This is a genomic window from Pedobacter sp. CG_S7 (assembly GCF_040544395.1).
Lineage (GTDB): Bacteria > Bacteroidota > Bacteroidia > Sphingobacteriales > Sphingobacteriaceae > Pedobacter.
On the sequence record NZ_JBEONS010000017.1, the window covers coordinates 1 to 57,671 of the forward strand.

Below are 57,671 nucleotides of genomic sequence, written 5' to 3' on the forward strand. Positions count from 1 at the left end.
TAAAATACATAAAAATATCCTAAATAACAAAAAAAACAAGTGTAATTTATTGTTAATCAATTAGTTAAATCACATATTGCCTTGCAACGGTCTTAGATGGTAAGATATTAAATTTAGCAGGAGAAATTTGGGATAAATCGCAAGGTGAAGTTCAAGTTGACTGGATAGAAAATGAAGGAGTCAGAGTAAGTAGTATTGTTTATGACATTACAATTCTATGAAAATGTTCACGGTTCAGGAGCTTATTTTGGCCGATCAGAAAGTTGATATAGAAAGGCAATTGCAATTTATAGAATTGTAAAGAAGGAAAAAGAAATGGGCTTAGCAGCGTTCAACCAGGAAGTTGAAAAAATGGAATCTACCATGCCTTATAATTGTGAACATGTTGTTTGCCAATCCTGGTTCAAGAAACAAGAGCCTATGCGTGGCGATTTGCACCATTTGTTTGCTTGTGAAGCTCGCTGTAATCTTTTTCATAATAACTTTCCATACCATGATTTTCCAACTTATAACCCTACACCTGATACTGAAAAAGAAAACCCGCTTGTGGAAATGCTGAACAGGGGTTTTTTGAGCCTGAAAATAATAAAGGAATAGTTGCAAGAGCCGTTTTATATTTTCTTGTCAGGTATCCTGATAGCATTGCTGTTTATCAAAAAAAAGATATACAGACACTTAAAGATTGGGCTTTAAATCAACCTGTTACTTTATACGAACAACATCGCAACCATGAAATACACTTGCAGCAAGGCAATAGAAATCCATTTATTGACTTCCCAGAACTTATACAGACGCTCAATTTTAACTGAGGCTTACCAAGTGAAGCCTTCATTTTAATAATGTTTATTAAACGGAAAAGAAATGAAAAATATTACTATAATGGAGGGCTATCCAGACTTTAAAAGGCTGAGGATGGCCGGCCTTACTTATCCACTTGAAAAAGAAAAAATAGCGCAGTTAAGGCTTGTTAAAAAACAATATTTGGAGTTTTTACCAGCGCATCAGCTTTTAGTGGATTCCCGGGTGAAGTATGAAACAGCGATAGTGGACCTGGTTAAAAAAAACATTCTTATTGCAGCTGGTCAGGCTGCAGAAAATCCTAAAAATCTCTTTAAAGAGATGGAGCTTGGGAATTTACTGCCAACAAGTGCCGCTTACCAATTTTTAGCTGATCTATTAGATGAGCTGGTCAAAAGTTATAAGAAGGGTGCAAAGGTGAAAGTCGGGGAGGTTATTAATTGCGCTACTGTAAGTGACTGTATTGATTTGGTAATTAGTAAGATATGAAACTTAACTACAGTAAATTTATAGGTAAATTATGGCTGGTTAACACTTTTATTTTGTTATCATCTATTGTAAATGCTCAAACTGATTCATTAAGGAAGAATATGATTTCCGGCATTATAAAAAATTTGGAGCTGAGACAATCTTTCGGTTCAGCTGCAACGAAAAAAGAACCTGCGAGGTTTCACTTTACCCTACCTAAGGGTGCGCAGGATTCTTATTTGATAGATGCTGCAGTTGGGATTCCTTTTTTTGATGTCGCACTAACGAAGCAGCTTACCATTACAGGAAAAATTATCGGAGAGTTACATAGAAACACCCTGTTTGATGAAAGCCAATATACCTGGCTAACTGGATTTTCTTCAACCCTGAGAACAAAAATTCACAGGAACCAAACAAACACAACTTACTCCAGGTTTATTTTTACCCCAACTTTTAAATATTCCAGGAATGTGATAGATACCGTGAATGCTTTTGTATTTACCATGGATATTATTCCATTTAGGTCTGCAGAAAAAGGAATTAATTTAAGTACTTATACGATTAGGGGAAGTCGGAGACTGATTAACCTGGTTTCAATTATTCCTGCTGTAGAGCTTCAAAATAATTTCTCAGCAAATAACAAGTTCAACAACGGGACTGTCTTAAGGCCAGTCTTGAAATTGCAATATAGTTTAGGCGGCAATAAAAAAAGAATTCCTGCTGCTCTTATGGTGGAGCCTTTAAAAACCTGGGAAACTTCAATTGATTATACCCTTCGCTATGCGCTCATCAACTCTACTATAAGTAAGGAAAAGTACACAAACTTGCTTAAAACTGCTGTGGATTATTATTTTGCTACTGCACCGGTTAGCATTGCTTTTGGTGTTTCTTTTAATTATGGGTCTGACCCGCTACAGGGTTTAAAAAAGCAGCAGTACTGGCTTGCTACGCTAAGCATTCAAAAGTAAATATTTATAATGTAATGGATTATATTACTTATAATGAACTATAAGTTTAAGTAAGACTTAGTTCGCTACTCCTACGGAGCTGGTAGCGACCTGGTAGGGACATTGTTGCGGAAAACCGAAACAATGTCCGATTGAGGTGCGCCTAATAGGAGGGGTATCTCTATGGTATTCTTTAATCATACTAAAATACGATTACCTTTTATTCTAATTTATGCTTAATTCTTATCAATTAAATGGATTTATATATGATTAGAAGCGTATCTTTAAAAGATTAACAATTAAATAATTAAATATTTTGCTAAATGTGCATAAGGCTAAAATCTTATCAATACTTGTGCAAAGAAAAAACTTTAATGGTCAAAAAAATTTAAATAGTATTATTTTATAAATAACAATAGAAATATTTTAAAAATAAATTTATGAAGGTAGCATTAATTGGTGCGTCTGGCTTTGTAGGCAAGGCCATTTTAAATGAACTATTGAGTAGAGGACATCAGGTAAGGGCTGTTTCTCGTCACCCTGAAAACGTAGAACAAAACCCCAATTTAACCTTTGTAAAGGCCGATGTACTGCAGGGAGATAAATTGGTAGCTGCTTTAGCAAGACAAGATGCGGTGATTAGCACTTTTAATGCTGGCTGGAACAATCCAAACCTTTACAGTGAGTTTATTGAAGGTTCTTTGGCCATACAGGCTGGGGTTAAAAAAGCAGGCTTAAAACGACTTATTGTAGTTGGTGGAGCTGGTAGTTTATTTGTTTCTCCGGAAGTTCAGTTAGTTGATAGCCCAGATTTTCCGGAGGACTGGAAAATGGGTGCACTAGCTGCAAGGGAATATTTGAATTTATTAAAAGTTGAAAAAGAGTTGGAATGGACCTTTTTAAGTCCTGCTATTGAGATGACCCCACACACTTCTGGGAAAAGATCAGGCAAATACAGGATAGGATTAGAATACCCTGTATATGACGAAAACCAGAGGAGCATTATTTCTGTAGAGGATGCTGCTGTTGCATTGGTAGATGAGCTAGAGCATCCAAAACATATTCGTCAGAGATTTACTATTGCTTATTAAAATGACCAATAAAAGCTGTTTTTTTCTTATACGACTAATCGTGCATTTCAAATAAATACCCACTGTAAGCAAGGCCTTTTGATACACTGGTAAAATTGTCGCCTGAATTAACTTTTATCAAGGGAAATCTGCTTTTGAAAAGATGTTGAATTGCCCTAACCATTGAAGTGCCGCCAGTAATAAAAAGACTGTCTATTTCTTCTGGTTTAATGTTGTTTTTTAGCATAAAATCATCCAAATAACTACTGATTTTTTGGATGTCTTTATCAATGATAGCTTCATATTGTACAATCGTTATTTCTTCTTCAATTTCGATCTCCATATTAGAATAACTAAACCTTGAAACCTCACGATCAGATAAGCCAATTTTTGTTTTTTCTATGGACTGAAATACAGAGTAACCAAGATTATTGTCGATCAGGGTAATTAGGTTTTTGAATTTTGCGTCCTTTCCAGAGAAATAATAATAATCTTCTATGTCTTTTTTGATTCTATTTCCATTAAAAAAGTTCATTTTATCCCATGTGAAGATATTGGCGAACAAAGATTTAGGAACAGTTAATATTTTTCCTGGGGTAGCCTCATACTCGGTATTTTTGCCGAAATAGGGTGTACCCTTTTCCCACATAAAAGCCGAGTCAAAACTGTCTCCACCAATATAAATACCGCCAGTAGCCATTAAATCATTCTTCCTGAATACACTTCCAGCCTTTTCAGGATCGAGAACTAAATAGGTAAAATCTGTTGTACCACCTCCAAGATCCGCTACAAGTACTTTTTCTTGTTGCTGGAGGGTTTTTTCATAGGCAAAGGCGGCACCTATGGGCTCAAATTGGAAACGTACATTTTTAAATCCAGCAAGTTCGGCAGCTTTGCTCAAACGGTTTTGTGCAAGGGTATCTTTATGGGTATTGTCATCATCAAAAAATACCGGGCGGCCAATTATGGCTTTCTGGCAGTCTTGACCAATAAATTCATCCGCCCTGCTTTTAAGTTCTTTCAGAATTATGGCTACAAGGTCTGATGCGGTGTATCTTTTATTTTGAATGCGTGTTTCGGTAAAGCTACTCTTGGATAGTATTTGTTTCACCGATTTAATAAAGCGACCTTCCATACCATCGCTAAGGTATGCTGAAATGGCTTTTTCGCCCACAACGTAATTTAAAGAGCCTTCGCTTTTGTGGCTAAATGGGAAATAAATTAGGGATGGAATAAGGATCGTCGTCAGAATCTCCTTCTTTTCTTCATCGAAAATGGATAATGCCGAATTGGTAGTTCCAAAATCAATTCCATATAAAAACTTCTTCATTGCAAAAGGGAATAATTTATCAAAAAAATGTTGTGCCAGACTTTAACCGGGCGACGAAAATAGACAAAAAAGTTCAGAATTGAAATAATAGGAGCGGGGGAATCCTCCATATAGGAAAGGAAAGAAGGAAGTTGGGCCGGAGAAATCATTGGCCATTAGGGTTATTAAGGCTGCCAGAAACCTCTGGCAGCCTTAATAAGTTTTTAAACTTTTTTTGGAGGAAGGTCAAAAGCAACAGCTTCATGTTCAAAATGACCATTATGAGAACCATCACAAAATGGTTTGTTTTTTGAAAGTCCACAACGGCATATAGATAAAACCGTTCTTCCCTGAAGACCATAGGTATCTCCATTTCTGTCTACGATTTCAAAATCGCCTTCTATTTTCACAGATCCGTTATTGTTGATTGTAAGTTTTGTTTTTGACATTTATTTTGTTATTTAAAACAAAGCTAAAAGAATAAGATTAAATTGGTGTATTTGATGGTAATTTATTAATAACCGTATTCATTAAAATTTTAAGCTCTTTAATACAACTCCTAACTTCAATACTCCTTACGCTACAATGTTTTATAAATATCATAAAATATACTGTTGAAGTAGGCAAGATGAACTAAGAACTGCAGTGAATTAATTCACCTTGAAAAGTTTTATTCGTCAAACACTAATTGATGTATTTTTATTGAGGCTTTTGACGACTCCAATGATCATTTTTTTACGAAAAACAAAGTAATGAAATGAAGCCTGAAAAGCCCTTTTATGCTCGTTAAGTTAGTAAAAAATAGTTTTTTTAAGGTAAATAAAGCTATATTGACCTAACATTTGGGTTTTTAATAAAAACACTAAAACGTTATTTTTGTTTATCATTATAATTGCAATGACGCAAGCTCTACAGTTAATTGAAAATGGAAAATATAATTCAAAAACAATGGGAGGAAATAGATGATAAACTATATAAGGTTGTTATCTTCAAGGATTTTAACGAGGCTTTTGCTTTTATGATTAAAGTAGCATTCCTTGCTGAAAAGTATAACCATCACCCCAAATGGACGAATGAATGGAATAAAGTTGAGATTTGGCTTTATACACATGATGTTGGCACTAATATTACCGATAAAGATAGGCACATGGCTAAACAAATTGATGAATTACTGGGGCATGCCTAAAAACATAATATTTAAATATGAAATATATCTTCTACCTTTTGTTTGTGGCTTCAGCTTTACAAAGCTATAAAATAAAGAAGGCTTCTTCTACCTATAAAAATGCTGGTTTGCAGCAGGATAGCTTAAATAATGACACTAATCTTTTTGTTCAGGAGCAACTTAAACTAATTGGCTCTGATTTTAGTTTTACCGAAGGTTGTTCTTCTGATGGAAAAGGTAATGTGTTTTTTACAGATCAACCCAATGATAAGGTTTGGAAGTATAGTACAGATGGGAAGCTGACGCTATTTATGGATAAGTCTGGCAGAGCAAATGGTACTTATTTCGACAGTAAGGGCAACTTGATTATGTGTGCTGATGAAAAAGGAGAAATTTGGTCTGTAAATCTGAACGGTAAAGTTAAAATACTTTTAACTGATTATAATGGTAAACAATTAAATGGACCAAACGACCTTTGGGTAGATTTGAAGGGTGGGATTTATTTGACTGACCCTTATTACCAACGGTCGTATTGGACCAGGAACAGTCCTGATATTAAAAGTCAGGATGTCTATTATTTGCCGAAAGGAAGTAAGTCGGCGATTATGGTTGCTGATGGTTTTGAAAAACCAAATGGTATTGTTGGTACCCCAGATGGAAAGTATTTGTATGTTGCTGATATTAACGCCGGAAAAATTTACAAATACACAATTGCCAATGACGGAAGTTTGAGTAGCAAGAAATTACTGATTAACCGGGGTGCTGATGGCATGACTTTAGATGATAAAGGCAATCTTTACCTTACTGGGGGGGATGGGGTTTATATTTATAATAAAAAAGGAATAGCTATAGGTACTATAATTGTGCCTAAAGGTTCCAGCAATGTATGTTTTTCGGGGATGAACAAGGATATCTTGTTCATCACGTCAAAAAATGCAGTTTATACCATACCGATGAACGCCAAAGGGGTTGAATAAAACGGTTTAATTTTCTAGCAGTGGAATGATATCTTGATAAGATAAAGCTAAATAATTTTCTATATATAAATTACATGGCGGAAGTTCTTCTTTCGTATGGGAAGTAAGAACGCCAACAACTTTCATTCCTGCATTTAAAGCAGCGGTAACTCCAGAAAAAGAATCTTCAAAAACAACACATTGTTCTGGTGCTATGCCCAGGTTGCTGGCAGAAGTTAAATAAACTTCTGGATCTGGTTTGTGGTTTCTCACGTCCTCACTTGCCATTATAGAACCTAAATTTTCACGGATAGCGACTTTGCTTAAAATCAATTCAAGATTTGCATAGGGTGCAGAAGTGGCAACGCCGATTTGGGCCCCATTGTTTTTTAAATCACTTATAAATGTTAGGATACCAGTAATAGGTTCAATATGCGGTTTGTAAATCATCCTGAACATACTCTCCTTTTCCTCTTCCAGCTCTAATAATTCCTGGCCTTGTATAGGTCTTTTTAAAAAATGGCTAAGTATATAACTATTGCTTTTGCCATACATGTGCGTTGCAAACTCTTCTTCAGTTGGTGTTAAGCTTCTTTTTAAGAAAAATTCCTGGAAGGCCAATGAATGATATGGATTAGTATGACAGATGACACCGTCCATATCAAAAATGACTGCAATTTTTTTATTCATCCGGCTAATTTAAGAATTCTAAATCAGGGATAAATCATATCTGTGTTATTTGATTAGATAGTTGAATTACTAACGCTTGATAGTCTTTTTACAAAAAATTTAAATAAAATTAGGTAAGTTTTCAATGCTTAACTTATTGACTTTTTATTCCATAAAACCAAAACTATTTACTTAGCGTAAGTTTTAAAATTAGGCCTTGGTTTGCGCATTCATTTATAAAGCCCGATAAGAGCAAAAGCCTGATGGGTGGAAACATGCCCCTTGACTTATTTGAGTAATGCCAGGCTTCGGCCTAAAGGCCTTCTTTCGGTTGATCTAAATAACCCCATTCTTCTTCATCTTTTAATTCAGGGTATTCAAATCCCTTCTCTTTTAATACAACATAAACCATCCAAATCAAAAGAATTGGAGATAAGCCAAATAAAATAAAGACAATTCTACAGAGGCCCATTAGTTCGAGTGAAACTACATATATGATCAGATATGCAGTCGCTATTATTACTGCTCTTTTTGCTGAAAACATAATATTATAATTTAAATATTCCTTTAACAGCCCAATAAGAAATAAGTTTTTATTAAAAAATGCTTTGTTAAAAAAGGATACTATCTGGGGGAGTTTTAAATATCAATTTACCTTGGTTATTGGAGCTGAAATAAATACAAAATTAAATTTGGCATTAAAATTAATGTGATAAATCCTAAATCTATTTTGCTATTAATTTTAGCATTTTTTTTAATCGAAAATGTTTTATGCAAATAACTGTTATCTACATAAAATAGTCAATATCATTACTCAAATAAAATAATATATTTTATTAAAAATCAATTGTTTATAAGATTTAATTTATGTTTTTATTTATAATAATTTTAAAGAATTAAACTAATTTAGTATATCTTTTTTAGTCTTAAAACTAGCAGAATAGGGGTTTTAATAAGCTTAAAAAGTACTGTTTTATCTGTGTACTGAAGTTGTGTAATTTCTCAATTTTAACATTTTTAATCAAAGTCGTGTTTATCCAGACTATCTTTGAATAAAAAGAATTGATTGCAAACTGACGTTTTTGCCACTTGAATCTTTCCTTTTTTATAGACCGTTTTTTTAAAATTTTCACCTCCAGAAAGGTGTTGTTTTGGAATTTTCACCAAGCTTTAATAAAGAGATAGATAAAACCGCCATGATCAAACACTGATAAACGGAAATGATGATTACTTTATCTTCTTTGAAAAACAATTTTATACTGAGGGAAATTAAATTATGGAAAAAGAATTGATAAACGACATTGTTGGATGGGACATTGCGAACTGGTCTAAGGCATTAGATTATTGGGAAAAAAACATATCTGTTTCAAATAAAGAATACCAATGTTTAGAGTTAGGATCTAGTAAAGGAGGTATGTCTTTGTGGCTTGCCTTAAATAAAAATAAGGTGTTATGTTCAGATCTTTACGGACCTGAAGAAGACGCTTATCATATGCATGAAAAATATAACTGTTCTTCAAGAATTACTTATGCAGCAATAGATGCTACTAATATTCCTTATGAGGACTATTTTGATGTGATCATCTTTAAATCTATTTTAGGTGGAATTAGTAGCAATAAAAACCAAAATAAAGGAAACACAATAAATGAAATTTATAAGGCATTAAAACCTGGTGGGATCCTTTTTTTTGCAGAAAACCTGGAAGCAACGTTGTTACATAAAATTTTAAGAAAAGGATATGGTACAAAGGATTGGAATTATTTGAAATTAAGTGAAATAGACGAGGTATTTTCTCCTTTTAGCATGGTAAATTATACGACAGAAGGTTTTTTTGGATGCTTTGGAAGGAATGAGAAACAAAGAAATATGCTGGGGAAAATGGATAGTCTACTAGCCAGTTTAATTCCAATGAAAAGTAAATACATTGTTATTGGGGTTGCTGTTAAATAAAAAAAAGTATCAATAGGTGATTTATTTAAATTCCCTATTGATACTTTGAGATTTTGTTTAAGAATGAAAACCTTTTTCTTAAATTATATTAAATAATTAAATTTTCGTTATTACACCGCAACCCACCCTGGGGCCTGAGTTTCCTGTTGGTTGAGTAGTGTAATCATCAGTTCCTCCATGTACGATTATGCCACGCCCCACGATGGATTTAAGGTCATTGTTCACAATATTCCATCTATCGGTAGTTATTGACACCTCACCGTGGCCTTTTGCATCTAATTTAATGTTACCAATGTCTCCAGAGTGATATGCAGCTGAACCCCATTGACCATGGTTCTCATTAGTTGGGTTCCAGTGTCCATGAGCATTTTCACCCATATTTCCACAATCGCCGTGTTCATGAAAATGTACTGCAACAGTACTGTCTGCTCTGGCAGGATAGTCTATTACAAGATCCATTCTCATTTTTCCATCATTTAATTGATAAAACTTTGCAGTACCAATGTCTTTAGCATCTGCAGTAGTGGCTAGTGTTGCTAATGCAACTTCTGTTTCTTTTTTTTCTGAACAGGAAGTGAAGATTGTTGTCGAAACAAGTAACGCAATAGTTAAATAATTTTTCATCATTATATCTATAATTTTAAAGGTGATGAAGCTATCACAAGCTTCTATTCATTATTTTTATAAGCTGTAAGCTTATGATGGTCTCAGTAATTTATTGATCAATGATTGTATGGTACAACAAAAACTTGGGAGTTTAGTTTTATATAGCTCAAAAGTTAAACTCATTTTATCCTTTTATAGCCTTCTGGTGAAAATGCATCTTTTCGCTCACTACATTCATCATTTAATGCCTCTATTTTCAAAATATCATCCTTGATTATAAATTTATAATTAGCTGGCTGTAAATCGCAAGAACTCCTGCCGCTTAATTTTTGTAAGACCAAAGTGTCGCCCTTGATTTGAAATGAATTTGTTTCTAGCAATTCTTCTCCCATATAAGTGAAAAGACTATCTTTCTTAAACTCCATTTCAACAGCAATAGCATGGGGTACATTAAGTGTACCCGACCATTTTGAATTAGAAAGTTCTTCAGATTTTGGTACCTGCGTAGAGAGGCAGCTAACAGCAATAATTGTGGTTAATAAAAAGCGCATAGTTTTTTGATGAAATTGTGAAAAATTAATTTAAGCCGCTGAGTTTAGCAGTTTATTAAAGTTAATAAATAATATTGATTCATTTAAATTAGTTTAATTTAAATAATTAGGGTGCAGAAAACGACTATAATTTGCCTATTCCTTCTTGCAGTAATAACAATGGGATAGGAGTTTGATAAGTAAGTCTTTTTGTAATACTTCGGTGAAATATACTTTCAAAAAAACCATGCTTTTTCTGTAGAGCAATCACTAATTGTACGTCATGATTTTTAATAAATTCAAGGATGCCAGCAGCAATATCCTCATTTTCATTAAAATAATATTCAGGATCTTCATTATCCAATACATCATGTAGAATGGCCTGCTCATTTATTAAATCCGTATTGAACTTTACTTCGCCACTTTTTTCAATATTTAACAGGAGTAAACGGGCACTTAATGCGGTAATAATATTTTTAATTTCAATTGCAGATTTTTGTAAATCACTTTTAAGGTCTGTTGCAAAAACAACCTTATTGATTTTTTCAAACTTCGACCGATTGGGGACGAGAAGTAGTGGTGTAGAAATCTCTCTGGCTACGCTTATCGTGTTACTGCCAATAATAGCCCGTTCAAAACCGCTCATTCCAGTGATACCCATTACGGTTAATTCTGCATGGTACTGCTCTGAAAGTGAATGTACAGCAAATAACAGGTTTTTCTCGGTGGCGAGCAGCTCAATACTGGTATTTTCGCTAACGAAAGTCCTTAGCTCATCTCTTAAATCTTCTAGTTTTTTAAGACTTTCTTCTCTTCGTAATTCCATGCTAACCTGGTTGGGCATGGGTATCTCAGTTGCTAGAGGCTTAAATTCATAAGAGTTAAAGAGTATGAACCGTGAAATACTGAATTGATGTGTTAAAGCTGCAGCGTATATTGCGGCACTTGAAGCTGTATTCGAAAAATCGGTAAGGACAATAAGCGTTTTCATAACTATTTCTTAATTTATAACAGTTTGTTGATTAACTAATTAATCTAATTACATTTATTATTAAGTAATGTTCGCATCGCAGATTTTCTGGATGCTTTACTTAAAATAACTATGTTTTATTCTTTACAAAATCAACCTGTAAAAGACACTCGTATTTAATATAACTATGTTTTATTTTATATCCCAAACTACTTTGTATACTTAAACACTCATTAAAAGAATCATATTTCGAGCTGCTACAATTTTATAATGGTTTTAATGGAATTTATTAAAAAAAAGGGTTTAGCCTTTTCCACCTACGCCAGAGGGATTTAAATATAATTCAATTACTTTTGCACCAAAAAAGAAATACTACCAATGAATAAAAATATTGATGAAATCAAATTGGAAATTGAACCACTTAGACAACAAATCATTAACCATAAAGTTTATGCTAAGATTAATGATTTGAAAGATTTAAAAGTTTTTATGGAACATCATATTTATGCCGTTTGGGATTTTATGTCTTTACTTAAATCATTACAAATCAACCTTACGTGTACCACTATTCCATGGTTTCCTGTTGGCAATGCAAATACCAGGTCGTTAATAAATGAAATTGTTGCTGGAGAAGAGGCAGACATAGATGACATGGGAAACAAGAAAAGTCATTTTGAAATGTATCTGGATGCCATGAAACAATGTGGAGCAGATACTAGCCAATTTGAGCTTTTCATTAATGCTTTAAAAGTGGGCAGCAGTAGAGCGGAAGCTTTTATAGCAGCTGACACCCCTGAAGCGGCAAAATGCTTCGTCGATTATACTTTTGAACTGATTGATAGTAATAAATTACACGAACAAGCCAGTGCTTTTACATTTGGCAGAGAAGATTTGATCCCTAACATGTTCTTATCTATTATAGATGACCTGAACCATAAATTTCCTGAACAAATGTCTAAGTTTAAATATTACCTTGAAAGACATATTGAAATTGATGGTGACCACCATAGCCATCTGGCACTGGAAATGACTTCAACGCTTTGTGGTGATAATGAAACTTTTTGGAAGGAGGCTAAAAATGTAGCTATAGCATCTTTACAAAAAAGAATTATATTATGGGATGGTGTTTATGATAGTATTTATACGTTAAATTGAATTGTTTAATTTTTTTTAAAGTAAAGCTTATAGCTTGTTAACAATAATGCAACAGTGTTGAGGTAATTTAGATTTGCATAGTAAGTATAAATACATAGATTTGAGATAACCAACTATAAATCTATGTCTAATCATTTACCTGATTTAAAACATCTTATTAATCAAGTTGCCTTATATAATAACCAAAACGCGTACCAACAGCTTTTCAAAATATTATTTCCGTCTTTATTCAGGTTTAGTTTTTTTCTTTTAAAATCAAAAGAATTAGCCGAAGAAGTTGCAAGCGATGTGATGATTACGCTTTGGAGGAACAGGTTAAAATTACTTCTAATAGATAATATAAAAGTCTATGCCTTTGTAATAGCACGCAACCTTTCTTTGAATGAGCTGAATAAAAACTCCAGGTATGAATTTATATCTATAGATGCCATCGAAATTGACGTTTTCCTGGACAGCTTGACGCCAGAGCAAATCTATATTAATGACGAATTAAGGAAAAAGATTGAGATGGCTACTCAAGAGCTTCCTAATAGGTGTAAACTAGTTTTTAAATTGATCAAAGAGGAGGGGTTGAGTTATAAAGAAACTGCTGCCATTTTAAATATTTCTACTAAAACTGTAGATGCCCAATTAGTTATAGCTATTAAAAAATTAACAAGCATTCTTAAAGCCGAGTTCAACCTGATTTAATTTATTTAAAGTTTTTTTAAAATTGTTTAGGGAGTTCTTCGAAAAATATTGTCCTAACTATAAACCAATATAAATTTTTCGACGGCGATCCTTATGGATAAAGATAGAATTTTTGAATTATTAGCCCGCAAAATGGCTTTTGAGGCTTCAAAACATGAACTCGAGGAGCTAAATGAGTTGTTGGCTAAATACCCAGATTCAATTTATTATGATGAAATCTTAGCACAGCTTTGGGTTAATTCAAGAAATTCACCAGAAAATAATCCTGATATTGATAATGCTTATTTACGTCACCAATTAAAATTCAAAAACGAGTTTTTATTTTCCAAAAAAAACCGAGTATCTCATAATCGGTATCCTTATAAAATTCAACTTGGAATCTTTTGTGCTTTATCAATTCTCTTTTTTTTAGTGTTTTTCTTTGTTAAAAAAGAAGAGCGTTCAATTCTCAATATTCAGATCATTGCTGGCAAAGGTTTACGGAAAAAGACAACATTACCAGATGGAACAATTGTTTGGCTCAATTCTGATAGTAAACTATCCTACAACTCTAATATCTGCCAAAATTCAACACGTATTGTTTACCTCACAGGTGAAGCTTTTTTTGATGTTGCCCACCATAAGAATCGTCCCTTTATTGTGCAGACCTCTAAAATGGCTGTAAATGTTTTAGGAACGGCATTTAATGTTAAAGCCTATCCAAAAGATAAAAAATCTGAGGCTACATTAATCCGTGGTTCCATTGAACTTTCAGTAAACAACAGGCCTGCGCAAAAAATACTGTTAAGTCCTTCTGAGAAATTTGCTTTAGTTCAGAACAATATTGGAAAAGAAGAGCAGTCTCCAGTTACACAAAACATCACTTTAACAATTGAACATATAAATCCTGTTATAATAGGTGATAAGGTTTATATCGAAGAAACTTCCTGGAAAGATAGTCAGCTGGTTTTTAAAAACGAATCATTTGAAGAGCTAAAACCAAAATTGGAGCGCTGGTTTAATGTGCGTATACAAATGCACGCACAAAAAATCAAGTCTTATCAGTTTACAGGAGTTTTTAATAATGAAAACATCAAAGAAGCCTTAACCGCAATGCAATTAATCAAACCTTTTAATTTTAAACTAACAGCTGATGACGTAATTATCTATTAAAAAAAGGGAGAAAATGCTGCAAACATTTTTCCCCCTTCTAAACCATTAAAAGTAGTAATTACTACGCTAACAGATTTTTAACTTTGAAACCCACAAATCTATGAAAAAAAAAGAACTGTGCAATAAGGTTCTACGTGTCCACTTTTCTAAAACAAAATTATTATTGATGTTAAATTGGATCTTTGTACTATCGTTTCTAATGTGCTTGCAGGTGTCTGCGTCAACATTTTCTCAAAACACTAAAGTTGATTTAGACTTTAGTGAGGTAAAATTAAAAGATGCTTTGAAAATTCTTGAAAAGAAGGGAGATTTTAGGCTGTTATTTAGCGAAGAAGATATTCCTAATCTTAAAAGTATATCTCTAGTGAAAAAGAACATCCTAATTACTGATGCATTAACCTTACTTTTAAAAGATACAGGTTTAAAGTTCCATGTGCTAAAAGATGATTTGGTTGTCATTAGGTCACAAAATGCAGGGAGCATCGATGTTGTGGTAAAAGGTCAGGTAACGGATTCCAAAGGTTCGCCTATTCCAGGAGTAAGTATAAAACTTAAAGATGGTGCTACTGCTACCAGTACAGATTTATCAGGAAATTACGCAATCAGAGTCCCGGATAATGGAGTTCTGGTATTCACGTACATGGGCTATATTACCAAAGAAATTGAAGTAAACAATCAAGCGTTGATAAACATTAAACTCCTTGAAAACACTCAGGAGCTTTCAGAGGTCATCGTTGTAGGTTATGGAACCCAAAAGAAGGCAGTAGTTTCTGGTGCTGTAGCTGCTATAAAAGGTTCAGAACTTGCCAAAACACCTACTGTAAATCTTTCCAACTCTTTGGCAGGACGCCTGCCTGGTGTAACAGCTGTTCAAGCAAGTGGCGAGCCCGGTTTTGATGGCTCTTCAATTCGAATAAGAGGCGTAAATTCATTAGGAAATAACGATGCTTTAATTGTTATTGACGGTGTTCCAAATAGAGCAGGTGGTTTAGAACGAATCAATCCGAATGACGTGGAGAGTGTTTCTGTATTAAAAGATGCTTCGGCAGCAATTTATGGTTCTCGTGCTGCTAATGGGGTTATTTTAATTACGACAAAACAAGGTAAAATGGGAAAACCACAATTATCATACGATTTTGGGTATGGCCTTCAACAACCAACCAGAACTCCTAAAATGGCTAATTCTTCACAGTATGCAGAAATTTTAAATGAGCTGAATATTTTTGGTGCTGGTTTGCCCGTTGAACAATGGCAAGCGGCCTGGCAAGGTTTCAACTCTAGTGGTAAATATGTTCGTACTGATAATGGGAATACGATTAATGCAGCTTATAGGCCAGATGAAATGCAAAAACTTGCAGATGGATCTGATCCTTTACGCTATCCAAATACAGACTGGTTTAGTACAACATTAAAAGAATGGTCACCACAACAAAGGCATAATATGCAAATAACTGGTGGTGCTGAAAATGTAAAATACCTGGTATCTCTTGGGTATCTGGATCAAGACGGCTACTACAAAAATTCAGCTACAGGATTTCAACAATATGACTTGCGAGTAAACCTGGAAGCTAATATCAATAAATATATTACGACAACTTTTGGAATAACGGCAAGAGAAGAAGTGCGTAATTTCCCAACTGTTGGTGCTGGAGATATCTTTAGAATGCTAATGAGGGGTAAACCCACAGAAGTTGCTGTTTGGCCAAACGGACTTCCGGGGCGCGATATTGAGTTTGGATTTAATCCTTATGTGATTTCTACAAATTTGACAGGCTATAATAAAGATCGTAGGGATTATTTTCAATCAACAGGAAAAATAGACATAAAGATTCCCGGAATTGAAGGATTAAAAGTAACAGGTACGGCTTCTATCGATAAATTTGCCGGAAGACAAAAAAGATGGCAAACCCCGTGGACATTATATGATTGGGACAAGAAAACTTTTGAAGCAGATGGCGTAACGCCAGTACTTGTTGGTTCTGTACGTTCTGAACGCAACGATGCAAGTTTGTCTGAAAGTGCCGGTAGTCAATTAGCCATAAATTTAATGGGTATGGTAAACTATGATAAAAAAATAGAAAATCATACGTTTAACTTGATGGCAGGCATTACCAAAGAAAAGGTTAATAATGATGGCTTTTCTGCTTCCCGCAGATATTTTCTTTCTACGGCATTACAAGAATTGGTTGCAGGTAGTGATAAAGAACAAACTGTTGGCAATGCTGGCGAACCAAATAACCTTTTTAATAGAGCTCGGTTAAGTTATTTTGGAAGAGTGGGCTATAATTATAAAGAAAAATATCTTGCTGAATTCTTGTGGAGGGCAGATGGTTCTTACATTTTTCCAGAGGATAAACGTTTTGGATTTTTCCCAGGTGTTTCTTTGGGCTGGAGATTATCAGAAGAGCCTTTCTTTAAAGATAATATTACCTTTATTAACAGCTTGAAAATTAGAGGATCATGGGGTCAAATGGGTGCTGAAGCCTATTTTGGTGATGCATTGGCAGAATACCAGTACTTAAACACAATGGGTTTTGGGAATTATGTGATCAACGATCAGCTCAGTCAAACTTTATCAGAAAGCAGAGTACCTAATTTAGACTTTGGCTGGGAAGTAGCCAATAATAGTAATATAGGTCTGGATGCCTCCTTTCTTAATCAAAAATTGAGTTTCGAATTTGATGCTTTCTATAATAAGCGTACAAAGATTCTCATCTCAAGAGTTAATTCTGTACCAGGAAGCTCAGGCATCACAGATAAATTACCTCCTGTAAATTTAGGAAAAGTTAACAATAAAGGATTTGAGTTTAAATTGTCCTGGAATGATCGCTTAGGAGAATTTAACTATGGTTTAAGTGTTAATGGTGGTTATGCTAAAAACAAGATCCTATTTTGGGATGAAACACCTGGTGCCCCACAATGGCAACAGTCTACTGGTATGCCTACAGGAACCCAATTGCTATATCAATATGCCGGAGTATTTAAAGATCAGGCTGATATTAATGCCAATAAAATTAATTACAGTGCTTTTACCGGTAATTTATTACCGGGAGACATGAAATTTAAGGATGTTAATGGAGATGGTAAAATTGATGGTGATGACCAGGTTAGAATGGACAAAACTAATATACCTACTTTTACTGGTGGTTTTAACCTCTACCTTTCTTATAAAAACTTTGACTTTTCAGCTTTAATTCAAGGTGCTACAGGTGGAATTCAGACTGTTGGATTAACGGAATCTGGTGATATTGGTAATTTTTTAGAATGGTCATACATTAACCGCTGGACCATTGATAAACCGAGTAGTGAATTTCCTCGTTTATCTAACCGCGGGCAAACCTATTATACAGATGCAAATAATGCTGCTAGTAACACCTACTGGACCCGGAGTAATAATTACGTTAGGTTAAAAAATGTAGAACTCGGTTATACTTTATCTGATAAACTAACAAAAAAAGTAGGCTTAAGTGCTTTAAGGTTATATGTTAATGGCTTAAATCTAATAACCTTGGATAAAATAGGCATTTGGGATCCGGAATCAACAAATTCAAGTGCACAATATTACCCACAAGCACGAGTAATCAATACAGGTATTAAGGCAACTTTTTAAATATGAAAAAAAGAATTAGAAATTATTATCATATGAAATCGACAATCAAATACACTTACATATTTACCATTGTTTTTATATTTTCGATTGCATCGGGATGTAAAAAGGACTTTCTAGCATTAACACCACCAGACCAGATACCTGCCGAGGAGGTATGGAAGGATCCTGCATTGGCACAAGCCTTTGTCACCGAAATATATAATGGCCTAAGTGTAGGTGGTTTTTCAGAGCAAATGTTATCATCAGTTTCTGATGAGGCTATGTTTACACATCCTAACCGAGGCATAGATTTGGTTAATGCCAGTATTATTAATGCAACTACTTTAGGTTGGGTCGATAATACCTGGGGTTATACTCAAATGTATAATAGAATTCGTGCCTGTAATATCACTATTGAACGGTTAATGGGTACAGATAATGGCCTTACAGATCAAACATTAAAAAATCAGTTGCTTGGTGAAGCCCATTTCTTGAGGGCTTATTTTTATCACCAGCTAGTTCGTTTTTATGGGGGTGTGCCAATTATTGCCAAGAGCTATGCTTTGAGTGATGACTTCGCTATTAAACGTTCCACTTATGAGGAGTGCATCTCATTCATTGTAAAAGATTGCGATGATGCCGCTGCGTTATTAAATGCAATGACTTTGCCAAAAGGACGCACTTCAGCATTAGCTGCCATGGCCTTAAAATCACGGATGTTGATTAGTGCGGCTAGCGATTTACACGACATAACCACCGCAAAAGCTAAGTCGACCGTAATTAGTGGCTTTCCAAACCCTGAGTTTATTGGCTATTTAACAGGCGACCGTAGCAAGCGTTGGAAAGACGCACAAACGGCAGCTAAAATGGTTTTAGATGCAGGAAAAGGTTACAAATTAACACTTACTTCAAAAGTATCAGCAGCAGATGGCCGAAATAATTATAAAAGCATTGCAATGGGTGGTGGAAGTAAAGGCCCCAATATTGATGCTGCTGCAGCTTCAGAGTTGATTCTTGCCAGGTATTTTATTGACCGGAGCGATATGCGTTTCGGAAGGTTTAATGGTCCTAATGGTTACCATAATTGGGCTGGAAACACACCTATAGGTCTGTTGGTTGATGACTATGAAATGTTGGATGGAACAAAATTTAACTGGACAAACGCTTTACATAAAGCAGCACCGTATGAAAATAGAGATCCGCGTTTTTATGCGACAATCTTGTATGACGGGGCCGACTGGAAACCAAGAGATAAGGTTTCTGGAAATGTGGATCCTGCAAATCAAATACAAACTGGCGAATATGATTTAATGGAAGGTAGCAACATTATTAATTTCAAAGGTTTAGATACCCGTGGTAGTTCTATCGAAAACTGGAATGGCAGCTGGACAGGCTATTACATGCATAAGTTCATTGATGCTGATCCTAATATTGTTGACGCTTCCCATCCTCAGTTCGTTCCATGGCCTTTTTTAAGGTATACGGAAGCTGTTTTAAACTATATTGAAGCAAGTATTGAGTTGAACGAGTTTGGTGAAGCATTGTTGTGGCTAAACCGTATTCGTTTCAGGTCAGGGATGCCAGCCATAGTTTCTGGAAACCAAGCACAATTACGTGATATTTATCGTCATGAGCGCCGAATTGAAATGGTTTATGAAGAGCAGAGGTATCATGATACGCGCCGCTGGATGATTGCCGCTGAAACCTTGGGCCGGAAAACAACTTATATTAAAGTTTCAGGAAAATTTAAAGCCGGACAAACCATGTCTAAGCCATACCATTATGACCCAACGGTTTATAATTATACTTATACACCAACAACAGAAACAGCTCAAGAAAACCGCAAATGGGATGATAAAATTTATTTCAGGCCATTTAGTCGTGATGAAATTAACCGGAATAAAGAGTTAAAGCAAAATCCAGGTTATTAATTTAAAAATGTATTTTTATGATTTAAAATCATTATAATAATGAAAGTGAAATTAATTTTAATCCTTCCGGTACTGATGAGTTCTTTTCTTTCTCTTGCACAGGAGAAAGAAAAGTCTTATCAACAACAAATAAACGGCACAAAACTTAACTTTTCTATGCAGCCGGTTCCTGGAGGAGAATTTCTAATGGGAAGTAAAAAAGGAAAACCTGATGAACAGCCATTGCATAAAGTAAAGATATCACCCTTTTGGATGAGCACTTATGAAATTACCTGGGATCTTTATGAGCCATTTTTGTATAAAGATTATGAAACATCCCATAGTATAACCCCTGTTCCAGCCAATGTAGATGCTGTAACAAGACCTACAAAGCCTTATCTGGACATGACTTTTGGGATGGGAAAAGAAAATCATCCCGCTCTTGCCATGACCCATTACAACGCCATACAATACTGTAAATGGCTTTATGCCCGAACAGGAGTTTTTTATCGCCTACCTACAGAAGCGGAATGGGAATACGCTTGTCGTGCGGGAAGTACAAGTGAATATGCTTTTGATGATGATGCAGCAAAACTTGCTGATTACGCCTGGTTTAGTAAAAACAGTGAAGGGAAGACCCATGCAGTAGGACTAAAAAAGGCTAATCAATGGGGATTGTTTGATCTTTATGGCAATGTTGCAGAATGGACCTACGACCAGTATGATCCAGGTTTCTACGCTACATTGAAAGGCGAAAAACTAATTGATCCTGTAGCCAAGCCAGAAAAACTGTATGCCCATGTTATACGTGGGGGTTCTTTTGAAAGTGAGGCTCAGGACTTGCGTTCAGCAGCAAGGTTAGCATCAGATCCTATTTGGAAACAACTGGATCCTCAAATCCCTAAAAGTAATTGGTGGTTTCCCGAAGCGCCCTTTATTGGAATGCGTTTAGTGAGGCCAGTAAATCCACCAACCAAGGCCGTTATAGATGCCTATTATGACCAACCAGTAATTAAAGACTATTAATAAATAATAAAATTATAACCTAAAAACCAAAACAAACATGGAAAACAAAGAATTACGTGACAAGCGCCGGGAATTTATAAAAGCCTCTGCACTTATAGCTGGTGGTGTTTTGTTAAATCAATTTGCCTTTGCCGGAGGCCATTCATCTGTTGATGACACAATTAAAATTGCCTTAATAGGCTGTGGTGATCGTGGAACGGGAGCTGCTTTCCAAGCATTGAGCACTCAACAGAACATTAAATTAGTCGCGATGGCCGATGCCTTTGAAGATAGAATGGAAAATAGCTATAAAGCGCTATCTGAAAAATTTAAAGATAAAGTTGATGTCCCTAAAGAGCGCCGTTTTGTAGGTTTCGATGCCTATCAAAAAGCAATTGCCCTGGCAGATGTCGTATTATTAGTTACCCCTCCAGGTTTCAGGCCTATGCATTTTGAAGAAGCCATAAAGCAGGGTAAACATGTTTTCATGGAGAAACCCGTGGCTGTAGATGCTCCTGGCATACGGAAGGTGTTAGCCACAGCTGAGATTGCCAAACAAAAGAAATTAAATGTTGTTGTTGGTTTGCAGCGCAGGTATCAAACCAATTACTTAGAGTCGATGAAAAGAATTCAGGACGGGGCGATAGGCGACATTGTAGGTGGACAAGTATATTGGAATAGTGGTGGTGTTTGGGTTAAAAAACGTGAGCCCAGCCAAAGCGAAATGGAGTATCAAATGCGTAACTGGTATTATTTTAACTGGTTATGTGGCGATCATATAGTTGAACAACATGTTCACAATATCGATATAGCAAACTGGGTAAAAGGATCCTATCCTGTATCAGTTCAGGGTACTGGTAGTCGCGCTTGGAGAACAGGGAAAGATTATGGAGAGATTTATGACAACCATGCAGTAGAATTAACCTATGCTGACGGCGCCGTTATCTATAGCCAGTGCCGTCATTTTGAAGGCACAGAAAATCGGATAGATGAGAGTTTTCAGGGTACAAAAGGTCGTACCTATTTATCTGGAAGTAATAAAGCGGTGCTTTGGGATCACAAAGGTAAAGAAATTTACAACCACCCCACTAAAGGCAACCGCAACCCTTACCAAACAGAACATGATGAGTTGTTTGCAGCTATTGCCAAAAGGGAATATAAGTTTGCTGATGCAGAACGGGGTGCAAAAAGTTGTTTTACTGCAATCATTGGCAGGTATGCAACCTATTCCGGTCAGACTATTAAATGGGATGATGCATTGAAAGCAGAAAACAGTTTGATGCCAGATCAGTTAAGCTGGACAGCCAATCCAAAGTTAATGCCTGATGAAAACGGATTGTACACTATTGCCATGCCTGGCAAAACGAAAGTAATTTAAAACTTAATTTTAGCAATGAATTTTTTTAGCAAACACTAATTTAACCCCGCTTAAATGAACCGAATTGAATTTTTAAAAAATAGTATGCTGGCAACTGCATCGGTGGTAGCTGCATCCACTTTAAATGCAGTTGCCGGATCTAAACAAACCGACAACTTTGCCGCTTTAAAAGGCGAAACTTTTAACCTTGATTATGCCCCACATCAGGGAATGTTTGCTAACCATGCAGGTAAAAGTTTCCTTGATCAGATTAAATATATGCATGAACAAGGTTTCAGAGCTATAGAAGACAATGGCTATTTAGCAAGATCAAAAGAGGAACAAACTAAGATTGGAGAATTATTAGCCAAACTAAACATGAGAATGGGGGTTTTTGTGGTAGATGGTGGAGATAACTGGAAGACTTCACTGACAACAGGTAAAAAAGAATTTAAAGATCATTTTATCGACACTTGTCGCCAAACAGTCGAAGCCGCAAAAAGGTGCAACGCTAAATGGGTTACTGTGGTTCCCGGTTTTTATGAGCGGAAGCTTCCTTACGGTATACAAATGGCTAATGTGGTAGATGCTATGCGTGCCGGGGCAGAAATTTTTGAACCTCATCAGTTGATTATGGTGTTGGAAACTTTAAGTGATACCCCTGAATTGTTTTTGCAACAAACACACGAAACTTATAGTGTCTGTAAAGCAGTCAACAGTCCGTCTTGTAAAATTCTTTATGATATTTACCACATGCAAAAAACCGAAGGAAACCTGATTGTTAATATCGATCGTTGTTGGGATGAAATTGCATATATTCAAATTGGCGATAATCCAGGCAGGAACGAGCCGACTACAGGAGAAATTAATTATAAAAACCTGTTTAAACATCTTTATCAAAAAGGCTACAAAGGAGTGATGGGTATGGAACATGGTTTATCTTTAAAAGGAACTGAAGGTGAGTTGCGGCTTATACAGGCCTATCGTGAGGTTGATAGCTTTGTTTAGAGACTTTATAATGGTTAAATACTGATAAACAAGTAGTTGTACTGAAAAGTTTTAACTAAAAGAAAACAGAACAAGCGATTTTTGGTATGAGAATTGATCTGTTGTATATACCTAAATACAACAAAGCTATGGAACCAAAATTGACTGATTTTAATCATGAGTTGTACTTATATAAGGACTCTCTACGGTCTTTTGCCTTTTCTTTTACTAAAGATGCTGATGATGCTGATGATTTGGTACAGGAAACCTTGTTAAAGGCCATTCATTATGCAACTAAGTTTAAGGAGGGTACCAACCTTAAAGGCTGGCTGTATACCATTTTGAAAAATACCTTTATCAATAGTTACCGGAGGAAAACAAAAATCAACACGTTGGTTAGTGTAACAGATGAAATATCATCTGAGCAGTTGCGGTATAGCGCATATACCAACAGAGGCGAAAACAAATGTATGATGGATGATATACATAAAGCTTTGGATAAGCTGCAGCCAGAATATTACATTCCTTTTATTAGGTACTTTGAAGGCTATAAATACCACGAGATAGCACAGGATCTCCAAATTCCTATTGGCACAGTTAAAACGAGAATACACGCTGCCAGAGGTATTTTAAAGAGTAATTTAAAAATGTATCAGGAACAGTTTGGCAGGCATAAATAAAGCACTAATAAATAAAATCAAGGGGCTGTCTCATTAATAATGATGACAGCCTTTTTTATGCAATTATATGATGTTGATTGCATAAAAAAGCTTTTGCTTCTATGTAGTACAACGTAACATTTTTGTTTAAAATTCTATTTCATTATTATTCGAAATATTTCCTTTACTTTTACTATAGTTTAATACGAAATGGCGATGCAATAAAAAGAAAGCCATTACCTCTTAAGCATCCTAAATCAACCTAAACTTTAAATGGAAAAATACATTTTATCTTTTGATCAGGGCACAACAAGCTCAAGGGCAATTGTTTTTAACAAACAAGGAGACATCGTATCTGTTGCTCAAAGAGAATTCACACAAATCTACCCTCAATCTGGCTGGGTAGAGCACGATGCAAGGGAAATATGGTCTACTCAGGTTGCTGTTGCAACCGAAGCCATCCTAAAAGCAAACCTTAAAGCTGCTAATATTGCTGCAATTGGCATTACCAATCAACGGGAAACTACTGTAGTATGGGATAAAGATACGGGCAATCCAATTCACCATGCCATTGTTTGGCAAGACAGAAGAACCGCTGCCTATTGCGATTCTTTAAAAGAAGGCGGATTTGCATTAAGCATTCAAAAGAAAACCGGACTTATTGTCGATGCCTATTTCTCCGCTACAAAAATTAAGTGGATTTTAGAAAATGTAGCGGGTGCAAAAGAAAAAGCTGACGCAGGAAAACTATTATTTGGTACCATTGATACCTGGATAATTTGGAATTTAACCGGGGGAAAAGTTCATGTAACTGATGTCACCAATGCCTCAAGGACTATGCTTTTCAATATTCATACCCTAAGTTGGGATAAAGAGCTCATTGATTTATTTCAGATACCAGAAAGCATGCTTCCGGAAGTAAAATCTTGCAGTGAAGTTTACGGAGAGACTTCTGGAAGTTTATTCGCTGAAAAAATACCGATTGCAGGTATCGCTGGAGATCAGCAAGCTGCCTTGTTCGGTCAGATGTGCACCCAAAAAGGAATGGTAAAAAACACCTACGGTACTGGCTGTTTTATGTTGATGAACATTGGAGAAACGCCTATATTATCAAAAAATAATCTGGTCACCACCGTTGCCTGGCAAATTAACGGTAAGGTACAATACGCACTGGAGGGCAGTATTTTTATTGCAGGGGCAGTAGTACAATGGCTTAGGGATGAGCTTAAAATCATTTCCACCGCTCAGGAAGTTGAAAAACTTGCTGCAAGTGTGCCAGATAATGGCGGCGTTTACCTGGTTCCTGCATTTGCTGGTTTAGGTGCTCCACATTGGAATCAATATGCAAGAGGAACAATTTTCGGCATATCAAGGGGTACAAAAAATGCACACATTTGTCGTGCTGCCCTTGAAAGTATTGCTTATCAGACCATGGAAGTATTGAAAGCTATGGAAGCAGATTCGGGCATAATCATTAAGGAATTACGTGTTGATGGTGGTGCAACAGCAAATGATATGCTGATGCAGTTTCAGGCCGACGTACTTAATGTAAAGGTAGTTCGCCCAAAAGTAACTGAATTAACTGCCATTGGAGCGGCTTATCTTGCCGGTTTGGCCATTGGCTACTGGGATGATATCGACGAAATTCAGCAACAATGGAAAATCAACCGTCAATTTGAACCGCAACACAAAGACGACATGGAATCGTTGATTAAAGGATGGAACAAGGCAATTAGCGCTGTTAAATTCTGGGCTGCAGCCGAATAAATTAAATATTAACAAATAACCTTATTTTATGAATGCTTTTATTGCCGAAATCATTGGTACTATGATCCTGATTCTATTAGGCAATGGCGTAGTGGCGAATGTAGTTTTAAGTGGAACAAAAGGTAACAACGGTGGCTGGATAGTAATTACCACTGGCTGGGCGCTGGCGGTTTTTACAGGGGTGGTCATCGCTGGTCCATATAGTGGCGCACATTTAAATCCTGCTGTAACTATTGCACTTGCTATTGCAGGTAAATTTAGCTGGGCACAAGCACCAGTGTATATTCTTGCTCAATTTATTGGTGCCATGCTGGGTGCTTTTCTGGTATGGGTGATCTATAAAGACCATTTTTTGAAAACAAAAGAACAGGGACTTAAAGCTGCGGCATTTTATACTAGTCCGGCCATTAGAAATAACATTTCCAACCTGTTGAGTGAAATTATTGGAACATTTGTACTCATTTTTGTGATTTTCCATTTTGCAAATGGAGAGATGGGAGCGGAAAAAACACCAGTAGGACTAGGTTCTCTAGGTGCCATTCCTGTAGCTTTCCTGGTTTGGGCAATTGGTCTTTCTTTAGGCGGTACCACAGGATATGCTATTAATCCGGCACGCGACCTCGGTCCGAGGTTAATATATGCCATCCTGCCAATTAAAAATAAAGAAAAAGGGCATTGGAGTTATGCCTGGATTCCTGTTATCGGACCAGTAATTGGGGCGGCAGTTGCTGCTTTCTTATATTTAGTATTAAAAGGCTAGTAATTAATTCGATAACCAAAAGTATCTTGATTACAAATAAATCCAGCTGTTACGTAGTTTCCCTTTAAATGCTACTCTAGCAATGAAAAAAGAACTTTAACAAATTCATAATCTCTTATTTTCTTTACCACAAGCGTAAAGAAAATAAGAGATTTCTGCTTTTCGGGATATTTTATTAATATTTTAGCCGTTTAAAAAGTTGTAAGTCCGAGTTATGAAAAAAGGTTTTAACCGTAGGTTTTTTTTAAAGGCTTCTGCATTAACTGCAGCCTTTGTAGCAATAGATAAAACAAAGGCGGTCGCTATGCTGCCTGTTAAAGCCGCAGTACCCATAAAACCGATTGTCATTTCCACCTGGGATTTCGGTGTAGCCGCGAACAAAGCGGCTTGGAAAGTACTCTCCAAAGGCGGTCGAGCATTAGATGCCGTAGAAATTGGCGTGCAGGTGCCCGAGGCCGATGCTAACAACCATTCAGTAGGTTATGGTGGCTTTCCCGACCGTGATGGCAAGGTTACCCTAGATGCCTGTATTATGGACGATTTCGGTAATTGCGGTTCGGTAGCCGCTTTAGAATACATTAAGCACCCTATAGCAGTAGCCAGAATGGTTATGGAAAAAACACCACATGTGCTTTTGGTTGGCGATGGTGCTTTGCAATTTGCTTTAGAGAATGGTTTTAAAAAAGAAAATTTACTCACAAAAGAAAGTGAACGTGCATGGAAAGAATGGCTTAAAACGGCGAAATATGCACCGGTTATTAATATTGAAAATATGCCTGGCAATCAATATAACCATGATACCATTGGCATGTTAGCTATTGATGCCAAAGGAAATATTTCTGGTGCCTGTACCACCAGCGGTATGGCTTTTAAATTACACGGCAGGGTGGGTGACAGTCCCATTATTGGTGCAGGACTTTATATCGACAATGAAATTGGCGGTGCTACCTCTACCGGCGTTGGTGAGGAAGTGATTCGTAATGTGGGTAGTTTTTTAGTCGTAGAACTCATGCGACAAGGTTATTCGCCAGAAGATGCCTGTAAAGAAGCGGTAATGCGTATCATTAAAAAGAAGCCTGCTGTGGCAAAGGAAATTCAGGTAGGCTTCCTGGCCCTGAATAAAAAAGGCGAATACGGGGCTTATGCCATTCAAAAAGGTTTCAGCTATGCGGTTTGTAACGAATCGAAATCAGATCTCCTGGTTCCAGGAAAGAGTTATTACCATTAAATAATTATATGAACAGTTTAAATAACAGCAAATGATTCAAATGGAAGTTTGTACCAACGGCGTAGCGTCTGCATTGGCAGCACAACACGGCGGAGCCATAAGGGTAGAACTTTGCGATAATTTAAAGGAGGGTGGTACTACACCTAGTTATGCACAAATTAAATTAGCAAAGGAACTTTTAACCATAAAAGTTTACCCCATTATCCGGCCACGTGCAGGTGATTTCGTCTATTCTGAATTAGAGTTTAACTTAATGAAGGTAGATATAGCTATTTGTAAATCATTGAATTGTGATGGAATAGTTTTTGGAATCCTCCAAACTGATAGCCGTATAGATAAAGAAAGATGTGCTGAATTAATTGCTTTGGCAAAACCCATGAAAATTGGTTTCCATAGAGCATTTGACCGTTGCGCCGACATGGAGCAAGCTTTAGAAGACATTATTGAGTTAGGTTGCGAAAGGATCCTTACTTCAGGAGGCGCAGCTAATGCGCTGGATGGGGCGGAAAAAATTGCCTCCCTAATCAAAATTGCTGCTGGCAGAATCAGTATCATGCCCGGAGCAGGAATTAGGGAGACTAACATAGCGGACATTATCAGGATAACCGGCGCCACAGAATTTCACTCTACCGCTAAAAGTGTTGTCAAAAGTGATATGAAGTTCAGAAATACAGCATTAAATATGGGCCTAACGAATGACGAATATAACTTCGAACTCACAGACGAAGAAATTGTAGAAAGTTTAATTGAAAAAGCCAATGGCAAGCAATATTAAAGTACGTTGCCAGTGCAGCAATTGTGAAGAGCTTACGTTGATTTAGTAAGTGCAGCGCAAGCACTCTGTTTAACTGTAAAGCCGGACCAAAGCCGCAGTAAATACGGAGCAAGTAGGGAGCTGGTAGGGACCTCGTTCGGGTTAACCGAAACCAGGTGCGGATTAGCTGCACATTAAATGAGTTCTTATGCTATGGCATACCTAATTGTAACATTAACCATTAACTTTTAAAATACTACCTTTGTAAAAGTTGAAGTAAATGAGGTCAACCATTGACCAATAAGTATTTAAGGGAAATAAATTTATAAGTATGAACAACAATTCACCTCACATCCGTACCGTGAATGTGATCAGGTATGTAACCCCATTACGTGAAGGGGGCTCCATGCCTGCTATTGCGGAAGCAGATGATGAGTTTTTATATGTTTTGAAATTTAGAGGTGCCGGGCAGGGACCACGGGCTTTGATTGCCGAACTTATTGGTGGAGAAATAGCTCGTAAGCTGGGGTTAAGGATGCCAGAAATTGTGTTCGCCAATTTGGATGAAGCCTTTGGCCGCACGGAAGCAGATGAAGAAATACAAGATTTATTGAAATTTAGCGTAGGACTGAATCTTGCATTGCACTACCTTTCGGGGGCAATTACTTATGATCCTGCGGTTAATACTGTTGAGCCTAAGTTAGCTTCACAAATTGTTTGGCTGGATTGTTTGCTGACCAACATGGACAGGACCGCGCGCAACACCAATATGCTCATGTGGCATAAGGAATTATGGCTAATTGACCATGGTGCTTCTCTCTATTTTCACCATTCCTGGCAAAATTGGGAAGAGCAGGCTAAAAAACCATTTATTTTGATTAAAGATCATGTATTGTTGTCGCAAGCCTCAGAACTCTTGGCCGTAAATGAAGAATATGCTGCTATATTAACCTCTGATTTCATTCAAACTATGGTAGCTCTAATACCTGATGAATGGTTGGCCGGAGATACAACATTTGAGACACCTGAAGCACACAGACAGGCCTATGCTTATTTTTTAAACACAAGAATAGCCAATTCCTCCATATTTGTTAAAGAAGCGCAAAATGCAAGAGCAATACTTATATGAGTATGCGCTCATTCGGGTTGTACCTAGGGTAGAACGCGAAGAATTTATGAATGTGGGTGTCATTCTTTATTGTGCTAAGCTGAAATTCTTGAAAATAATTTACACCATTGACCCCCTAAGGTTAAAAGCTTTGTGTGCAACGCTGGATTTGGAAGAACTGGAAGAACACTTAGGCGCTTTAGGAAAGATCTGTGAAGGTGGTAAATCTGGTGGCCCCATTGGCAGCTTAGATAGTCCATCCCGGTTTAGGTGGCTTACGGCAACCCGCAGTACTATAGTACAAAGCTCAAAAGTACACCCCGGGTTTTGTTTGGATGCGGCATTGACCCTTGATAACTTATTTTGCACCATGGTTCTTTAAATTACAATATGGAATATTTTCAACGTCTTTTAGCCCTGCTGAAATTAGAGCAGGACGAAGATTTAAAATCCTATAAAAGATTAACAGAAAGTTCTTCTGTAGCAGAAAAAAGAAGTAATGGACTTTCCTGGTATCCCATTGCGATAAAAGGTTCTGAAATGAGTCGTGGTGAATATTTGACTGTAGAAGTGGAAAGAACATCACATTTGGATACCCCACATCAATTACGGTTTGGCATGCCTGCGGCTTTATTTTCTCAGCATCACCCAGAGCACCGTACTGAAGGAATTATTGCTTATAGCAGTGGGAACCGGCTTAAAATCACACTAAAAACCGACGAATTGCCCGACTGGTCTACCGGAGGGAAGTTAGGTATAGACCTGTTGTTTGATAATAACAGTTACGATGAAATGAAAAAGGCTATCAAGCTAGCATCAACAGCAGATGAAAAGTCTGAATCTCTGGACTTAATCAAAATCCTGACCGGCCAGAAGAAAGTTACTTCCCACAAAGAGCTAGAAATAATTGTAAATCCTAAACTTAATGTATCACAACAACTGGCGGTAAATAAAATACTTTCAGCAAATGAATTAGCAATTGTACATGGCCCTCCTGGAACAGGTAAAACAACCACCCTGGTGCAAGCCATTAAGGCTATGCATAAGCAAAATGGCCAACAAATTCTGGTGGTTGCACCAAGCAATACAGCAGTAGATTTATTGACGGAAAAATTGGCTGATGAGGGCTTATCTGTATTACGTATTGGGAATCCTGCAAGGGTTTCAGAAAAATTGATGGCTTTAACGCTCGACAGCAAAATGGCTGATCATAAAAGCATGAAAGAAATTAAGGCTTTGAAAAAGCAAGCTAATGCTTATAAAAACATGGCTCATCAATACAAACGTAATTTTGGAAGGGCAGAAAAGGAGCAAAGGAAACAGCTTTTTGAAGCAGCTTATCAAATATTAAAGGAAGTAGAGAAAACTGAAAAATATATCGGCCAGCAGGTTATAGGTGAAGCTCAAATTATTACGGCAACCTTAGTGGGCTCCAATCATTATACGATACGGAACCTTAAATTTCATACGGTGGTAGTTGATGAAGCCGGACAAGCATTAGAACCAGCTTGCTGGATACCAATAATGAAGGCGCAGAAAGTAGTATTTGCAGGCGACCATTGTCAGTTGTCGCCAACAATAAAATCAAATGAAGCTGCCAGAGGTGGTCTCAGTACTACTTTATTTGAGAAATGCTTCACTTTAAATCCAGAGGCAGTAGTGCTGTTAGAAGAACAGTATCGCATGAATACGGCTATTATGGGTTATCCATCGGCAGTTTTTTATCAGCAGCGATTGAAAGCCCATGTTTCCGTAGCAGATCATGTTTTATTTCCAGGCGATGCGCCATTGGCTTTTATTGATACAGCAGGTTGTGGTTTTGATGAAAAGTTAGCAGGAACAAGTGCAACTAACCCTGATGAGGCCGTATTTTTACTAAAGCATTTAACCCAAACGGTTATTACCCTTCAAAGACACTACAGTCCGGAAAATTTTCCCAGCATTGCCATCATATCACCTTATAAACAACAAATTCAAGTGTTGAAGGATTTGATTCTACACAGTGAGGAATTATTGGGCCTGAAAAACAAACTTACGGTAAATACGATAGATAGTTTCCAGGGACAAGAACGAGATTTAGTTTACATCAGCTTAACCAGAAGTAATGCAGAAGGGGTTATAGGCTTTCTTACCGATATCAGACGGATGAATGTGGCCATGACAAGAGCCAGAAAGAAATTGGTTGTAATTGGTGACAGTGCAACACTTTGCAGACTTCCTTTTTATGCAGATTTTATCAGTTATGCAGCGCAGTTGGATGCTCATCAAAGCGCTTGGGAGTTTATAGCATTATAATTAAATAGAGGTCACAAAAAAACAGGCCTTGTTTTTAAAGCAAGGCCTGTTTAAATACTGCAAAAAAAGCAGGATAATTATTTTTTCAATTGTTTTCTTGTAGACGCCGTTAATTCGCGGTTAGCCAGGGCATGACATTCCAGAATTGCATCGCTAAACATCATTTGTTGCGGTGGTGTTTTTTGAGTAGAAGCAGAAGGACCTCTTAAGGCACCAACTAAACCTAATTCTCTGGCAACATAAACGTACCTGATGGCATCAATTACTACACCTGCAGAGTTCGGTGAATCCTGAACAGATAATTGTGCATCAAATATAACTGGCGCACCCATAAATCCTTCTAATTCCAAACGGAAATTGGCAACTTTATTATCACCGTAGTAAGGGATGTATTCTGATGGACCGGCATGTAAAAAGCTATTTTCAGTAGAAATACCCCTGATATCGTTTTGAGCCCTAATTACATTCTCTTTTGAGATTTTTTTAGATTTCAAACGATTTTTATCTTCCATATTAAGGAAATCGGTATTACCACCAACATTTCTTTGGATATGGGCTTTTACATGGTGTCCACGTTCAAAAGCAAGCTCCTGAAGCATTTGAGAAACAATACTAGCTCCAAACTGACTGCGCATGTCATCACCAATAATTGGAATACCTGCATCAATAAATTTCTGTTCCCAAACTGGATCAGAAGCAATAAATACCGGGATACAGTTTACTAGAGATATACCTAATTCAATACAGATTTCTGCATAAAACTCTGTAGCCAATTGAGAACCGACAGGCAGGTAGTTAATTAAAACTTCAACCTGGTGTTCTTTTAAACGGGATACAATTTCACTTCTTAAAGTAGCAACAAGTTCTTTGTCATAAGAAACAGTGTCTTTTAAAAGATCTGTATTTCTTAGTTCCTCCTTGATAACGAATCTATTAGCTTCAGGATAAGCCTCCATCAATGGAGAAACACCATCAAGCACCGGAGACCTGTAAATTGGAGCTTCGGTAGTTACGTCGTCATTTAATATGATTGTACAATTTGGTTTTGCAAGAATGGCAGCTTTTAACGGTTGGCCAATTTTCCTCTCATCTATTTCAAACCCACAAACAAACACTATATTTTTTGCCCTATAACCACCAATATCATCAGTCATTAAGCCTGATTTTTGTTCGTTGTTTTTTGTGTAATATTCTACACCTTGAACCAATGAACTAGCGCAATTTCCTACGCCTAAAATTGCAACTTTGATTTTATTTTCTGGGTTATGCATTATTTGGTATTATTGTTAATTTTGTTAATTATAATGTGATTTAAAGTGGGCAAAAATATTGAATCTGCTGAGATTTTTCCTAATCAAACTACAAAAGTTTGCCATAATTACAGTTTTTAGCAAAAGTTTGACAATTCAACAACCAAAAAATAGAGTTACTGACCATTTCGGTAAAAAGTTAAAAACATAATTATAATTAATCGATTTGAATTTGAGTTAAATTGTTACTTGGTGGGCCATTTAATACCTCGCCGGAAATCGAGTACCGGCCACCATGACAAGGGCAGTCCCAGCTTTTTTCTACCTCATTGAAATTCACGATGCATTTAGCATGGGTGCAAACGGGATTTAAAGCTGTAATCCGACCATCATCAGCTTTATAAATGGCTAATTTTTTGTTTTTGTATTTCAGTACGCTACCTGTACCAGGTTCTAATTCACTTAAAGAAGCTATTGCTGTAGCAGATAGGCGATCCATCACAAAGTGAACAGCAACATCTGTATTTTGTGTAACGAATTCTTCAAAACCAGCAATAGGCTTAATTCTTGAAGGGTTGAGCAATTCGGTATAGGGATTAGGGATACCCAATAGTTGATCAGAAATTATTTTCCCCGCCAGGGTGCCGAATATCATACCATTACCACCAAAACCAGTGGCAACATACAATTGCTCCTCTCCAGCGGGTAGTAAACCAATATACGGTAGTCCATCGGTAGAAATATAATATTGTGACGACCATTGGTAATCGATTGAATCTACATAAAAATATTTCCTTGCATAATCGGCAAGATTTTTAATTGCTTTTTCAGGGTCATCATGACCGGTTTTATGATCTTCTCCCCCCAATACGAGGTATTTTTGACCATTTATTTCATGAGTGCGGAAATAATGATAAGGCTCTTGCATGTCATAGACCAAGGCATCAGGATAATCTTCGTTTTTCAGCTTTAAACCCAAAACATAGCTTCTATAAGGTGCACACCTAAAATCCAAAATATTAATGCCAGGAGGCAGATGAGTGGCATAAACCAAGCTCAAAGCTTTAAGGGTTAAGGTATCACTTACAGCAATATGAACGCCATTATCGAATGTTGTATTTTTGATAAAAGTATTTTCAAGAATAGTGCCTCCTGCTTCCACAAAAATTTTAGCTAGGTGGTACAGGTATTTCAGGGGATGAAACTGGCCTTGGTTGGTAAATAAGACTGCCATTTCAAAAGGTATAGGTACGCTGTTTTCCCTAATTTCAACAGCGTTAATTCCAGCTTTTCTGATAGCTGCTAAAGTTTCTACTAATTTTTTGGTCTCTTCTTCATTTTCCGAATATAAATAAGCATCCTTATATTCAAAATCGCAGTCAATGGCATAAGCGTCAACAAAATCTTTGATCATGGCGAGGGTGCTTACCCCCGCTAAAGCCATAAGTTTAGCCGCATCTTCTCCAAAGTCATTTTCAATATCAAGGTAGGAGGCGTCGAAAAAAGTATTGAGGTGAGCAGTAGTTCCACCCGTTGTACCATAACCTAAAGTTTTTGATTCGGCCAGAACACAATTTTTACCAGCTTTTTGAAGCAAAAGCGCAGTTGTAATACCTGTGATTCCGCCACCAACAATTAAAGTATCATAAATAATGTTACCAGCAGTTATTGGGGCAGGCTGCCAATTTAATTGAACATCTTGCCATATACTTTTCGTATTGCTATCACGCTTTTTCATCTACTCATTTTTAATGTCTTTATAACACATTCTAATAAAAATGGTTTAGAAAATTAATGATTGCTAAATTAGCCTGTAGTTGCTAACCCTTTTAACCAGTTTTTCCCTTCGGTAAACCTGCTCACTAGCATGGCCGATACGTTATCGCCAGTGGCATTTAACAAGGTGGCCATTGGATCGACCAATGTGCCAATAATCATAGCAGGAGGTAAGGCTTCAGGTGGAAATCCATAAGCTGAAATAAATAAAAGTTCACCTACGTAACCACCATTAGGGATACCACCTTCCACAATACTAACCAGGATGGTCATTCCCACTGCCAAAACAATAACATCAGCACTATCAAAACTCTTTCCAAACATGGCAAATACTACGGCCATTTTAATAATAGAAGAGATACTGGAGCCATCTTTATGTAAGGTTGCACCGAGTGGAATGGTAACATTGGTGATGTAATCTGGGACACCAATTTTTTTGCATGCCTCTAAATTAGCAGGTATAGTAGCTATACTGCTACATGTGCCAATAGAAGTTGCAGAAGGAACAATATTATTTGGCCAGAATATTTTCAACCCCTTCATGCCTCCGGCAATGAAAGCATATAAACTAAAGATAAAAACAAAGTAAAATGCCGCTACACCGTAATATAAACCTAGAGAACGTGCGTAGGTACCAAATAATTGAGGACCGAATACACCGACCTGGTAAGCAAAATAAGCACCTAAACCAATAGGCGCCAATTTCATGATGAGGATAAAAACATTTTTAAACACTTCATTACCAGAATTTAGAAACCTTGAAAAAGAGGCCCCTTTTTCTCCCGAATGCAAAGTTGCAAAGCCGATTAAAACGGAGAAAATGATCATTGCCAGCATGCTTTTTCTGGAAAGTAATTCATAAAATTCTCCTGTAGTGAGCATGCTTGTAATCTGGTCGCCTATAGGTTTTTTTGCTATGACTTCAGTTAATTTAATGACTTGAATATTTTCATGAATTGGGAAAATATATACAGCGAAAATAGTGATTAAAGCGGCTATTATAACGGTGCTTAAGAACACCAAAGACATCACACCCATCATTTTATTGAGTTGGTTTGTTGTACTCAGGTTTGCAATGGCCGAAGAGATGGCAAAAAATACCAGTGGAATTACAGCCGTGAAAAGGAAATTTAAAAAGATATCACCAATTGGTTTTAAAACCTCTACTTGCTTACCAAAAATCAAACCAGCAATACTGCCGAGAATGATTCCAATAAGCAATAAAATTATTCCTTTATAGTTTTGAAAAAACTTATTCATCAATTAATATATTTATATAGGTGTGAAAGATATTGCTAATTTTAAAAATGCACAAACTTATTTAAATGAATTGGATATTTATAGCTGAAATTATTTACGTATTTCTTGTTATTGCAGTGTGTCTTCGTATCATATATGACACCAATAACACGAGTAAAACCTTATCTTATTTACTGCTGACCTTGTTTTTACCATTTGCAGGAATGATCATTTACTTTTCTGTAGGCACAAATTACAGGAAACGGAAATTATATAGCAAGAAGCTGATTAAAGATGATAAACTGCGAAAAGAAATTACCCATAGAATACATGTGCAATCTGAAATTGTAATGGGACAGAAAAAACCAGAAGTTAAAAAATTCAAAAAACTGGCGAGGCTTTTATTAAATGGTAGCTTAAGTCAGCTCACAGAAAACAACCAGGTGGAGTTATTACTGAATGGTGAAAGGAAATTTCCTGAGGTTATCAAATCACTAAAAGCTGCGAAACACCACATCCATATCGAATATTATATATTTGAAGATGAGGTGATAGGTCAGCAGATTAAAGAGGTGTTGATACAAAAAGCAATAGAGGGGGTACAAGTTCGTTTTATTTATGATGATTTTGGCAGCCGGTCTATCCGGAAAAAACTGGTGCCAGAAATGGAAGCTGCAGGGGTTAAATGTGCTCCGTTTTACAAGATTAAATTTATGAAGCTTGCCAACCGGGTCAATTACCGGAATCACCGTAAAATAATTATTATTGATGGACATATTGCTTTTACTGGAGGTATAAATGTGAGTGACCGATACATTAATTCAACAGAAGAACCGGAAAAACTTTACTGGAGGGATACTCACGTAAAAATTATTGGTGAAGGCGTTTATTATTTACAGTATTTATTTATCAATGATTGGAATTTCTGTTCTGAAGAAGAATTGGTCCCTGAAAAATCCTTTTTTGATAATGCGGAACTTATACCAAGTTTAGGTGCTGTGGTTCAAATAGCTTCCAGCGGGCCAGATTCAGATAACCCAACGATACTTTTTTCTTTATTAGATGCGATTGGCCTTGCGGAGGAGGAAATTTTAATTACTACACCTTATTTTATTCCGGGTGGAAGTTTACTTGATGAAATTACTGTTGCTGCATTGAGCGGTATTCAAATTAAACTTCTGGTGCCGGATAAATCTGATTCATTCACTGTAGATGCAGCTGCACGGTCCTATTATGGAGAACTATTAAAAGCAGGCGTGGAAATATATCTGTATAAAAAGGGCTTTATTCATGCGAAAACATTGGTTTCAGATACGCAATTGTCGATTATTGGGACGGCAAATATGGACCATAGAAGTTTTGATTTGAATTTTGAGGTAAACACCATGATCTATGATGCTGATTTTGCCCGACAATTACGGGATGTTTTTTATGAGGATTTAAAAAATGCAGTAAAAATTAATCCAGATGAATGGTTTGAACGCCCTTTACATAAGCAATTTCCTGAAAAAGTAGCTCGACTGATATCCCATCTCCTATAATATTTTTAAAACTGTTTATGATTGCAAACGTTATTTAAACACCTATCAATCTGAATACTATGGAATATAAGAAAGAGCTTGAAGACCTTGCAATCAATACAATACGATTATTATCAGTGGACGCAGTACAAAAAGCAAATTCCGGACATCCGGGAATGCCAATGGGAGCTGCACCAATGGGACATGTACTTTTCACTAAATTCATGCATTATAATCCTAAAGATGCACATTGGCCAAACCGTGATCGTTTTATTTTATCTGCTGGCCATGGCTGTATGCTCCAGTATAGTTTACTTTACCTTACTGGATATAACCTTACGCTCGATGACATCAAAAAATTCAGACAACTGCATAGCAAGACTGCTGGTCACCCGGAATATGGGCTTACCGATGGAATTGATGTGACCACCGGGCCGCTGGGTCAGGGTTTTGCAAATGGTGTTGGATTTGCTATTGGACAAAAACATTTGGCGGCCCGGTTTAACAAGCCTGGGTTTGATTTGTTTGATTATAAGATTTATGTGATCTGTAGTGACGGGGACATGATGGAGGGGGTTACTGCTGAGGCAGCATCTTTAGCTGGGCATTTAGAATTGGGCAACCTGATTTATTTATATGACGACAACCATATTTCTATTGAGGGAAATACAGGAATAGCGTTTACAGAAAATGTGGCTCAACGGTTTGAAGCCTATGGCTGGCATGTACAAATAGTGGAGGATGGAAATGATGTGAATGCTATAGCAATTGCTGTTCGAAATGCACAAGCTGAAACACAGAAACCATCATTAATAAAAATAAGGACACAAATTGCTTATGGCAGTCCGAATAAAGTAAATACCGCTGGCGCTCATGGTTCACCGCTGGGCGAAGAGGAAGTGAAGCTGGTGAAAAAATTCTTTGGATTTGATCCTTCGAAATTTTTTCATGTACCAAAAGAAGTTTTAACTTATTACCGTTCTATTGGTGAGAAGGGAACAGCAGTAGCAGAAAAATGGCAAGAACTTTTCAATCAATATAAAGCGCAATTTCCAGATCTGGCCTTAGCATACGAGACTGGCTTAAATGGTCAACTTCCAGAAGGTTGGCAAGCAAAATTACCTACATTTGAAGGTGATGAAGAAATAGCTACCCGTCAGGCATCAGGAAAGGTGTTAAATGCCTTAGCAGCCTATTTACCTGGTTTAATTGGCGGTTCGGCCGATCTGGCACCATCAACGGATACGAACTTAAAGGAATTTACATCATTTAGTTCTGAAAACAGAAATGGTCGTAATTTTCATTTCGGTGTTCGGGAACATGCGATGGGCTGTGCACTTAATGGAATGGCTTTAACAAAAGGTGTTATCCCTTACGGCGCTACTTTTTTGATTTTTTCAGAATACATGCGCCCGGCCATCAGGCTGGCGGCAATAATGAAGATTAACCCTATATTTATTTTCACCCATGATAGTATTGGGTTGGGTGAAGATGGAACTACTCATCAGCCAGTAGAGCAACTTATTTCTTTAAGATCGATTCCAAATATTACGTTAATCAGGCCCGGAGATGCAAATGAAACCAGTCAGGCCTGGCGTGTGGCTCTAGAACATCAAACAGGTCCAGTTATTTTAGTTTTAACCAGGCAGGGTTTGCCTGTTATTGATCAACAGAAATATGCCAAAGCGAGTGAGCTGGAGAAGGGAGCCTATGTTTTGTCTGATGTAGAAAATCCGGAACTTATTTTGATTGGAACAGGCTCAGAATTGAGTATTGTTTTAGCTGTACAAGGTAAATTAAGTAAAGAAGGCATTGCTGCCCGTGTGGTGAGCATGCCATCATGGGAATTATTTGAAAAACAAAGCGCGGAGTATAAAGAAAGTGTTTTTCCTAAATCACTAAAAAATCGTCTTGCTGTAGAAGCAGGTTCTACTTTAGGTTGGCATAAATATGTTACAGACGATGGGGATATAATAGGTATGAAGGGTTTTGGAGCCTCTGCTCCGGCAGCGGATTTGTTTAATTTTTATGGTATTACAGTAGCGCATGTAGTAGAACGTGCAAAAGTGCTAGTCGGTAAATTATAAAACAGATTATGATTAATAAGAGAAGAATGAATATTGGAATAGCAGCAGATCATGGTGGATTTGAACTTAAAGAGTTTCTTATTGCCCATTTAAAAACAGTAGGTATTGAAGTTATAGATTTTGGGGCATTCGCATTGGACAAAACCGATGATTATCCTGATTATATTGTACCCCTGTCGAAAGCTTTAGCAGAAAAGCGAATTGAACGTGCTATAGCCGTTTGTGGAAGTGGGGTTGGTGCTTCTATTGTGGCGAATAAAATAGCTGGGGTACGGGCAGCTTTAATTACAGAATATTTTTCAGCACACCAGGGGGTGGAGGATGATGATTTAAACATGATTTGTTTGGGAGGGAGAATTACAGGCGCTAATTCTGCGCAAGAATTGGTTACCGCTTTTTTGAATGCTAAATTTTCTGGTGAAGAACGGCATGTGCGAAGGTTGGAGAAGATAAGCAAATTAGAGTTGCACATTCATAATAATTAAAACTGTTCCTTGTCCTATTCGTTGTAGTTATACGAACTATTTAATATGCTGAATCAAAAAAAAACAATTATAATTATCGGAGGAGGGTTTGCGGGTGTTAATTTTGTAAATCAATTGGCTAACGATGATAATTATTCCATTATCTTGGTTGATAAAAATAATTACAATTTTTTCCCTCCTTTATTATACCAGGTAGCCACTGGCTATTTAGAAACGACGAACATCAGTTATCCTTTCCGGAAGCTTTTTAGAGGAATAAAGAATTTCACCTTTATAATGGGAACAGTTGAGCGTGTTATACAAGAACAAAATAAAGTTGTTTTAGACACTGGGGAGTTAACCTACGATTACCTTGTTTTTGCTACTGGAACAGAAACCAATTACTTTGGAATAGAAAATGTAAAAGCCTATTCAATTCCTATGAAAACAGTGGCAGATGCGCTTTATATGCGTAATTATTTGTTAGATAAATTGGAAAGAGCTTCAAGAGAAACAGATCCTGAAGAAAGAAAAAAACTGCTAACAATTGTTGTAGCAGGTGGAGGGCCAACAGGAGTAGAGATTTCTGGAATGTTTGCAGAAATGAAGAAAACAGTTATACCGGTTGACTATCCGGAGTTAATTCGAACAAATGCGAAAATTTACCTTGTGGATGGATCAAAATCTGTTTTAGCACCTATGAGTGAAAAATCGCAGCGTTATACTTATGATACTTTAAGTAACATGGGGGTTACAATTTTCTTGAATAGCCTGGTTAAAGATTACAGTAATGACACTGTTTACCTTTCAGACGGAAAAAGTATAGCGGCAAAAACATTGATATGGGCAGCAGGAGTTACTGCAATGACGTTTGAAGGTATTGAAAAAGAAAGTTACGGAAGAGGCAACAGGATGTTGGTTGATGCCTATAATAAGGTTTTAAATACAGAAAATATTTATGCTTTAGGGGATACAAGTCTGCAAACCACAGATCAAAATTTCCCAAATGGACATCCACAAGTGGCACAGGTGGCCATACAACAGGCCAAAAACTTAGGCAAGAATTTCAAAAAAATGGTAAATGGAATGGGATTGAATGCTTTTAGCTACAATGACAAAGGGTCTATGGCAATTATAGGGAGAAATAAAGCCGTCGCGGACATCCCGAAGCTTGATTTACACTTTAATGGTTTTTTGGCTTGGATTACCTGGCTCTTCATTCACCTTATCTCATTGATAAACAGTGGTAACAGATTGAAAACTTTATATAATTGGACTATATCCTATTTTACCAGAGACCAGTCATTAAGAGTATTAATTAAACCAATAAAGAAAGATATTTAAAGTTTTTTTCAACACTTAACATTAACTTAACATTATAAACAGATATTTGTAACATGTTTATATATGTACTTGCTATCGTATTTTACGTATTTGCCTTAATAGCTGCATTTAAAATGGAGACCCCATTAAAAGGTTTTTTGTTTGTGTTGGCTATAGCTGGCGTTACTGGGCTATTGTACCTTTTTATAAACTTCCCTGGAACTTCAGGTATATCCGTGGCTATGATGCTGGGTGCTTTTATCCTAAAGCAAGGAAGGAGATAAATTATTAAATAGAAAAAGCAGCCTTTGTTTATCAAAAGCTGCTTTATTTGTGTGTGTATACTTAGTATTCGCTTACTTGGATAGATAACTTGTGTGCATCTGTAGTTGTAGTGGCTAAGCCTTTAGCCCAAATGGTGTAGGTTTTTCCTTTTACCAAATTAACCGTGTCAAGGGTTGCTTTGATTGAATTATCTGCTTTATCTTTTAATACAAATTTCGATTTTGCAATAGCAACAGGTTTAAAAGGTGTGAAAGCTTTGAAAGCTTTATCCTCAAATTTTGTTGTATCTCCTACCAATTCTAGGCTGAGGGCAGTAGCATCAGGAGATAGGTTGATAAACCGTAAGTTTACCTGATTTTCTTTTGGCTGTGTTGGAGTGTCTTCCAAAACCAAAAAATCTAAATCCTCTGCTGTTTTTCCGATAATGAATAAGGAATGGTACATACCACCCTTTAAGCTAATCGATTTCGTTTTTAGATTTGTAAGGCTACCTGCGACGGTAACGTTTACTGATCTGCTACCCTCAAACGCCTGAAAATAGTTTAATTTTTGTCCAAACGCAATTCCTGTATTGTTAACTTTGCTGTTTCCTATATAAAAATCTAAAGTATTGGTGTTGGGATAGGCGTTAACTACAGTTAAAGCAGAAATACCTGGACTGCTTTCGTTAATATCGTTTTTACAAGAATTAAAAAATACTGCAGTACCAATTAAGGCAACAAATAAAGAAGATCTTCTTGAAATACTGTTAAATGTTAAAAATGTTTTCATGTTAAATAATTATATGATTAAATGATATAACTATAAAACGAGTGCATATTTAAAAACGCTACAGTTTAATTGAGAATTTTATTGTTTTACATTAAATAAAAAAGTTTAATATTTTTGTAGCGTTTAACAAAGAATGCACGTTTGCATTCATAATGGAGGTTAAGGCTCAGCGAAGCGTGAAAAAAACTCATCTATTTTTCCAGAATATCGTTGACGGATTAGTTAATCATGATCAGCGAATTCAGGAAACAATTTATATTCACTATTGGGGATACTTAATGGGTGTTGCAACTCGGTATATTAAGGATAGAGATATTGCTATGGAGGCTGTTAATGATAGCTTTGTTAAAGCATTTAAAAGCATGTACGCTTTTAAGCGTGCTGAAGAAATTGATGAATTCCAAAAAACTTTTAAAGCATGGCTAGCCAAAATAACCGTTAGAACTGCCCTAGATAAAATCAGGATTAATAAATCGCCGATAAGTTTCGTGGAAAATTATGAAAACTTGTTTATAGCTCATGTAGAGATTAACGATAAACTTTATGTCGATGAAATCATGAAATTATTATTTCTATTACCAGATTTACATAGAATGGTCTTTAATATGTATGAAATCGAAGGCTTCAGTCATGAAGAGATTTCAAAAATATTGAATATCCCCACAAGTTCCAGCAGAACCTACCTGACGAGGGCTAAACATAAAATGCGCGAATTATATTTAAAAATGAATGAACTTGCTGATGGAAAATCCAGATAATAATGAATTAATAATAGGAATTTCTGTACTTTTTAAAGCACATGAAGAAACTTATGAGCCTGGTTCATGGGAGAAATTTTCAGCGCAAAAGAAAAATAAAAGACCTAAGGCTATATTATGGATAGGAATGGCTGCCGCTCTTGCAATAGCCATAACTGTTGTTCCCTATGTTTTTATAAATAAGATCAATGATGTTAAGATCGTAAAACAACTAACCGCTCCAGAAAAAGAAGTCAGCGACCTTGTTCAGATTCCAGTTGAAAAAACTAAGCCTTTGGTTATAAAAAACGAAGTTGTAAAAAAAGCTATTAAAGTGAGTATTGACACCACTGCTATTATAGCTCAAACTTATGTAAATACTGAAATAACACCAACAGTAACAGAAATGGGTATTGTTGTAAAACCAATACCTGCTAAAGAAAATAATTTCTTAGAATACCTTGAAAACGAAGGTAAAATTGCAGAAGTAGTTGAAAATAAACAATCTTCAAAATGGAATTTTGGGGTAGAGCTGTTGCCAACAGTATTGCAAAACAAGGTGAACATGGGTGCGGGTATAACAACAGAATTTAGGCTTTCAAAAAGCTTTTCTATAAGTTCGGGAATTGCCTACGTTGCACTGGATGCGAGTAAAAGTATACAAAAACAGTCTATTAACATGAAATCCAATAAAAATTTGGTTTCGATAGACGCAAATATCAGTGGAATAGATATTCCATTATCATTAACCTATAATTTGAATAAACATATATATACTTCTGTAGGCGTCTCGTATTTCAATGTCTTAACTGACAAGAGGAATAATAAATACTTAACACAATTAGAGGTATCCAGCATGGCTATAAACCCTGAAAATGGGATAATGGAAACCTTCAAGACAAAGTTAGTAGAACAAAATGCAGAGGTATCAAATGAATCGCCATTACGGGGGAATAGCTACCTGGGCTTTTTTAATCTTTCTATAGGTCATAAACAAGAAGTGTTCAAGCAATATAACATTGTAATAGAGCCATTTATGAAAATTCCAGTTGGTAAATTATCAAATGAAGACCTTAAACTTGGTAACGGAGGTGTAAAGCTTCGATTTACTTTTTAACACCATATTGTTTCCTTAATGTAAACTTTAGCTCCAAAACCACGTTCCGGTACGGGGAATTAATAAATTATGTACTTTTGGACCGAAATTCAATTACAGTCCAAAAGGGTGTAAAATAAAATGGAAAAGGACGAAGCTGTAATCAAAGAAATACTTGCCGGAGCAAAAACGCTGTTTGGGAAGCATGGTTTGAAGAAAACCACGATGGAGGACATTGCCACAGCAGCAGGGAAGGGTAAGAGCACACTTTATTATTATTTTCCAAGTAAGAAAGAGATTTTTGAAGCTGTTGTTGAAAGCGAAATGAAAAACCTGGTTAAAAGCCTTAGGAATTCAGTTAATAATGCATTTACCGCAAAAGCTAAATTAAAAGCATTTCTTAAAGAACAAATTACCGCTATACTTGATTATCATAATTTTAAAGAAGTGATTTTTGAAGATGCGATGGAAAACTTTAAAGTAATGATCTGTTTAAAATCCAGGTATGAGCAAATTCAGATTGACATGATTAGAGAAATTCTTTTGGGAGGATCACAATCTGGTGAATTTAAAGAACTCTCCAATAGTAAAATGAACAAATTAGCATTTATGATGGTTACAGCATTTAGGGGGTTACACTATCCGCTAAGTATTAAAAGTGCTGAGTTTAAATCGGGGGAGTATTTTGATGGGATGATAGACCTGTTGATTGATGGAATTGGTAATGATAATCTATCTTTTGATAAAAAAAGTTTTTGATTTTTAAACAATAAATAGTTGGGTTTAATAAGTGGTTAAATATTTGACAAAAATATTATAGACTAAAACACAAAAATAGTCTATCAATGAATTACTTTTGTTCATCATAAATTAACATATTATTAATATATTTAGATTAAGTTTTAATTTGGCCAGATTGGTTGAATTGCTGTATATAAATTATTATTAAACCGCTGAAGTAAAAATTATATATAATTCAGGCATGCGTAAAAAATTACACGATAGGATTGCATCATTCAAGGAGGCAAATGCAATTAAAGAAAAAGGCCTTTATCCTTATTTTCGGTCAATTGAATCGGCACAAGACACCGAAGTGATTATAGATGGCAAAAAAGTATTGATGTTTGGTTCAAATTCATATTTGGGATTAACCAACCATCCTAAAATTAAAGAAGCATCTAAAAATGCTATAGAGAAATATGGAACTGGCTGTGCCGGCTCAAGATTTCTAAATGGCACGCTTGATATACACTTGGAATTAGAAAGAAGGCTGGCTACTTATGTAGGTAAAGAAGCTGCTGTTTTGTTTAGTACAGGATTTCAGGTAAATTTAGGTGTAATTTCTTGTTTATTGGACAGAAATGATTACCTAATTCTTGATGAGTATGACCACGCATCTATTATAGATGGAAGCAGGCTTTCCTTCTCCAGATCTATAAAGTATGCACATAATGACATGGAAGACTTGCGTAAGAAATTAAGTCGTCTTCCTGAAGATGCTGCAAAACTAATTGTGGCAGATGGCATTTTTAGTATGGAAGGTGATTTAGTAAATCTTCCGGAAATTGTGAAAATTGCTGACGAATTTGGTGCAAATATCATGATGGATGATGCACATAGTTTAGGTGTAATAGGTTTTAATGGTTCTGGTATTGCTTCTCACTTTGGACTTACAGCTGACGTAGACCTGATTATGGGAACTTTTAGCAAGTCGTTAGCTTCTCTTGGAGGCTTCATTGCTGCAGACGAGGAAACTATCGAATACATTAAACATAGGGCCCGTTCTTTAATGTTTAGCGCAAGCATGCCTCCTGGTGCAGTAGCCAGTGTTATTGCGGCTTTGGATATTATTGAATCTGAACCAGAAAGAATTGATAAATTATGGGCTAATACAAATTATGCAAAAAAACTACTACTAGAAGCTGGGTTTGACATTGGAGCAACAGACAGTCCAATTATACCTGTTTATATTAGAGACAATTTTAAGACTTTTCAGATTACAAATATTCTTCATAACAATGGGATTTTTGTAAACCCTGTTGTTTCACCTGCGGTACCATCTGATTCTTCATTGATTAGATTTTCTTTAATGGCCACTCACACTTTCGAACAAATTGAAGAAGCAATAACGAAGTTATATGATGCTTTTAAGGAAGTTGAAATTACGCCAGTTAAGGTAAGTATATGAAACGAATAATTGCTGTAAATAGCAAAGGACAATTGGGTGACTTCATAGATTTCCCGCATGAATTATATAAGGCGGATCCTAATTATGTGCCTGAATTATTTATAGCTCAGAGAGATATGCTTACCCCTGGTAAACATCCTTTTCATAAACACTCTACTTTACAGACTTTTTTAGCCTATGATGGCGAAATAATTGTAGGTAGAATTGCAGCTATCCAAAATAACAATCACAATACGATAAATAATGTTAAAGATGGTTTTTTTGGCTTTTTCGATTGCATCAATGACCAGGAAGTTGCTAATTTACTGGTGGCCGCTGCATCAAATTGGTTGAAAGATAGAGCAATGACGACTATGGTAGGGCCTGTAAATTTCTCTACAAATGATATTTGCGCCTTACTGATAGAGGGCTTTGATGGACCTCCGGTGGCAATGATGCCTTACAATGCACCTTATTATTTACAATTGCTTGAAAATTCTGGTTTTAATAAAAAGGTAGATTTAAGGGCTTACAGGTTTTCAGCTGGCAATTACAATGATAGGTCGGCAAAATTGGTTAATGCATTACAAGAAAGATTAACTAGAAGCAATATTGTTATTCGAAACATTAATCTCAAAAACTTCAAACAAGAAGCTGCGGCTTTAAGGGAAGTTTATAATAAGGCATGGGATAAAAACTTAGGGTTTGTACCTATGACCGATGATGAGTTTGATTATACTGCAAAGGATTTGAAATTAATTATGGATCCTGATTTCTGTTTGCTTGCCGAACAAGAGGGAAAGATAGTTGGTTTTGCTTTAGCTATTCCAGACATTAACCAGGTTTTGATAAAAATTAAACGTGGAAGATTGTTTCCTACAGGTTTATATAAATTATTGACTCAAAAAAAGAAAATAGAAGGAATTCGTATTTTATTACTTGGGGTTGTTGACGGGTATCGTAAAATGGGAATTGAAGCCTGCTTATATGGAAAAATTATCCAGTCTTTCCAAAAGAAGAAAATGAAATATGCTGAGGCCTCCTGGACCTTGGATCATAATGAGCTCATTAATAAGCCTATTGAACAAATTGGAGGCGAATTGTATAGAAAGTATAGAATTTTAGAAAAATCTATATGAAAAAAAGGGTGTTAATAACTGGTGCCAGTGGCTTTGTTGGCTTTCACCTTTTAAATGAAGCTTTAGCTTCAAATTTAGAAGTATTTGCAGCAGTGCGCGCCAATAGTGATATTGAACATCTTCAGCATCTTCCAGTTCAATTCGTGAACCTGGATTTTAGTTCTATTGATAGTCTCAAGGTTGAATTAGCTAATAAACAGTATGATTACATCATTCATGCTGCGGGTATTACTAAAGCGAAAACTGAAATAGAATACAATAATATTAATGCAGAATATACGAAGAACCTGGCCTTAGCGGCTAATTCTTTATTAAAACCTATAGAAAAATTTGTATTCATTAGTAGTCTTGCTGCTTTGGGTCCTTTAAAAGTTATTACTGGTGAAATTAAAGAAGATTCTGTAGCAAATCCAGTAACCAGCTATGGTAAAAGCAAACTCCTTGCTGAAGAAACATTAAAAGATATTAAAGGTTTACCTCTTGTAGTTTTTAGGCCAACGGCAGTATACGGACCTAGGGAGAAAGATATACTGATCTTGTTCAAGAGTATTAATAGAGGATTAGAACCGCATATTGGTAAATTTTCTCAGCAATTAAGCTTTATTTATGTTGAAGATTTAGCAAGAATAATTGTTAAGGCTCTTGGTTCTGGGGTAAAGAATAAAAGTTATAATGTGTCTGATGGGCATGTATATAACCGTTATGCACTGGCTAATTTAACGAAAGAATTTTTACAAAAGAATACTATTAAATTTCACCTACCAGTAGCCACTGTTGATGGTTTCGCTACATTATTGGATTTCTTATATAAAGGCAGTAAAGCAACTCCTGCCTTAAATAAGGATAAAATGGCAGAGTTAACGGCGGTTAACTGGGCATGCAGTATAGAAAATATTAAAATGGATTTAGGTTATGAGCCGAAGTTCAATTTGGAGAAGGGATTGAAAGAGACTTTGCTTTGGTATAAAAATAATGATTGGTTATAAATAATAAAAGATTACGAATTGCATGTTGTTTCATAAAATCACATCTACAAGCCTTGGAATAGGTTATTTTGGCAAAGGGGCAGGAACTGCAGCGGCTGTTGCAACCTGTATCGTTTGGTATTTAACTCAATTGAATGCAAGTGATTTTACAACAGCTTTCATCATCACAATGTTGATTACAATTTTGGGCATTTGGTCTGCTAATGTTGTTGAAAAAAGCTGGGGTAAAGACAACCAACGAGTAGTAATTGATGAAGTATCTGGTATGTGTATTACCTTATTATGGATACCTGTAACCCCTGTTAACATTTTAGTGGCTTTACTTTTATTTAGGTTTTTTGATATTTTAAAACCTTTATTTATTAAAAAATTAGAGAAACTACCGGGTGGCTGGGGTGTAATGTTTGATGATATATTGGCTGGTATCTATGCAAATATCATATTGCAAATCTTATTAAAGTTAAATTTTTTATAAAATGGCGACTTTTTTAAAGGCTCAGGTCGCCTCACTTTCAGCTTCAATATTTGACTTTCTTACCACATTAGTCTGTACGCAGTATTTACATTTTTGGTATGTATTAGGGAGTGCAAGTGGAACAATTGTTGGGGGTATAATTAATTTCAGCATGGGTCGTCATTGGGTTTTTGGTGCATCAAATAAAAGAGTGAAATTTCAAATTTTGAAATATGCACTAGTTTGGTCTGGAAATTTTATGCTGACCACTAGTGGCGTGTTCCTGGTCACTCATTATTTGAATATCAATTATATAATATCAAAAATAATCGTCACCAGTACTGTTGGGGTAATTTATAACTACCTGATGCAGAAGAAATTTGTATTTGCATAAAAATGAAAAATCACCTTAAAAAATTAACTTATATTTGGGCCTTTCTGCTGCCATTAATGGCATTCCAGGTTTCAGCACAAAACACAATAGTGACAGGTATTGTAACCGATGCAAAAGATAAAGATCCTTTACCTTATGTAACATTGTTGTTCAAAGGAACCAGTATTATTACTAGAACGGATGCTGATGGCAAATTCACTATAAGTTCTCCAGGAAATTATTCTGAATTACAATTTAGCTTTGTAGGATATGGTACAAAAATTATAGCTATAAAGCCTGGAGAGGTACAAGAAATAGCTGTAAAAATGGATGCTGAATCTACATCATTAAACGAAGTAGTGATTAGCAGTGGAAAAAGACCTTCCTATAAAAACAAAAATAATCCTGCGGTAGAACTTATTAGAAGGGTTATTGATCATAAGAATGCTAATCGTATGGAAAGTTACGATCAGGTTGAATATAAACAATACGAAAAGATGGTCTTTTCAATGAGTAATCTTTCTGAAAAGTTTAAAAACAAGAGGATTTTTCGTAAATATCAATTCCTCTTTGATGAACAAGATTCCACAAAAATTGGCGGCAAAAATATTCTTCCAATATTTATACAAGAGAAATTATCACAAAATTATTATAATAAAAATCCCGAGAAAAATAAAATGATCGTATTGGGCGATAAATCTGTTAATTATGAAACACCCCTAATAGATAGTAAAGGTTTAAGTCAGTATTTTGAAAGAATGTATGCAGATGTAGATATCTATGCTAACAATATATCTCTAGTAAGTAATCAGTTTTTAAGTCCGATTGCAGATGGTGCCCCTACTTTCTATAAATTTTTTATAACGGATACAATAAAGTCACACAGCCCTCAACTGATAGAGCTTTCTTTTATTCCAAGAAACAATACTGACCTATTATTTGAAGGACGAATTTATATCACTATGGATGGGAATTATGCTGTTCAGGATGCATTTCTGACTGTAAATAAAAATATTAATCTGAATTTCGTAAGGGCGTTAGAGGTTAAATTAAACTTTGAGAAAAATACAGCAAAGCGTTATTATTTGAATAAAACCAATCTACTTGTTGATTTTGGTATTAATAAGAATAAAGGTGGTGGTTTTACTGGGGAGCGTATTGTAACACTTTCTGATTATCAAATAAACAAGAAACAGCCTGAAGATATTTTCCAAGGTCCTAAAATTGTTATTGTGCCCGATGCTGAGAAACGTGGTGATCAGTTTTGGTTGGAAAATAGAACAGACACTTTATCTGCGGGAGACCTTAAGATTTATAAAAACGTAGACACCTTGAAAAACATGAGTTCATTTAAGAAAACAATGGATCTTGTAACATTACTATTTGCAGGCTATAAAGATTTTGGACCTTTTGAAGTTGGTCCAGTGAATACTTTTTATAGTTTTAATAATGTTGAGGGGTTAAGGTTACGATTGGGAGGACGTACAACACCAGCTTTAAGTAAAAGATATTACTTCGAAACTTATAGTGCTTATGGGTTTAAAGATGAGAAATGGAAATACTTTTTAAGTGGGACTTATTCTTTGAATAACAAGTCTATTTATTCATTTCCGCAAAGTTACCTTAGAGCAAGTTTTCAAAGAGACACAAAAATACCAGGTCAGGAGTTGCAATTTGTACAGGAAGATAATTTTCTTTTATCCTTCAAAAGGGGGGAAAACAACATGATGCTCTATAATGATATTTACAAGGTAGAGTTCATGAAAGAGTTTGAAAATCATTTTTCTTACAACGTTTCTTTAAAAAAATGGTCCCAAAAACCCGGTGGAGAGCTTTATTTTAACAATATTTTAGATGGCAGGCCAAATGTTATAAATAATATCAATACTTCAGAAATAGGTTTTGCTTTCCGTTATGCAAAAAATGAACGGTTTTACCAAGGTAAAATATACCGCACACCTATTATAGATAAATATCCTGTATTTAATTTACGCTATATTGCTGGTTTAAAAGGTTTACTCGATGGGGAATATAACTATCATAAATTTAATGGAAGTATTGATAAGCGTTTTTACCTTTCACAACTGGGCTATTCAGACGTTACCGTTGAGGGTGGTTATATCTTTGGTAAAGTTCCATTTCCATTGTTAAGTATACATCGAGCGAATCAAACTTATGCTTATCAGTTGAATTCCTATAATTTAATGAATTTTCTTGAATTTGTAAGTGATCATTATGCTAGTTTAAATATAGATCATAATTTTAATGGCTTCTTTTTAAATAAGATTCCTTTAATAAAAAAGTTAAAGCTTCGGGAAAGTGTTTCTTTTAAAATTTTGTATGGTGGATTAAGGGCAGAGAATAATCCGGCATACGACCAGTCCTTACTTCAGTTTCCAGTAGCCGACAATGGTGTTTCTACAACTTATAATTTAAATAAAGACCCCTATATGGAGGGAAGTGTAGGAATTGGAAATATTTTTAAACTATTAAGGATTGACCTTGTTAAAAGGTTCAATTACCTTGATCATCCTGTAATATCTGAATGGGGTATTCGCGCTAGAGTAAAATTTGATTTTTAATTAAAATAATAAAACAAGAATAATGGCTGCAATAACATTAAGAGATCGTCTACAACAGGGAATTTATGTTGTCATAAACCCTTTTGTGAAAAGTCTTATCCGCATAGGTTTAACTCCAAACGCGGTAACAACAATTGGCCTGTTACTTAACATTGGAGTAGCAGTGATTTTTATTTTCGGTGCAGAAAAAAGCAATCGAGGAGACCTATCTTTTGTAGGATGGGGAGGTGCATTGGTATTAGTAGCTGGTTTATTTGATATGCTTGATGGCCAGGTAGCACGATTAGGAAATATGAGTTCAACTTTCGGTGCATTATACGACTCTGTATTAGATCGTTATAGTGAGTTAATTATGTTCCTCGGTATTTGTTATTACTTGGTTTCACATCATTATTTTTTAAGTTCACTTTTTGCCTTTATTGCGCTAATGGGTTCTATGATGGTTAGTTATACCCGGGCAAGAGCAGAAGGTTTAGGTGTTGAATGTAAGGGAGGTTTAATGCAACGTCCGGAGAGAGTTATTACGATAGGAGTAGTTGCCATAGCATGCGGAATTACTGGACATTATATAGGTGGTGATTATAAAGTGTATGTTTCTGGGATTTCATTCCATGTATTTGAAACCATGTCTATTTTTACTATTCCAATTACAATAATGGCATTTATGACAAATATTACTGCTGTTCAAAGATTAAATGACGCGAAGAAAGCTTTAAATTTAAGGGATTTGGAAAAAAAAAGTAGTTTCAAGAATGGTAAAGTAATTATGTTTGCAATATTAATCATTAATACAGCTTTGGGATTTGGTGTTGTAAAAAATGTGTATGCACAAGTAGACCAAAGTAATCCATCCACTATTAAATTTCCAACACCCAAAGGAATAAAAAATCAATTATTTTATCTTCAACGAGATCCAAATACAAATACCATAATTTATGAACTAAATATGGATACAAAAGGTAAGATCATTACCAAGGATCCTGTTAAAGTTTATTGGATGAGATACCAGGATAATGGCGAGAAAAAAGATTTAAACTATATACAAAGGAAATTTGCCTACGGTATTGAATCTAAAGCTTTGGGTAATAATCAATATCAGCTTAATTTTGTTTCCTATAAAAAGTTTCCAATGTACTTATTGAAGTCGGAAATTGACAATAAATACCATATTTATGTTATGGCAAATAATAAAAAAATGCTTCTGGAAAAAGTATTTGTTCGAATAGAAGGTGGCACTTTCTGGGTTCCAAATGTTAAATATGTTGAACTGAGAGGAATAAATTCTAAAAATAATGCAATTATTACTGAACGTATAAAAATATAGAATGATGAAAAAGAATTTTGTATCAAACTCTTCTGATTCTATCAGAATGTTTAAGAATAATTTTTTGGAAAGCTTATCTAAAGTGAGCTTTTATATACCATTATTTGTTTATTTGCCAGTTATCTTTTATTTAGTGTGGTATTCTCTTTTTTATAACCAGATAAATATCCTTTTTTTTACGGTTTATGTGATACTTGGATTATTTATTTGGTCATTTACAGAATATATACTACACCGTTATTTGTTCCATTTTTATCCAACAACTGAATGGTTGCGGAACATTCACTTTATTTTTCATGGTGTACATCACGATTATCCAAATGATGCAAAACGTTTAGTGATGCCACCGTCTGCTAGTATTCCTTTAGCCATACTTTTCTATATCCTTTTCAAGTATTTATTGCCGGTTGGAACAAACGACGCTTTTTTTATTGGATTTATAAGCGGCTATCTGGTTTATGACATGATGCACTATGCACTTCATCACGCAAATTTTAAAAATGGTTTCTGGAAAAAACTTAAACAACATCACATGCTACACCATTATTCCGACGCTTCTAAAGGTTACGGGGTAAGCTCCGATTTTTGGGATAGAATTCTAAGATCAAATTTTTCAAAGAAATAGAATGCCCGAAGATTTACCGCTTAAAATACGACTTTTTACGAGCACAATTTTAATAAAGACAACATTAATTTCGTTATCTTATCTGATTTTGTCTAGATTCCTTGTGGGTTTTAAAAATGATCAGCTCGTATTGATCACCATATTTAATGTTTGTTTTTACGCTTCATTGTTCACAAGGAAATTAATACTTGGTTTCTCAATTTTTATTATATATTGGATTTTGTTTGATTATATGAAGGCATTTCCAAACTATTTGCACCAAAATGTTAATGTTGAGAATCTATATAATTTGGAGAAAAGTCTATTTGGGATAAATTTAAAGGGTATTAAGGTAACACCCAATGAGTATTGGCTGGTCAATAGTAATATTATAATAGATGTATGTTCTGGTTTCTTCTACCTCTTGTGGATACCCGTACCTCTAGCATTTGCTGCGTATTTATTCTATTATAATCGAACACAATTTCTTTATTTTTCTTTCACCTTCTTACTTGTGAACTGCCTTGGCTTTATAATTTATTATATTTACCCAGCAGCACCTCCTTGGTATATTCAACAACATGAATTTCAGTTTATACCAAATACAAAAGGTAATACAGGCGGCTTGATTAGATTTGATGATTTTTTTAATCTTCCAATCTTCCAATCTATTTACATCAAGAGTTCAAATGTTTTTGCAGCCATGCCCTCTCTTCATTCTTCTTATCCAGTTATTGTACTCTATTATGGGTTAAAAAACAAACTTGGCATAATTAACGTTTTTTTTGCATTCGTGATGTTAGGGATATGGTTTGCTGCCGTTTATACAAGTCATCATTATCTACTTGATGTACTTGCCGGAATAGGATGTGCCTTAATTGGGATACTATTTTTTAACTGGATAAAAACATTTAAATCAATAAGGGTATTAATCAATAAAATGGTTGCAATAATTAATTGACATGAATAAGCCTGCGCTTTCACCTGCTGTCATAACATTATTAGATCTTAATCGGCAAATAAGGCAAGCCATTGATGGGGTTTTTAATGGTCTAACATTTTGGATTATTGCTGATATTACCAGTTATACTTACAAATCAGAAACTAATTATCACTATTTTGAACTTGTAGAGAAAGATAAATTATCATCAATTATTGTAGCTAGAATGGCAGGAAAAGCCTGGGGTAATGCTTCGATAAATATCACAAACTTTGAAGAAGCTACTGGTCAGAAATTTAAGAATGATATCAATGTTCTTGTGCAAGTAAGTGTACAGTATCATGTAGCATACGGTTTGCAGTTTAACTTAATAGATATTGATACAAACTTTACTCTAGGACAATTTGAACAGCAACGGAATGCAACTTTGGCAAGGCTTGTAAAAGAGAATCCCTCTTTTATCATAAAAGTAGGGAGTAATTATTTGACTAACAATAGCAAACTTTATTTTAATAAAGTTATTCAACAGATAGCTGTAATTGCTTCAATTACTTCTGCGGGCTTACAAGACTTTGAACATACTTTAGCGAGTAACACGTTCAACTACCTTTTTAAAGTCGATCGCTATGATGCAAAGGTTCAAGGAGAGGAAAATGCTAAACCATTGTTGGAAAAATTAATAGAGGTTTACCATTCAAAAAAGGTATACGATGCGATAGTAATTATAAGGGGCGGTGGTGCGCAATCTGATTTCATTCTTTTTGACAATTATGAACTTAGTCGTGCTATAGCAAAATTTCCAATCCCCATAATTACTGGAATTGGTCATCAAAAAAATGAGACTATTGTAGACTTGATGGCACATTCAGCTACTAAAACACCAACGAAGGCTGCAGAGTTGATAATAGCACATAATAGAATATTTGAAGAAAGCCTGATAAGGATGCAGAAAATGATTATAATTAATAGTCAGCAGCAATTGGTTTTGCACACTAAAGCGCTAAATAATTTTAAAGGTTATTTTTTTAGAGACGTTTTAAGATTATTACATGAACATCAACGCCATATTATGGGCATATCTGGTATATTTATTAATATGCCTATAATGTTGCTTACTAATCAAAGAAAAGATGTTGCTACACTAATAGATAAAATTAAAACCTTTAATAGGATATTTCTTACTCATAAAAAAATAAAAATTGATCATTATCAATCAATTGTTAAGGTAATGAGCCCACAACATATTTTAAACAAAGGGTTTGCAATCATTAAATTAAATGGAAATATTATCAGTAATTCCCAATTAATTAATACTGGTACGGAATTGATTATACAACTTGCAAAAACAGAAATTATAACAATAGTAAAATCTAAAAAACAACGATAATGGAAAGCAATCTTAGTTACGAAGATGCCTATAAAGAGCTCGCAGAAATAGCACATGAAATAGAGATGGAGTCCATTTCTGTAGATGTGTTAGCAGAAAAAGTAAAAAGAGCTTCAGATCTTATTACTTTTTGTCAATCAAAACTACGATCAACAGAGGATGAAGTTGGAAATATTATAAAACAAATTGAAAATCAATCTGAAAAGTAATTATTTGATAATATCAAATTTATTTTGATATTATCAAATAATTTATTACTTTCATTAATTACTTGTATATTAAACACTTAAATAAAAATCGGGATATAAATCTACTAGGTAAATTATATAAGGAGCATTAAATTCTGTTTTAGAATCAAACCATTAAAAATAATTCCCCAGTCTAAAATGAATAATATAGTTAAAACTCCAAATAAAATTGAACACCTTGAGTTGACTGAACAACAACAAACGTGGATTAATAATTATGCTCAAAAAGGTAACGATGAAATTGAGAATGAAAATTTTGAGCATGCGATAGGTTGGTTTACTAAAGCTTTGGAGGTCATACCAGAACCAAAGGATCAATGGGAAGCAACAGGCTGGTTAAGCGCTTCAATTGGTGATGCCTGTTATTATTTACAAAGATATGAAGACGGTGTCAATAATTTGCAACAAGCTTATAAAATTTATGGGCCTGACGATGCAAATCCATTTGTACTTCTACGCCTTGGCCAATGTTATTTTCATTTAGGAGAAAAAGAAAGTGCAAAAGCATACTTGCTTCAAGCATATCTGCTTGAAGGCCGGGATATGTTTGAAGATGAACCATTGTATTTTGATTTTTTAAAAGCTACCACGTTAATATAACCCGACATTTGTGTGGAATTTAAAAGCTTTATTTTTTAGAAACTCCTTTTTCTGGTTGATAATTAAGTCCTGGCGACAGCCAGTAAAGCAGTATTAATCTTGAATACCTATAATTAAATGGGGCAAAAATTAATATTGTTGCCAATAATACACCTACAAAATACCACAAGTTTTCATAATCCAGCTTTAATCCAAATACATAAGAAGCTACACCAGCAGAGATTAACTCTGCAACGTTCATTGCGTAACTTACAAACATAGCTACATAAAAATATCCAGGTTCCCTTTCAAATCTAAGCTTACAATGGGGACAATACTCATTCATTTTTTGAACGGAAAAGCTATAAGTAGGACCAGTGAACACTTTTCCAATTCTACATCTAGGACACTTTGAGTGTGTAAAAGCATGCCATTGTGGTATATGAACTATTTTCGTGCTGTTAATGCTACTTTCCATTATAATT

At 35.5% G+C, this 57,671-nt stretch carries 56 protein-coding genes; 44 read left to right on the forward strand and 12 right to left on the reverse strand.

Annotated elements, in window-relative coordinates; all coding sequences use genetic code 11:
* The first annotated feature begins 315 nt into the window (after positions 1–315).
* The 5 genes from AAKU52_RS10425 to AAKU52_RS10445 all read left to right on the forward strand — a co-directional run bounded on the left by AAKU52_RS10425 (position 316) and on the right by AAKU52_RS10445 (position 3,304).
* Positions 316–597: an endonuclease gene (locus AAKU52_RS10425; protein WP_354333093.1), complete on the forward strand. Its 282-nt coding sequence runs from the start codon at positions 316–318 to the stop codon at positions 595–597.
* On the forward strand, positions 594–809 hold the full coding sequence (locus AAKU52_RS10430) for an endonuclease (protein WP_354333255.1): 216 nt from the start codon (positions 594–596) through the stop codon (positions 807–809). The genes AAKU52_RS10425 and AAKU52_RS10430 overlap by 4 nt, the downstream gene beginning before the upstream one ends.
* 52 nt (positions 810–861) lie before the next feature.
* On the forward strand, positions 862–1,287 hold the full coding sequence (locus tag AAKU52_RS10435; protein ID WP_354333096.1) for a hypothetical protein: 426 nt from the start codon (positions 862–864) through the stop codon (positions 1,285–1,287).
* On the forward strand, positions 1,284–2,234 hold the full coding sequence (locus AAKU52_RS10440) for a hypothetical protein (RefSeq protein WP_354333098.1): 951 nt from the start codon (positions 1,284–1,286) through the stop codon (positions 2,232–2,234). Before AAKU52_RS10435 ends, AAKU52_RS10440 begins: the two co-directional genes overlap by 4 nt.
* Before the next feature lie 419 nt (positions 2,235–2,653).
* Entirely contained in the window at positions 2,654–3,304 is a 651-nt protein-coding gene (locus tag AAKU52_RS10445; protein WP_354333100.1) for an NAD(P)-dependent oxidoreductase, read from the forward strand.
* 34 nt (positions 3,305–3,338) lie between these two features.
* Here the strand turns inward: AAKU52_RS10445 and AAKU52_RS10450 are convergent, their stop codons facing one another.
* Both AAKU52_RS10450 and AAKU52_RS10455 read right to left on the reverse strand, forming a co-directional pair.
* Positions 3,339–4,613, reverse strand: coding sequence for an Hsp70 family protein (locus AAKU52_RS10450; RefSeq protein WP_354333102.1), 1,275 nt, complete (start codon positions 4,611–4,613; stop codon positions 3,339–3,341).
* A gap of 203 nt (positions 4,614–4,816) precedes the next feature.
* Entirely contained in the window at positions 4,817–5,041 is a 225-nt protein-coding gene (locus AAKU52_RS10455) for a CDGSH iron-sulfur domain-containing protein (RefSeq protein ID WP_354333105.1), read from the reverse strand.
* Between the two features lie 476 nt (positions 5,042–5,517).
* Between AAKU52_RS10455 and AAKU52_RS10460 the strand changes: the two genes are divergently transcribed.
* Entirely contained in the window at positions 5,518–5,778 is a 261-nt protein-coding gene (locus tag AAKU52_RS10460; protein WP_354333107.1) for a 4a-hydroxytetrahydrobiopterin dehydratase, read from the forward strand.
* 17 nt (positions 5,779–5,795) lie between these two features.
* Entirely contained in the window at positions 5,796–6,734 is a 939-nt protein-coding gene (locus tag AAKU52_RS10465; RefSeq protein ID WP_354333109.1) for an SMP-30/gluconolactonase/LRE family protein, read from the forward strand.
* A 6-nt stretch (positions 6,735–6,740) separates the two neighbouring features.
* On the opposite strand, the gene AAKU52_RS10470 is transcribed toward AAKU52_RS10465, so the two are convergent.
* Both AAKU52_RS10470 and AAKU52_RS10475 read right to left on the reverse strand, forming a co-directional pair.
* The gene (locus AAKU52_RS10470) at positions 6,741–7,403 is read right to left on the reverse strand and encodes an HAD family hydrolase (protein WP_354333111.1); all 663 of its coding nucleotides are present in this window, start codon (positions 7,401–7,403) and stop codon (positions 6,741–6,743) included.
* A gap of 292 nt (positions 7,404–7,695) precedes the next feature.
* Entirely contained in the window at positions 7,696–7,926 is a 231-nt protein-coding gene (locus AAKU52_RS10475) for a hypothetical protein (RefSeq protein WP_354333113.1), read from the reverse strand.
* A gap of 732 nt (positions 7,927–8,658) precedes the next feature.
* On the opposite strand from AAKU52_RS10475, the gene AAKU52_RS10480 reads away from it, so the two are divergent.
* Entirely contained in the window at positions 8,659–9,333 is a 675-nt protein-coding gene (locus tag AAKU52_RS10480) for a class I SAM-dependent methyltransferase (RefSeq protein WP_354333115.1), read from the forward strand.
* A 96-nt stretch (positions 9,334–9,429) separates the two neighbouring features.
* On the opposite strand, the gene AAKU52_RS10485 is transcribed toward AAKU52_RS10480, so the two are convergent.
* The 3 genes from AAKU52_RS10485 to AAKU52_RS10495 form a co-directional block, all read right to left on the reverse strand.
* A complete protein-coding gene (locus tag AAKU52_RS10485; RefSeq protein ID WP_354333118.1) occupies positions 9,430–9,960 on the reverse strand; it encodes a superoxide dismutase family protein in 531 nt (176 codons plus the stop codon).
* A 158-nt stretch (positions 9,961–10,118) separates the two neighbouring features.
* Positions 10,119–10,490, reverse strand: a complete 372-nt coding sequence (locus AAKU52_RS10490) for a hypothetical protein (RefSeq protein ID WP_354333120.1) — start codon at positions 10,488–10,490, stop codon at positions 10,119–10,121.
* 124 nt (positions 10,491–10,614) lie between these two features.
* Complete coding sequence (locus AAKU52_RS10495) at positions 10,615–11,460, reverse strand: universal stress protein (RefSeq protein ID WP_354333122.1); 846 nt, start codon at positions 11,458–11,460, stop codon at positions 10,615–10,617.
* A 357-nt stretch (positions 11,461–11,817) separates the two neighbouring features.
* Here AAKU52_RS10495 and AAKU52_RS10500 point away from each other — a divergent pair, with 357 nt between their 5' ends.
* The 16 genes from AAKU52_RS10500 (at position 11,818) to AAKU52_RS10575 (ending at position 31,855) form a co-directional block, all read left to right on the forward strand.
* Positions 11,818–12,594 carry a DUF3050 domain-containing protein gene (locus AAKU52_RS10500; protein ID WP_354333124.1) on the forward strand — a complete coding sequence of 259 codons (777 nt, stop codon included), beginning with the start codon at positions 11,818–11,820 and terminating at the stop codon, positions 12,592–12,594.
* A 123-nt stretch (positions 12,595–12,717) separates the two neighbouring features.
* Positions 12,718–13,284, forward strand: a complete 567-nt coding sequence (locus AAKU52_RS10505) for an RNA polymerase sigma factor (RefSeq protein WP_354333126.1) — start codon at positions 12,718–12,720, stop codon at positions 13,282–13,284.
* Between the two features lie 93 nt (positions 13,285–13,377).
* The gene (locus tag AAKU52_RS10510) at positions 13,378–14,436 is read left to right on the forward strand and encodes a FecR family protein (protein WP_354333129.1); all 1,059 of its coding nucleotides are present in this window, start codon (positions 13,378–13,380) and stop codon (positions 14,434–14,436) included.
* A gap of 100 nt (positions 14,437–14,536) precedes the next feature.
* Complete coding sequence (locus AAKU52_RS10515) at positions 14,537–18,046, forward strand: SusC/RagA family TonB-linked outer membrane protein (RefSeq protein WP_354333131.1); 3,510 nt, start codon at positions 14,537–14,539, stop codon at positions 18,044–18,046.
* 32 nt (positions 18,047–18,078) lie between these two features.
* Positions 18,079–19,956, forward strand: coding sequence for a RagB/SusD family nutrient uptake outer membrane protein (locus AAKU52_RS10520; RefSeq protein ID WP_354333133.1), 1,878 nt, complete (start codon positions 18,079–18,081; stop codon positions 19,954–19,956).
* Positions 19,957–19,995: 39 nt separating this feature from the next.
* Entirely contained in the window at positions 19,996–20,961 is a 966-nt protein-coding gene (locus AAKU52_RS10525; protein ID WP_354333136.1) for a formylglycine-generating enzyme family protein, read from the forward strand.
* Between the two features lie 37 nt (positions 20,962–20,998).
* A complete protein-coding gene (locus AAKU52_RS10530; RefSeq protein WP_354333138.1) occupies positions 20,999–22,318 on the forward strand; it encodes a Gfo/Idh/MocA family protein in 1,320 nt (439 codons plus the stop codon).
* A 54-nt stretch (positions 22,319–22,372) separates the two neighbouring features.
* Positions 22,373–23,305 (forward strand): hydroxypyruvate isomerase family protein, encoded by a 933-nt coding sequence (locus tag AAKU52_RS10535; RefSeq protein WP_354333140.1) that lies wholly within the window; start codon positions 22,373–22,375, stop codon positions 23,303–23,305.
* A 128-nt stretch (positions 23,306–23,433) separates the two neighbouring features.
* Positions 23,434–23,964 carry an RNA polymerase sigma factor gene (locus AAKU52_RS10540; RefSeq protein WP_354333142.1) on the forward strand — a complete coding sequence of 177 codons (531 nt, stop codon included), beginning with the start codon at positions 23,434–23,436 and terminating at the stop codon, positions 23,962–23,964.
* Between the two features lie 252 nt (positions 23,965–24,216).
* A complete protein-coding gene (glpK, locus tag AAKU52_RS10545) occupies positions 24,217–25,710 on the forward strand; it encodes a glycerol kinase GlpK (protein WP_354333144.1) in 1,494 nt (497 codons plus the stop codon).
* 28 nt (positions 25,711–25,738) lie between these two features.
* Positions 25,739–26,470 carry an MIP/aquaporin family protein gene (locus tag AAKU52_RS10550; protein ID WP_354333146.1) on the forward strand — a complete coding sequence of 244 codons (732 nt, stop codon included), beginning with the start codon at positions 25,739–25,741 and terminating at the stop codon, positions 26,468–26,470.
* A 214-nt stretch (positions 26,471–26,684) separates the two neighbouring features.
* Positions 26,685–27,698 (forward strand): glycosylasparaginase, encoded by a 1,014-nt coding sequence (locus AAKU52_RS10555; RefSeq protein ID WP_354333148.1) that lies wholly within the window; start codon positions 26,685–26,687, stop codon positions 27,696–27,698.
* A gap of 31 nt (positions 27,699–27,729) precedes the next feature.
* Positions 27,730–28,473 carry a copper homeostasis protein CutC gene (locus tag AAKU52_RS10560; protein WP_354333150.1) on the forward strand — a complete coding sequence of 248 codons (744 nt, stop codon included), beginning with the start codon at positions 27,730–27,732 and terminating at the stop codon, positions 28,471–28,473.
* Positions 28,474–28,783: 310 nt separating this feature from the next.
* Entirely contained in the window at positions 28,784–29,581 is a 798-nt protein-coding gene (locus AAKU52_RS10565; protein WP_354333152.1) for a HipA family kinase, read from the forward strand.
* Positions 29,559–29,942: a DUF3037 domain-containing protein gene (locus AAKU52_RS10570; protein WP_354333154.1), complete on the forward strand. Its 384-nt coding sequence runs from the start codon at positions 29,559–29,561 to the stop codon at positions 29,940–29,942. The genes AAKU52_RS10565 and AAKU52_RS10570 overlap by 23 nt, the downstream gene beginning before the upstream one ends.
* Positions 29,943–29,950: 8 nt before the next feature.
* The gene (locus tag AAKU52_RS10575) at positions 29,951–31,855 is read left to right on the forward strand and encodes an AAA domain-containing protein (RefSeq protein WP_354333156.1); all 1,905 of its coding nucleotides are present in this window, start codon (positions 29,951–29,953) and stop codon (positions 31,853–31,855) included.
* A gap of 77 nt (positions 31,856–31,932) precedes the next feature.
* Here AAKU52_RS10575 and AAKU52_RS10580 read toward each other — a convergent pair whose 3' ends face one another.
* From AAKU52_RS10580 to AAKU52_RS10590, 3 genes are all read right to left on the reverse strand, one after another.
* Positions 31,933–33,126, reverse strand: coding sequence for an inositol-3-phosphate synthase (locus AAKU52_RS10580; protein ID WP_354333158.1), 1,194 nt, complete (start codon positions 33,124–33,126; stop codon positions 31,933–31,935).
* 196 nt (positions 33,127–33,322) lie between these two features.
* Positions 33,323–34,843 (reverse strand): FAD-dependent oxidoreductase, encoded by a 1,521-nt coding sequence (locus AAKU52_RS10585; protein ID WP_354333160.1) that lies wholly within the window; start codon positions 34,841–34,843, stop codon positions 33,323–33,325.
* A 68-nt stretch (positions 34,844–34,911) separates the two neighbouring features.
* Positions 34,912–36,141 carry a dicarboxylate/amino acid:cation symporter gene (locus AAKU52_RS10590; protein WP_354333162.1) on the reverse strand — a complete coding sequence of 410 codons (1,230 nt, stop codon included), beginning with the start codon at positions 36,139–36,141 and terminating at the stop codon, positions 34,912–34,914.
* 65 nt (positions 36,142–36,206) lie between these two features.
* Here AAKU52_RS10590 and cls point away from each other — a divergent pair, with 65 nt between their 5' ends.
* Genes cls through AAKU52_RS10615 form a run of 5 tightly spaced genes read left to right on the forward strand, consistent with a single transcriptional unit; the run spans position 36,207 to position 41,798 of the window.
* Positions 36,207–37,661, forward strand: a complete 1,455-nt coding sequence (gene cls / locus AAKU52_RS10595) for a cardiolipin synthase (RefSeq protein WP_354333164.1) — start codon at positions 36,207–36,209, stop codon at positions 37,659–37,661.
* 59 nt (positions 37,662–37,720) lie between these two features.
* A complete protein-coding gene (gene tkt, locus AAKU52_RS10600) occupies positions 37,721–39,727 on the forward strand; it encodes a transketolase (protein WP_354333165.1) in 2,007 nt (668 codons plus the stop codon).
* Between the two features lie 8 nt (positions 39,728–39,735).
* Positions 39,736–40,212, forward strand: a complete 477-nt coding sequence (locus AAKU52_RS10605) for an RpiB/LacA/LacB family sugar-phosphate isomerase (protein WP_354333167.1) — start codon at positions 39,736–39,738, stop codon at positions 40,210–40,212.
* Between the two features lie 45 nt (positions 40,213–40,257).
* Positions 40,258–41,535 carry an NAD(P)/FAD-dependent oxidoreductase gene (locus tag AAKU52_RS10610; RefSeq protein WP_354333170.1) on the forward strand — a complete coding sequence of 426 codons (1,278 nt, stop codon included), beginning with the start codon at positions 40,258–40,260 and terminating at the stop codon, positions 41,533–41,535.
* 53 nt (positions 41,536–41,588) lie between these two features.
* Positions 41,589–41,798 carry a hypothetical protein gene (locus tag AAKU52_RS10615; protein ID WP_354333171.1) on the forward strand — a complete coding sequence of 70 codons (210 nt, stop codon included), beginning with the start codon at positions 41,589–41,591 and terminating at the stop codon, positions 41,796–41,798.
* A gap of 61 nt (positions 41,799–41,859) precedes the next feature.
* Here the strand turns inward: AAKU52_RS10615 and AAKU52_RS10620 are convergent, their stop codons facing one another.
* Positions 41,860–42,570, reverse strand: a complete 711-nt coding sequence (locus AAKU52_RS10620) for a DUF4397 domain-containing protein (RefSeq protein ID WP_354333173.1) — start codon at positions 42,568–42,570, stop codon at positions 41,860–41,862.
* Positions 42,571–42,746: 176 nt separating this feature from the next.
* Here AAKU52_RS10620 and AAKU52_RS10625 point away from each other — a divergent pair, with 176 nt between their 5' ends.
* The 15 genes from AAKU52_RS10625 (at position 42,747) to AAKU52_RS10695 (ending at position 57,207) form a co-directional block, all read left to right on the forward strand.
* The gene (locus tag AAKU52_RS10625; protein ID WP_354333175.1) at positions 42,747–43,328 is read left to right on the forward strand and encodes an RNA polymerase sigma factor; all 582 of its coding nucleotides are present in this window, start codon (positions 42,747–42,749) and stop codon (positions 43,326–43,328) included.
* Positions 43,312–44,424: a hypothetical protein gene (locus AAKU52_RS10630; protein WP_354333177.1), complete on the forward strand. Its 1,113-nt coding sequence runs from the start codon at positions 43,312–43,314 to the stop codon at positions 44,422–44,424. The genes AAKU52_RS10625 and AAKU52_RS10630 overlap by 17 nt, the downstream gene beginning before the upstream one ends.
* A gap of 120 nt (positions 44,425–44,544) precedes the next feature.
* Positions 44,545–45,162 (forward strand): TetR/AcrR family transcriptional regulator, encoded by a 618-nt coding sequence (locus AAKU52_RS10635; protein ID WP_354333179.1) that lies wholly within the window; start codon positions 44,545–44,547, stop codon positions 45,160–45,162.
* 223 nt (positions 45,163–45,385) lie between these two features.
* The gene (gene spt / locus AAKU52_RS10640) at positions 45,386–46,591 is read left to right on the forward strand and encodes a serine palmitoyltransferase (RefSeq protein WP_354333181.1); all 1,206 of its coding nucleotides are present in this window, start codon (positions 45,386–45,388) and stop codon (positions 46,589–46,591) included.
* The gene (locus tag AAKU52_RS10645) at positions 46,588–47,709 is read left to right on the forward strand and encodes a GNAT family N-acetyltransferase (RefSeq protein ID WP_354333183.1); all 1,122 of its coding nucleotides are present in this window, start codon (positions 46,588–46,590) and stop codon (positions 47,707–47,709) included. The genes spt and AAKU52_RS10645 overlap by 4 nt, the downstream gene beginning before the upstream one ends.
* Positions 47,706–48,695: an NAD-dependent epimerase/dehydratase family protein gene (locus tag AAKU52_RS10650; RefSeq protein WP_354333185.1), complete on the forward strand. Its 990-nt coding sequence runs from the start codon at positions 47,706–47,708 to the stop codon at positions 48,693–48,695. Before AAKU52_RS10645 ends, AAKU52_RS10650 begins: the two co-directional genes overlap by 4 nt.
* Before the next feature lie 22 nt (positions 48,696–48,717).
* Complete coding sequence (locus AAKU52_RS10655) at positions 48,718–49,170, forward strand: phosphatidylglycerophosphatase A family protein (RefSeq protein ID WP_354333187.1); 453 nt, start codon at positions 48,718–48,720, stop codon at positions 49,168–49,170.
* A gap of 1 nt (position 49,171) precedes the next feature.
* The gene (locus AAKU52_RS10660) at positions 49,172–49,543 is read left to right on the forward strand and encodes a GtrA family protein (RefSeq protein ID WP_354333189.1); all 372 of its coding nucleotides are present in this window, start codon (positions 49,172–49,174) and stop codon (positions 49,541–49,543) included.
* 2 nt (positions 49,544–49,545) lie between these two features.
* Complete coding sequence (locus AAKU52_RS10665; protein WP_354333193.1) at positions 49,546–52,104, forward strand: DUF5686 and carboxypeptidase-like regulatory domain-containing protein; 2,559 nt, start codon at positions 49,546–49,548, stop codon at positions 52,102–52,104.
* A gap of 22 nt (positions 52,105–52,126) precedes the next feature.
* Positions 52,127–53,428 carry a DUF4833 domain-containing protein gene (locus AAKU52_RS10670; protein WP_354333195.1) on the forward strand — a complete coding sequence of 434 codons (1,302 nt, stop codon included), beginning with the start codon at positions 52,127–52,129 and terminating at the stop codon, positions 53,426–53,428.
* A 1-nt stretch (position 53,429) separates the two neighbouring features.
* Positions 53,430–54,053 (forward strand): sterol desaturase family protein, encoded by a 624-nt coding sequence (locus AAKU52_RS10675; RefSeq protein ID WP_354333197.1) that lies wholly within the window; start codon positions 53,430–53,432, stop codon positions 54,051–54,053.
* Positions 54,054–54,285: 232 nt separating this feature from the next.
* Positions 54,286–54,993: a phosphatase PAP2 family protein gene (locus AAKU52_RS10680; RefSeq protein WP_354333199.1), complete on the forward strand. Its 708-nt coding sequence runs from the start codon at positions 54,286–54,288 to the stop codon at positions 54,991–54,993.
* 1 nt (position 54,994) lies between these two features.
* A complete protein-coding gene (gene xseA, locus AAKU52_RS10685) occupies positions 54,995–56,359 on the forward strand; it encodes an exodeoxyribonuclease VII large subunit (protein ID WP_354333201.1) in 1,365 nt (454 codons plus the stop codon).
* Positions 56,359–56,568 carry an exodeoxyribonuclease VII small subunit gene (gene xseB / locus AAKU52_RS10690; RefSeq protein ID WP_354333203.1) on the forward strand — a complete coding sequence of 70 codons (210 nt, stop codon included), beginning with the start codon at positions 56,359–56,361 and terminating at the stop codon, positions 56,566–56,568. Before xseA ends, xseB begins: the two co-directional genes overlap by 1 nt.
* A gap of 177 nt (positions 56,569–56,745) precedes the next feature.
* Positions 56,746–57,207, forward strand: coding sequence for a tetratricopeptide repeat protein (locus AAKU52_RS10695; protein ID WP_354333205.1), 462 nt, complete (start codon positions 56,746–56,748; stop codon positions 57,205–57,207).
* A gap of 28 nt (positions 57,208–57,235) precedes the next feature.
* Here the strand turns inward: AAKU52_RS10695 and AAKU52_RS10700 are convergent, their stop codons facing one another.
* Positions 57,236–57,664 (reverse strand): DUF983 domain-containing protein, encoded by a 429-nt coding sequence (locus tag AAKU52_RS10700; RefSeq protein WP_354333207.1) that lies wholly within the window; start codon positions 57,662–57,664, stop codon positions 57,236–57,238.
* Between the last annotated feature and the right edge of the window lie 7 nt (positions 57,665–57,671).

Excerpts from the sequence above, each read along its gene's own strand:
- AAKU52_RS10425 (WP_354333093.1), top strand. The coding sequence starts at position 316 with ATGGGCTTAGCAGCGTTCAACCAGGAAGTTGAAAAAATGGAATCTACC.
- AAKU52_RS10435 (WP_354333096.1), top strand. The coding sequence starts at position 862 with ATGAAAAATATTACTATAATGGAGGGCTATCCAGACTTTAAAAGGCTG.
- AAKU52_RS10440 (WP_354333098.1), top strand. The coding sequence starts at position 1,284 with ATGAAACTTAACTACAGTAAATTTATAGGTAAATTATGGCTGGTTAAC.
- AAKU52_RS10445 (WP_354333100.1), top strand. The coding sequence starts at position 2,654 with ATGAAGGTAGCATTAATTGGTGCGTCTGGCTTTGTAGGCAAGGCCATT.
- AAKU52_RS10450 (WP_354333102.1), bottom strand. The coding sequence starts at position 4,613 with ATGAAGAAGTTTTTATATGGAATTGATTTTGGAACTACCAATTCGGCA.
- AAKU52_RS10455 (WP_354333105.1), bottom strand. The coding sequence starts at position 5,041 with ATGTCAAAAACAAAACTTACAATCAACAATAACGGATCTGTGAAAATA.
- AAKU52_RS10460 (WP_354333107.1), top strand. The coding sequence starts at position 5,518 with ATGGAAAATATAATTCAAAAACAATGGGAGGAAATAGATGATAAACTA.
- AAKU52_RS10465 (WP_354333109.1), top strand. The coding sequence starts at position 5,796 with ATGAAATATATCTTCTACCTTTTGTTTGTGGCTTCAGCTTTACAAAGC.
- AAKU52_RS10470 (WP_354333111.1), bottom strand. The coding sequence starts at position 7,403 with ATGAATAAAAAAATTGCAGTCATTTTTGATATGGACGGTGTCATCTGT.
- AAKU52_RS10475 (WP_354333113.1), bottom strand. The coding sequence starts at position 7,926 with ATGTTTTCAGCAAAAAGAGCAGTAATAATAGCGACTGCATATCTGATC.
- AAKU52_RS10480 (WP_354333115.1), top strand. The coding sequence starts at position 8,659 with ATGGAAAAAGAATTGATAAACGACATTGTTGGATGGGACATTGCGAAC.
- AAKU52_RS10485 (WP_354333118.1), bottom strand. The coding sequence starts at position 9,960 with ATGATGAAAAATTATTTAACTATTGCGTTACTTGTTTCGACAACAATC.
- AAKU52_RS10490 (WP_354333120.1), bottom strand. The coding sequence starts at position 10,490 with ATGCGCTTTTTATTAACCACAATTATTGCTGTTAGCTGCCTCTCTACG.
- AAKU52_RS10495 (WP_354333122.1), bottom strand. The coding sequence starts at position 11,460 with ATGAAAACGCTTATTGTCCTTACCGATTTTTCGAATACAGCTTCAAGT.
- AAKU52_RS10500 (WP_354333124.1), top strand. The coding sequence starts at position 11,818 with ATGAATAAAAATATTGATGAAATCAAATTGGAAATTGAACCACTTAGA.
- AAKU52_RS10505 (WP_354333126.1), top strand. The coding sequence starts at position 12,718 with ATGTCTAATCATTTACCTGATTTAAAACATCTTATTAATCAAGTTGCC.
- AAKU52_RS10510 (WP_354333129.1), top strand. The coding sequence starts at position 13,378 with ATGGATAAAGATAGAATTTTTGAATTATTAGCCCGCAAAATGGCTTTT.
- AAKU52_RS10515 (WP_354333131.1), top strand. The coding sequence starts at position 14,537 with ATGAAAAAAAAAGAACTGTGCAATAAGGTTCTACGTGTCCACTTTTCT.
- AAKU52_RS10520 (WP_354333133.1), top strand. The coding sequence starts at position 18,079 with ATGAAATCGACAATCAAATACACTTACATATTTACCATTGTTTTTATA.
- AAKU52_RS10525 (WP_354333136.1), top strand. The coding sequence starts at position 19,996 with ATGAAAGTGAAATTAATTTTAATCCTTCCGGTACTGATGAGTTCTTTT.
- AAKU52_RS10530 (WP_354333138.1), top strand. The coding sequence starts at position 20,999 with ATGGAAAACAAAGAATTACGTGACAAGCGCCGGGAATTTATAAAAGCC.
- AAKU52_RS10535 (WP_354333140.1), top strand. The coding sequence starts at position 22,373 with ATGAACCGAATTGAATTTTTAAAAAATAGTATGCTGGCAACTGCATCG.
- AAKU52_RS10540 (WP_354333142.1), top strand. The coding sequence starts at position 23,434 with ATGGAACCAAAATTGACTGATTTTAATCATGAGTTGTACTTATATAAG.
- glpK (WP_354333144.1), top strand. The coding sequence starts at position 24,217 with ATGGAAAAATACATTTTATCTTTTGATCAGGGCACAACAAGCTCAAGG.
- AAKU52_RS10550 (WP_354333146.1), top strand. The coding sequence starts at position 25,739 with ATGAATGCTTTTATTGCCGAAATCATTGGTACTATGATCCTGATTCTA.
- AAKU52_RS10555 (WP_354333148.1), top strand. The coding sequence starts at position 26,685 with ATGAAAAAAGGTTTTAACCGTAGGTTTTTTTTAAAGGCTTCTGCATTA.
- AAKU52_RS10560 (WP_354333150.1), top strand. The coding sequence starts at position 27,730 with ATGATTCAAATGGAAGTTTGTACCAACGGCGTAGCGTCTGCATTGGCA.
- AAKU52_RS10565 (WP_354333152.1), top strand. The coding sequence starts at position 28,784 with ATGAACAACAATTCACCTCACATCCGTACCGTGAATGTGATCAGGTAT.
- AAKU52_RS10570 (WP_354333154.1), top strand. The coding sequence starts at position 29,559 with ATGCAAGAGCAATACTTATATGAGTATGCGCTCATTCGGGTTGTACCT.
- AAKU52_RS10575 (WP_354333156.1), top strand. The coding sequence starts at position 29,951 with ATGGAATATTTTCAACGTCTTTTAGCCCTGCTGAAATTAGAGCAGGAC.
- AAKU52_RS10580 (WP_354333158.1), bottom strand. The coding sequence starts at position 33,126 with ATGCATAACCCAGAAAATAAAATCAAAGTTGCAATTTTAGGCGTAGGA.
- AAKU52_RS10585 (WP_354333160.1), bottom strand. The coding sequence starts at position 34,843 with ATGAAAAAGCGTGATAGCAATACGAAAAGTATATGGCAAGATGTTCAA.
- AAKU52_RS10590 (WP_354333162.1), bottom strand. The coding sequence starts at position 36,141 with ATGAATAAGTTTTTTCAAAACTATAAAGGAATAATTTTATTGCTTATT.
- cls (WP_354333164.1), top strand. The coding sequence starts at position 36,207 with ATGAATTGGATATTTATAGCTGAAATTATTTACGTATTTCTTGTTATT.
- tkt (WP_354333165.1), top strand. The coding sequence starts at position 37,721 with ATGGAATATAAGAAAGAGCTTGAAGACCTTGCAATCAATACAATACGA.
- AAKU52_RS10605 (WP_354333167.1), top strand. The coding sequence starts at position 39,736 with ATGATTAATAAGAGAAGAATGAATATTGGAATAGCAGCAGATCATGGT.
- AAKU52_RS10610 (WP_354333170.1), top strand. The coding sequence starts at position 40,258 with ATGCTGAATCAAAAAAAAACAATTATAATTATCGGAGGAGGGTTTGCG.
- AAKU52_RS10615 (WP_354333171.1), top strand. The coding sequence starts at position 41,589 with ATGTTTATATATGTACTTGCTATCGTATTTTACGTATTTGCCTTAATA.
- AAKU52_RS10620 (WP_354333173.1), bottom strand. The coding sequence starts at position 42,570 with ATGAAAACATTTTTAACATTTAACAGTATTTCAAGAAGATCTTCTTTA.
- AAKU52_RS10630 (WP_354333177.1), top strand. The coding sequence starts at position 43,312 with ATGGAAAATCCAGATAATAATGAATTAATAATAGGAATTTCTGTACTT.
- AAKU52_RS10635 (WP_354333179.1), top strand. The coding sequence starts at position 44,545 with ATGGAAAAGGACGAAGCTGTAATCAAAGAAATACTTGCCGGAGCAAAA.
- spt (WP_354333181.1), top strand. The coding sequence starts at position 45,386 with ATGCGTAAAAAATTACACGATAGGATTGCATCATTCAAGGAGGCAAAT.
- AAKU52_RS10645 (WP_354333183.1), top strand. The coding sequence starts at position 46,588 with ATGAAACGAATAATTGCTGTAAATAGCAAAGGACAATTGGGTGACTTC.
- AAKU52_RS10650 (WP_354333185.1), top strand. The coding sequence starts at position 47,706 with ATGAAAAAAAGGGTGTTAATAACTGGTGCCAGTGGCTTTGTTGGCTTT.
- AAKU52_RS10655 (WP_354333187.1), top strand. The coding sequence starts at position 48,718 with ATGTTGTTTCATAAAATCACATCTACAAGCCTTGGAATAGGTTATTTT.
- AAKU52_RS10660 (WP_354333189.1), top strand. The coding sequence starts at position 49,172 with ATGGCGACTTTTTTAAAGGCTCAGGTCGCCTCACTTTCAGCTTCAATA.
- AAKU52_RS10665 (WP_354333193.1), top strand. The coding sequence starts at position 49,546 with ATGAAAAATCACCTTAAAAAATTAACTTATATTTGGGCCTTTCTGCTG.
- AAKU52_RS10670 (WP_354333195.1), top strand. The coding sequence starts at position 52,127 with ATGGCTGCAATAACATTAAGAGATCGTCTACAACAGGGAATTTATGTT.
- AAKU52_RS10675 (WP_354333197.1), top strand. The coding sequence starts at position 53,430 with ATGATGAAAAAGAATTTTGTATCAAACTCTTCTGATTCTATCAGAATG.
- AAKU52_RS10680 (WP_354333199.1), top strand. The coding sequence starts at position 54,286 with ATGAAGGCATTTCCAAACTATTTGCACCAAAATGTTAATGTTGAGAAT.
- xseA (WP_354333201.1), top strand. The coding sequence starts at position 54,995 with ATGAATAAGCCTGCGCTTTCACCTGCTGTCATAACATTATTAGATCTT.
- xseB (WP_354333203.1), top strand. The coding sequence starts at position 56,359 with ATGGAAAGCAATCTTAGTTACGAAGATGCCTATAAAGAGCTCGCAGAA.
- AAKU52_RS10695 (WP_354333205.1), top strand. The coding sequence starts at position 56,746 with ATGAATAATATAGTTAAAACTCCAAATAAAATTGAACACCTTGAGTTG.
- AAKU52_RS10700 (WP_354333207.1), bottom strand. The coding sequence starts at position 57,664 with ATGGAAAGTAGCATTAACAGCACGAAAATAGTTCATATACCACAATGG.